The organism is Stenotrophomonas sp. TWI273, assembly GCF_039674765.1.
Lineage (GTDB): Bacteria > Pseudomonadota > Gammaproteobacteria > Xanthomonadales > Xanthomonadaceae > Stenotrophomonas.
On record NZ_JBDJOA010000011.1, the window covers coordinates 1 to 57,671 of the forward strand.

The following is a 57,671-nucleotide window of genomic DNA, read 5'->3' on the forward strand; positions in this document are numbered from 1 at the left end:
GTCTCCGCCCCGTGGGGCGGCCGGCCGGCTCCTTCCCCCGTCCGCGCCCCCCCCCCCCCGGGCGGGGCTCTACCGGATCCAGGCGTCTACCGCCGCCACATCGAACGGCCAGTCCAGCTCGCGGCCCCGCGCATCGCGCAACACCGGCACCCTCAGCCCGTAGCGGGCCTCCAGCGCGGGGGCGTCATCGATGAACACACTGTCCAGATCGGCCACCCGGGCCTGCGCCAGCACCGCCAGGGCCTGGTCGCACAACTGGCAGTCATCACGCTGGAACAAGGTAAACACCGGGCCACCCACCTTGGGAAATGTTGCGCCGCACTCAAGGCTGGCGCCTGCGACAGCATAGAATAGCGCTCCATCCGATACCCGCAGTTTGGCAATCATGGCTGTCAGCACGTTCGACGTTTTCAAGATCGGCATTGGCCCGAGTTCTTCGCACACCGTAGGACCGATGAAGGCTGCCGAACGTTTCGTGCACCGCTGGCTGCTCGATCCGGGCCATCTGCAGGACGTGGTGCGCATCCGCGCCGACGTCTATGGCTCGCTGGCCCTGACCGGCCGTGGCCATGGCACCGACAAGGCCGTGCTGCTCGGGCTGGAAGGCCAGCGCCCGAACCTGATCGATCCGGACATCATCCCCGAAACGCTGGACCGGATCCGCAGCAGCAAGCGCATCCGCCTGATGGGCCAGCACGAGATCGCCTTCGACGAGAAGCGCGACCTGGGCCTGAACAAGCGCCAGAAGCTGCCGTACCACACCAACGGCATGCGCTTCACGGCTTACGGTGCGGACGAGCAGGTGATCGCCACGCGCGATTACTACTCCGTCGGCGGCGGTTTCGTGGTCAACCAGGATGACGCGGCCGATGACCGCATCGTGCCCGATGAAACCCCGCTGCCCTACCCGTTCAAGAGCGGCGATGAGCTGCTCGCGCAGACCGCCCGCAGTGGCCTGAGCATCGCCCAGATGATGTTCGAGAACGAAAAGTGCTGGCGTACCGAGGACGAGATCCGCGACAGCCTGCGCGAGATCTGGAGCGCCATGCAGGCCTGCGTGGAGCGCGGCATCCGTCAGGAAGGTACCCTGCCCGGCGGCCTGCATGTATCACGCCGCGCCCCGGCGCTGTACCGCGAACTGTCCTCCAAGCCGGAAGCGGCGATGCGCGACCCGCTGACCACGCTGGACTGGGTCAACCTGTACGCGCTGGCCGTGAACGAAGAAAACGCCGCCGGTGGCCGCGTGGTGACCGCACCGACCAACGGCGCAGCCGGCGTACTGCCAGCGGTGCTGCACTATTTCGACCGCTTCTGCCCCGGTGCCAACGAACAGCGTGTGTTCGATTTCCTGCTGACCTCGGCGGCGATCGGCATCCTGTACAAGGAAAACGCCTCGATCTCCGGTGCCGAAGTGGGCTGCCAGGGTGAAGTGGGCGTGGCCTGCTCGATGGCCGCCGGCGGCCTGGTCGCCGCGCTCGGCGGCAACCCGAGCCAGATCGAGAATGCCGCCGAGATCGGCATGGAACACAACCTCGGCCTGACCTGCGACCCGATCGGCGGGCTGGTGCAGATTCCCTGCATCGAGCGCAATGCGATGGGCGCGGTCAAGGCGATCAATGCCTCACGCATGGCCATGCGCGGCGACGGCAAGCACAAGGTCTCGCTGGACAAGGTCATCAAGACCATGCGCGACACCGGCCGCGACATGCAGGACAAGTACAAGGAAACCAGCCGCGGCGGGCTGGCGGTCAACGTCATCGAGTGCTGATCCACCGCCCCCGGCGGTAGAGCCGACCGTTGGTCGGCTGCTCCCGATGGCATCGTCGGTACGCCTGCACGGCCGCTCGGATGTAGAGCCGACCGTTGGTCGGCTGCTCCCGGTGGCATCGTCGGTACGCCTGCACGGCCGCTCGGATGTAGAGCCGACCGTTGGTCGGCTGCTCCCGGTGGCATCGTCGGTACGCCTGCACGGCCGCTCCGGTACAGTCAGGACTTCCCCCCATGGAGACTGCCATGCGCATCCTGGCCGCCGCCCTGCTTGCCTACCTGCCGCTGACCACCTTCGCCGCTGAGACTTACGGCCCGCGGCTGGAAGGCTTCGACTATCCGTACCCCGTGAAGATCTTCCGGTTCGAGTCCCAGCGCCAGCCGCTGGAGATGGCCTACATCGACGTGCCCGCCGGTGGCAAAGGCTTCGCCGGGACGGTCGTGCTGCTGCATGGCAAGAATTTCTGTGCGGCCACCTGGAAGGACACCATCGCGGCATTGAGTGCGGCCAGTTACCGGGTGATCGCGCCGGATCAGATCGGCTTCTGCAAATCGAGCAAGCCCGAGCGCTATCAATACTCGTTCGGCCAGCTGGCTGCCAATACCGAAGCGCTGCTGGAGCATCTGGGCTACGGCGAAGGCAAGCTGCACATCGTCGGCCATTCGATGGGAGGCATGCTCGCGGCCCGCTTCGCGCTGATGTATCCGCAGCGCACCCTCAGTCTCTCGCTGGTCAACCCGATCGGACTGGAAGACTGGAAGGCCAAGGGCGTGCCATGGCGCAGCATCGACGCCTGGTATGCGGGCGAGCTGAAGACCAGCTTCGACAGCATCAAGACGTACCAGCTCGACGTCTATTACAACGGCCAGTGGAAGCCCGAGTACGAGCAATGGGTGCGCATGCAGTCACGCATGTACGACGGCCCCGGCAAACAGGCGGTGGCATGGAGCCAGGCGCTGACCTCGGACATGGTGTTCAACCAGCCGGTGGTTCATGAGCTGCCCAGGCTGACCGTGCCAACCACGCTGTTCATCGGCCAGACCGACCGTACTGCAATCGGCCGCGATCTGGCACCGCCCGCCCTGAAAGCGACGCTCGGCAACTACCCTGCGCTGGGCAAAGCGGCGGCGGCAGCGATCCCAGGCGCCACCCTGGTGAGCTTCGAAGACCTCGGCCACTCGCCACAGGTGCAGGACCCGGACCGGTTCAATGCGGCACTGCTGAAGGCAATCTCACAACACGACTGACCTGCCCACCACCCCGGTAGTGCCACGCCATGCGTGGCAGCCGCCGTCCTCACCATTATCCGCCGACGCAGCAAGCCCACCCCTGGCGCTACCGTGTGCCTTGCTGGGATCGCGCGGCAATCAGCGCCGCACGATCGCCAGCACGTCGTCCAGCAAGGCGGCGGCGGTAACCTCCGCCCCGGCGCCCGGCCCCTGGATCAACAGCGGCTGGGCGTGATACCGGTCGCTATGAATCGCCACCCGGTTGTCGGTCTGCGCGCCGCCGGCCAGCGGATGGTCGCGCGGGAGCACACGCAGCCCCACCGACGCACCGTCGTGATCGAAGCCACCGACGAAGCGCAGGCACCCACCTTGGTCGTTGGCCTGCTGCCAATACTGCTGCAGCGGTGCATCCAGCAGCGTCAGCTGCGCCAACGCATCCGCCGGGGACAGCCCAGCAAGTGCATCCGGCACCAGTGAGGCAACCTGCACCTGCTCGGCACGCAACGCAATGCCGCTGGCGCGCGCCAGGATCAACAGCTTGCGACGGACATCTTCGCCGGACAGATCCACCCGCGGGTCCGGCTCGGTGTAGCCGGCCTCGGCCGCCTCCCGCACCCACGCAGAGAACGGACGCTGGCCATCGTAATGATGGAACAACCACGCCAGCGAACCGGACAGCACGCCCTCCACGCGATGGATGCGGTCGCCGCCGGCGACCAGCGCGCGCAGGCTGCTCAGCAGCGGCAGGCCTGCGCCCACGGTGGCACTGTCGCCATAGCGCGCGTCACCCTGCTGGCCGCTGTCGGCGATGGCCTGCGCACGGGCCAACTGTGCGCCTTGGCCGAGCTTGTTGGCGGTCACCACGTGCACGCCCCGTGCCAGCCACTGTTCGTGCCAGTTGGCTACGTCGTCACTGGCGGTCGCATCGACCACCACATCGCCCCGCTGCAGGCCCTCGGCTTCCGCCCACGGCTGCAATGCGACCGCACCGCGCGCGGCCAGGTTGGCCTGTGCAAGCTCATCCGCGGGGGTCTGTTCGCAGGCACGCGCCGTGCGTGAGTTGGCCAGCCACGAGAACGAGGGCAGCGTGACACCGCGATCCTGCAGCGCGGCGTACCGCTGCACGAACGCGGTGCCGACCGTGCCGGTACCGAGCAGGGCCAGCTTGCGATGGGCCGCCAGCGGCAGGTTCAGCACCGCGCTCATGCATCCACCTGTTTACGGCGCTGCACATCGCGGTGCTGATCGATCACAACCTGGGCGCGTTCCAGCCCAGCCTGCAGATCGGCCACCAGGTCTTCCGGTGACTCGATACCGACCGACAGGCGCAGCAGCCCTTCGCTGATCCCGGCGTGCGCACGCGCTTCCGGGGTCATCGCCGCGTGGGTCATGGTCGCCGGATGCGCGACCAGGCTTTCCACGCCGCCCAGCGATTCGGCCAGGGTGAAGCAGCGCAGGCCATCCACGAAGGCGCGCACCGCCGCATGCGGATCCTCGCCCGGGCACGAGGCCAGTTCGAAGGACAGCATCGCGCCAAAGCCGCTCTGCTGACGGGCTGCGATGGCGTGGCCGGGGTGATCGGCCAGGCCCGGGTAGTACACGCTGGCGACTGCATCGCTGGCGGCCAGCAGCTCGACCACGGCCGCCGTGTTTTCCTGGTGTGCGCGCAGGCGTGCACCCAGCGTACGCAGGCCACGCAGGGTCAGGAAGGCATCGAAAGGCGAACCGGTCAGGCCCAGCGCGTTGGCCCACCACACCAGCTGCTCGTGCACCGCCGGATCACGCGCGATCACCGCCCCGCCGACCACATCGCTGTGACCGTTGATGTACTTGGTGGTGGAGTGCAGCACCAGATCGGCACCGAAGCTGATCGGCTGCTGCAGCGCCGGGGACAGGAAGGTGTTGTCGACGACTACCTTGGCACCGGCCTTGTGCGCGGCATCGATGACGAAGCGCAGGTCGGTGATGCGCAGCAGCGGGTTGGACGGGGTTTCGATCAGCACCAGCGTCGGCGACTGCGCCAGCGCGTCGGCCAACGAGCGCGGGTCGGTCAGGTCGGCGGTGATCAGGCCGAAGTGGCCCTTCTTCGCCAATGCGTTGAACAGGCGCCAGCTGCCGCCGTACGCATCGTGCGGCACCACCAGCGTATCGCCGGGCTGCAGCAGCGCATTGAGCACCAGATTGATCGCGCCCATTCCGGTGGAGGTGATCACCCCGCCCGCGCCGCCTTCCAGTTCGGCCAGCGCTTCACCGAGCAGATCGCGGGTCGGGTTGCCGCTGCGCGTGTAGTCGTACTGGCGCTTGTTGCCGAAGCCATCGAAGCTGAAGTTCGAGGACAGCACGATCGGCGGGGTCACCGCGCCGTGGGCGGTGTCACGGTCGATGCCGGCACGCACGGCGGCGGTGACGCGGCTACAGGACGGCTCGGTACCAGCGGAACGGCTCATGCGGTTTCTCCGGGGGATCGAAAAGCGGTGGCGAGGATCGCGTCGATGCGATCGGTTTCTTTCAGGAAGGCGTCGTGGCCATACGCCGAGCGCAGCACGCGCAGGCTGCCGCGCGGGCCCAGCCCCTCGACCAGGCCGACGCAGTCGGCCAGCGGGACCAGGCGATCGCCTTCCACAGCGACCACGACGGTCGGCACCTGGATGGCGGCCGGGTCGATGCGGTGCAGGTCGATGGATTCGGACAGGCGCAGGTAAGCATCGACCGGGGTGCGGGCGACGTACTGCGCACCGGCGGCATCCAGATAGTCTTCGGCGGCAACGCGCACGCGGCCGTTGACCACTTCCGGCGCGGCATCGAAGCGTTCGCCGAATTCTTCCGGCGTGCGGTAGCTGAGCATGGCGAACTGGCGCGCCAGCGACAGCCCGTGGCTCTCGGCGCACTGAAGCTGGCCCAGCGCAACCGCACGGCGCTGCAGCGCACGCCAGGCCGCGGCATACGGATGCGGGCGATGCGCACCGCTCACCGCGATCAACTTCTGTACGCGCTGGCGGTGACGGATCGAGAACTGCTGGCCGACCAGCGCGCCGTAGGAGTAGCCCACGAAGCACTGCAGGCGGGCGATGCCAAGATGGTCGAGCAGCAAGGCCAGCGCATCGGCCTGGTCGGCGGTATCGATCGGCAGGTCGAGCGCGCCGTCGGCGCCGATGAAATCGAACGCCAGGATGCGCAGCGAGGCCGGATCCAGCGCGCGACCTGCGGCCACCAGGCCCTCGGCCCAGCCCTTTTCGGGGAATTCGGCATTGGCCGCCACATGGCGGTGCGCGGAGATGCCGCCGGCCAGCACCACCACCGGCGCATCGGCACGGCCGACGCATTCGTAGCGCAGACGTACCGGCCGCGGTCCGCCGTGACGCATCGACAGTACCGCCGCGATATCGCCGCGCACGGCGTTCAGCCCGGCGTCGACGGGGACGCTGAGCGGGGCGAAGGAGTCGGTGGCGACAGGGGCGGCGGTGGCGAAGCGCATGGCGGTATCCAAAGTAGGAGTCGGCCATCGAGCTTTCGCGGAGCTCGCGTTCGAAGCGCACGCACGGTGCACGGTTCGAACCATCTTTCGGAAGACACCAACGGTCTCCGCAGGATTTGGCACCTACGCAGGTCGCTTTCGCGTCTGCGGGCTGCCCCGGCTTCAAAGGGCCTGTCCCTCTGCCGGTCTCGATGGTGGAGCCACGATGCCAGCGCTTCCGGCCCATGTCAATCCCTTCATCGGCATGAAGCGATATATATTCCAGATGATCATCAGTCGCGCATACTCCGGGATCCTCCCTGACCGGCCGACGCCTTGCGCTGCTTACGTTTCACCGCGGTGATTCTGATGATGATGCCGGTGCTGAACGCCTGGGCCGGCCCGGGGGCGAACTGGCGGAACGGCTGGCGGGCCGACCGGCCTGCAACCGCTGCCCCGGCGCAGCGCACCGCTGGCGCGCCGGTGCCGGCCCTGGCCGTACTGACCCTGGAAGGGGCTGGAGACCGCTGGCAGGCCCGGGTCGACAACCGCGTGGCCGGGCCGGTCCAGGTCGAACTGCGCGCCGCCGCCGGCGCCCCCGCGCTGCCGGGGCTACCCGTTCAGACGGTAGTGGCCGCCGGCGCCAGCGTCGTGGTGACCCGCCTGCAGCCGCCGGCCGGTAGTACCACGCTCCGCCTGGATCTGACGGCCGTTCCGGGCGACCCCGGTGCGCGCCCGCAGAATGTGACCTACCTCCTGCCGTTCGATGCCGCGCGCATCCAGGTCAGCCAGGCACCGCAGGGGCAGTTCAGCCACAACGATGCAGAGAACCGCGAGGCCATCGACTTCGCCCTGCCCGAGGGCACGCCCGTGCTCGCGGCGCGGGCAGGAACCGTCATGCAGGTCCAGGCCGGGTATCAGGGCAATGGGCAGGACCGGGACCACGATCTGGGCCGGGCCAACCTGGTGCGGGTGCTGCATGAGGACGGCAGCATGGCGGTGTATGCCCACCTGCAGCACCACGGCGTACTGGTCCGCCCGGGCGAGCAGGTCCAGGCGGGGCAGCGGATCGGGCTCTCGGGCAACACCGGCTACAGCGCCGCGCCGCACCTGCACTTCGCGGTCCAGGTCAATGCGGGCATGCGGCTGCGCTCGATCCCGGCACGGATCGTCAGCCCACACGGCGAGCTGCACTTCGCCCGGACAACGGACGAGGCCGGCGCATCCGCCCTGCCCTGACCCCGGCTACGCCCGCCCCCGTTATACTGGGCGGCTTATCTCCATGAAAAGCGCCCCGGGCGGGCGCGTCACGCCATGTCCGAAGTCGCTACCGAAGCTGCGCGCCGCCGCACCTTCGCCATCATTTCCCATCCTGACGCCGGCAAGACCACGCTGACCGAAAAGCTGCTGCTGTTCGGCGGTGCGATCCAGATGGCCGGTTCGGTCAAGGGCCGCAAGGCCGCGCGCCATGCGACCTCCGACTGGATGGCCCTGGAAAAGGAGCGCGGGATCTCGGTCACCTCCTCGGTGATGCAGTTCCCGTACGAAGGCAAGATCGTCAACCTGCTCGACACCCCCGGCCACGCCGACTTTGGCGAGGACACCTACCGCGTGCTCACCGCGGTGGACTCGGCACTGATGGTGATCGACGTGGCCAAGGGCGTGGAAGAGCGCACCATCAAGCTGATGGAAGTCTGCCGCCTGCGCGACACCCCGATCATGACCTTCATCAACAAGCTCGATCGCGAGGGCAAGGAGCCGATCGATCTGCTGGATGAAGTGGAAAGCGTGCTCGGCATCCAGTGCGCGCCGGTCACCTGGCCGATCGGCATGGGCCAGCGCCTGAAGGGCGTGGTCCACCTGATCAGCGGTGAGGTGCACCTGTACGAGCAGGGCCGCAACTTCACCCGCCAGGATTCGACCATCTTCCCCTCGATCGACTCGCCCGGACTGGCCGAGAAGATCGGTGAGCGCATGCTGGCCGACCTGCGTGACGAGCTGGAGCTGGTGCAGGGCGCCAGCCATCCGTTCGACGTGGAGGCCTACCTGGCCGGCAAGCAGACGCCGGTGTTCTTCGGCTCGGGTGTGAACAACTTCGGCGTGCAGCCGCTGCTGGATTTCTTCGTCGAGCATGCACCGTCACCGCAGCCGCGCGCGACCACTGGCCGCATCATCGCGCCGCAGGAAAACAAGCTGACCGGCTTCGTGTTCAAGATCCAGGCCAACATGGACCCGCAGCACCGCGACCGCGTGGCCTTCATGCGGGTGTGCTCGGGCCGTTTCGTGGCCGGCATGAAGACCTTCCATGTGCGCACCGGCAAGGAAATGAAGCTGGCCAATGCGCTGACCTTCATGGCCAGCGACCGCGAGATCGCCGCCGAGGCATGGCCGGGCGATGTGATCGGCATCCACAACCACGGCACGATCTCCATCGGTGACACCTTCACCGAGGGCGAAGCGGTCAGCTTCACCGGCATCCCGAACTTCGCGCCGGAACTGTTCCGCCGCGCACGCCTGCGCGATCCGCTCAAGCTCAAGCAGTTGCAGAAGGGATTGGCGCAGCTCTCCGAAGAGGGCGCGACGCAGTTCTTCCGCCCGCTGATGAGCAACGACCTGATCCTGGGCGCGGTGGGTGTGCTGCAGTTCGATGTGGCGGCGTATCGCCTGAAGGACGAGTACGGCGTGGAAGCCACCTTCGAGCCGGTCAGTGTGACCACGGCGCGCTGGGTCACCTGCAGCAACGAGAAGAAGCTGGAGGAGTTCCGCGAGAAGAACGCCGGCAACCTGAGCATCGATGCCGCCGGCCAGCTGGTCTATCTGGCACCGACGCGGGTCAACCTGCAGCTGGCGCAGGAGCGCGCGCCGGATGTTCGCTTCGCGGCCACCCGCGAAGCAGCGCACAGCATCTCGGTCAGCTGATCGCTCGACCGGTCTACCGGCTGAACAGGCGCGCGTGCATGCGCGCGCCATCGCGGCGATGATAGGGGGGAGCGGGCTCCCCCTCCCCGCACTCCGATCATCGCCATGACCTCTGTCGTTTCCGTTCGAGAAGAAATCGCCAGCGCCCTGACCCACGGGCTTGGCGCCGTCGCTGCACTGGCTGGCAGTGCAGTACTGATCACCCTGGCCGCCATCTACGGCGACGGCTGGCAGCTGGCCAGTGCGATCGTATTCGGGGTGGCGCTGTTGCTGTTGTATACGGCGTCCACGCTCTATCACGCGATCCAGCATCCGGTCGCCAAGGGCCGGCTGAAGGTGTTCGATCACTGTGCGATCTACCTGTTGATCGCCGGTACGTACACGCCGTTCACGCTGATCGGTCTGCGCGGGGGTCCGTGGGGCTGGGGGATGTTCACGGCAATCTGGGCGCTGGCGCTGTTCGGGGTGGTGTTCAAGTTGTTCTACACGGGCCGGTTCAAGCTGCTGTCGACGATCATCTATATCGCGATGGGCTGGATGGTGATGGTGGCGATCAAGCCGATGTGGCATTCGCTGGATGCGTGGACGCTGGGGTGGCTGTTGGCCGGCGGGGTGTTCTATACGTTGGGGACGGTGTTCTATCACCGGGAGTCGGTGCCGTATTCGCATGCGATCTGGCATCTGTTCGTGATCGGTGGGAGTGTGTGCCACTTCGTTGCGGTGACGGCGCAGATTCTCTGAGTGCTGTTTTCTGCCAGGCAAGTGCGACGGCACCCGGACCAGCGAGAGCACTAGCACTAGGACTAGCACTAGCACTAGCACCAGGACTAGCAACAGCAACGGCAACGGCAACGGCAACGGCAAGAGCAAGACCAAGAGCGACTCGGGCGTCAGGAATGCGCCAGGCGGGGTCGGCACGGGTGGGTCGGCGGGACACGCCGTGAATCCGTCCCTGGAGGCTCATGTCGCGCCATCCATGGCGCTCATGGTCCCGCCAACCCACCCGCACCGCCCCGCTCACCCTTGGCCGGTGGCCTGAGAAGGTCAGAATCCTGGTTGGACCGGATGCCAAGCATGGCCGACGCACCGCGCCTGGAGCAGTCATCGACAACGGCGGCGCCGACGGTCGACACGCCTCACCCTGACAGTACCCTTACCAATGCTTCGCGCTGCCTGCACGATGCAAGGGCAACCATGGGGAGGTGAATACTGTGCCCTCCCCTGTTCCGTCCGATGCCCCTTCCCGTTCCCGCTGGCGCTGGCGTCGTCCTGGCAAGCGGGGGCAGCGGTGGTTGGCGATCCTGGTGTTTCTGTTCGCTGCGCTGTTGATCCTGATCGCATTGTGGGATTGGAACTGGTTCAAGGGACCGGTGGAGCGGGCGGTGCAGGCCAAGACCGGGCGTGAGTTCCATATCACGGGCGATCTGGATGTCGATCTGGGTCGGGTGACGACGCTGCGCGGTGATGGGCTGACCTTTGCCAATGCGACGTGGGCCAAGCAGCCGCAGATGGCGACGGCGGATCGGGTGGAGATCGATCTGCGGGTGTGGCCGCTGCTGCGTGGGCAGGTGCGGATTCCGGAGATCCGCTTGACGCGGCCGGATCTGTTGCTGGAAACCGCGCCGGAGAAGAATCAGCCGGGCAATTGGGATTTCCTGGGGCCGAGCGACGGTGATCCGCCGGTGCTGCAGCGGTTGTTGGTCGATGATGGGCGGCTGCAGTTCCGGGATGCGGCGGGCCGGACCGATGTGCTGGTGTCGCTCGACAGTGGCAAGCCACGCGACAAGGACAGTGGTCCGCCGCTGCTGGTGAAGGGCAAAGGGCGCTGGCAGGGCAATCCGTTCTCGCTGGAGGGCAATACCGAGTCGCCGCTCGAGCTGACCAATACCGGCCATCCGTTCCGCATCCATCTGGATGGGCGCGCCGGGAATACGCATGCGATCGCCAGTGGGACGTTGACCAATCCTTTCCAGTTGCGGGTGTTCAATCTGGAGTTGATGCTGAGTGGCCAGGATATGGAGGATCTGTACCCGCTGATCGGGGTCGCCATGCCCTCCACGCCGCCGTACAAGCTCAAGGGACAGCTCAAGCGCGACAACGCGATCTGGCGCTATGAGAATTTCACGGGCACGGCCGGTGACAGCGATCTGGGCGGGACCGCGCAGATCGATGTGAGCGGTGACCGGCCATTCCTGAAGGCGGATCTGGTGTCCAAGCGATTGGACTTCGACGACCTGGCCGGCTTCATCGGGGCGCCGCCGAAGACCGGCGCGGGGGAATCGGCCAATGCCGAGCAGAAGGCGAAGGCAGCCGCGCTGGCGGCCCGTGCCAAGGTACTGCCGGATACACCCTACAACCTGTCCAAGCTGCGCGCGATGGATGCCGATGTGCGCTGGAAAGCGCAACGGATCAACTCGCCGGCCCTGCCGCTGGATGACATGGATGCGCACCTCAAGCTCAACGACGGGCTGCTGCGCCTGGAACCGCTCAACTTTGGTGTGGCCGGCGGCGATATCCGCAGCACGATCCGGATGGATGCCCGCAAGCAGGCCATTTCCACGCAGTTGCAGGCCACCATCCGCAAGGTGCAGCTGGGCAAGCTGTTCCCCGATGCGAAGCTGGCCGAGCAGGCCTCCGGCGGTATCAGTGGCGACGTCAACCTGACCGGCCAGGGCAACTCCGTCGCGGCCATGCTTGGCAGCTCCGATGGCACCGTGGCGGTCGGCATCGGCCGCGGCCATGTCGGCAATCTGATCATGGAACTGGCCGGGCTGGATGTCGCCGAATCGGTGAAGTTCCTGTTCACCGGTGACAAGCAGATTCCACTGCGTTGCGCGTGGGGCGACTTCGGGGTGACCAACGGCGTGATGCAGTCGCGTTCGCTCGCCTTCGATACCACCGACACCCTGATCCTTGGCGAGGGCAAGGTGGATCTGAAACAGGAACAGCTGGATCTGCTGCTGCGACCGCGCCCGAAGGACATGAGCATCCTGGCGCTGCGCTCGCCGCTGCGCATCGGCGGAACCTTCAAGGATCCCTCGTTCCGGCCGGACTTCAAGGCGCTGGGCATCCGCGGGGCGATCGCCCTGGCGCTGGGCAGCATTGCCCCGCCCGCCGCGCTGCTGGCGACGATCGAAACCGGGCCGGGCGAGGACAGCAACTGCGGTGGCCGCTACGCCAAGTGATTCCGGCCCATTCTGGCCGGATGCCGACTCATGGCCGGCATGCCGGCCAGCAAGGATCCACGCTCAACCGGCGACGATGTACTGCTGGAGCTGATCGAGTTTCTGTGCCTGTTCGTCGATCACCGACTTGACCAGGTCGCCGATCGAGATCACGCCGAGGACCCCGTTGCCATCGACCACCGGAAGGTGGCGGATGCGGTAATCGGTCACCAGTTGCAGGCAGTGCTCGACCTGCTCGCCTGGCGCGACGGTCACCACCTTGGGGGTCATGATCTCGCGGACTTCGGTTGTGCGTGAGGAGCGTTCGTGCAGCACGATCTTCCGCGCGTAATCGCGCTCGGACAGAATGCCGACCAGGTGCCGGCCTTCCATCACCAGAACCGCGCCGATGCCCTTTTCAGCCATCAACCGGATGGCGTCGATCACCGCCGACGTCGGGGCGACTGCGAATACCTCAGGGGACTTGCCTTCCAACAGCTGTCGTACCGTGGTCATCTCGCTGCTCTCCACCGATGGGATGCAGGGCCGAGTCTGCCACGAACGGGGCCTGCCAGGTGTCAATCAGGTACAGCGGGCGCTGTTTGGATTCTTCGTACAGCCGGCCCAGGTATTCACCGATCAGGCCCAGCGCGATCAGCTGTATCCCGCCAAGGAACAGGATCACCGCCATCATCGTTGGCCACCCAGCGACACGGTCGCCGTACAGCGCGGCCTTCAGCACCACGACCAGCGCGAACAGGAACGCGAAACTCGCCGCTGCCAGGCCCAGATAGGTGGTCACCCGCAGCGGCGCGGTCGAAAAGCCGGTGATCCCTTCCAACGCGAAGTTCCAGAGCCGCCAGAACCCGAATTTGCTCTCCCCGACCAGCCGCGCATGGCGGTGGTAAGGCAGGGCCTTGCGCCGGAAGCCCACCCAGCCGAACAGCCCCTTCATGAAGCGGTGGCGCTCACGCAGCTGACCCAGCGCCTGCAGCGCGCGCGGCGACAACAGGCGGAAGTCGCCGGTATCGGCCGGAATCGGTGTCTTGGACAGCCGCCCGATCACCCGGTAGAACGCCTTGGCTGTAGACCGTTTGAGCCAGCTTTCGCCATCGCGCACCAGGCGCGTGCCGTACACGTTGTCATAGCCCTGTTGCCACAGCGCGACGAACTCGGGAATCAGTTCCGGCGGATCCTGGCCATCGGCATCGAGGATCATCACCGCACCGTCGTCGACGAAATCCAGCCCGGCGGTGAGCGCCGCTTCCTTGCCGAAATTCCGGGAGAGCCGCAGCACGCCGACGCAGCCGTCGGCAGCGGCCAATCCCTGCATGACGTCCCATGTCGTATCGGTACTGCCGTCGTCCACATACAGCACGCGGCCGTCGATACCTTCCAGTCCATCGAGCACCGCACGCAGCCGTGGGTGCAGCATCGGCAAGGCAAGCGCTTCATTGTGGGCGGCGACGACGACGGTCAGGCGTGGGCTGTTCATGCGGCGATTGTAGCGTCAGCCAATCACGTTCATGAACGCTCAATCCTCGCTGAGGTAACCACTCCCGCCCAACTGCCGCGCCTGCCGCTGGATCCATGTCGCGCGGCGCTGGACGTAGGGCCCGGGCTGGGCCGCGTTGTAACGTCGCGGTGATGGCAGCACCGCTGCCAGCCGCGCGCTTTCGGCCGGGCTCAGCCGCGACGCGTCCTTGTTCCAGTACTGCCGGGACGCGGCCTGCGCGCCATAGATGCCGTCGCCGAACTCGGCGATGTTGGCGTACATCTCCAGGATCCGCGACTTCGGCCACAGCGCTTCGATCAACACGGTGTACCAGACCTCCAGGCCCTTGCGGATCCAGCTGCGGCCCTGCCACAGGAACAGGTTCTTGGCGACCTGCTGGCTGATCGTGCTGGCCCCGCGCAGGCGGCCGCCGCGTGCGTTGTGGTCGCGCGCCTTCTCGATGGCCTGCAGGTCGAAGCCGTTGTGCTCCGGGAAGCGCTGGTCCTCGGCGGCCACCAGCGAAATCGGCAGGCTCGGCGCCATCTGGTCCAAGTCGCGCCACTGGTAGTGCAGCCGGTAGCTCCAGTCGCCCTCCCCCAACGCTTCGCCGTAGCGCCACAGCATCACGCTGGACACCGGCGGGTCGATGAAACGCAGGGCCAGCACCTGCAGCACACTGAAGGCGACAAACAGTACCGGCAGCCACAGCAGGCGCTTCCAGTGCCAGCGGCGCGGACGTGACGGTTCCAGGTCCGGCTCGACCTTGAGGTTGCTGCGCTCTGCCCCCATTACTGGTGCATCCTTTACTTGCACGGTTGTCGGCGCATTATCCGGCAACCGGCACTCCTTTCGCGCAGCCACCGAACCGATGACCGCCCAATCCGACTCCCTTGTCCGTTTCCTGCTCCCCGATGCCGGCGTCCGCGGCGTGCACGTGCACCTCGATGACACCTGGCGGGAGATCCTGTCCCACGCGGTCTATCCGCCGGGCGCCGCTGAACTGCTCGGCGAGGCCAGCGTGGCCTCGGCGCTGTTCACCGGCCACACCAAGGTCGATGGCCGCCTGTCGATCCAGCTGCGCAGCAACACCGCGATGCGTACCCTGTTCGCCGAGTGCACCGCGGCCGGCACGCTGCGCGGCATCGTCCAGCTGGCCGACGGCGGCGGCGACGCCCCGCGCGACCTGACCGCGCTGGGCGAGGACGCGCTGCTGGCGATCACCATCGAAAACCCCGGCCTGGACCCGCGCGAACCGCAGCGCTACCAGAGCCTGGTCGGCCTGACCGCAGCCGGTCTGGACGAAGCCTTCGAGGATTATTTCCGCCAGTCCGAACAGCTGCCCACCCGGCTGCTGCTGGCCGCCGACGGCACCCGCGCCGCAGGCCTGCTGTTGCAGAAGCTGCCGGGCGATGAAGGCGACCAGGACGGCTGGTCGCGTGCCAGCGCGCTGTTCGAGACCCTGGGCAAGCAGGAACTGCTGGAGGTACCGGGCCACGATCTGCTGCACCGCCTGTTCCATGAAGAGACGCCGGAACTGCTCGGCGACAAGGCCCTGCGCTTCGCCTGTTCGTGCTCGCGCGAGCGGGTGGCAGGCATGTTGCAGTCGATTGGCGAGGAAGAGGCCCGGGCTGCCGCCGAGCCAACCGGCGCGGTGGAAGTGCGGTGCGAATTCTGCGGGCAGGAGTATCACTTTCCGTTGACGGAATTCGACATACTGTTCCGCGAGATGGATGTATCCTCGCCGGCACCTGAACGGCTTCAGTAAACTTGGCAAGCGTTTTGTTCTGGGGAGAACCAAGACTTGTTAAGAAATCATAAACGCCCTAGGATCAATGTCCCGCTTCGGCGGGAACTTGTGTTCACCGCGCTTGTCTGAGAGTTCCCATGCATTCCCTTCTGCGTCTACCGCTGGCCCTGATGATCGCCCTAGGCGCGATCTCGGGCGCGCATGCGCAGGCCAAGGGCAAGCAGGACGGCACCGTGTTGCCGGTCTGGAACAAGGGCAGCGGCAAGGTGGAGGCGTTGCTGTATCTGGAACCCACCGGCGAGCAGGCGGTCGGTGCGCGCTGGCATTTCGGCCGCAGCTCCCTGGACGCGGCCTTCGGCCTGTCCTCGGGTGACTCGCTGGGTCTGCTGTGCAACAGCAGTCGCGGGACGAGCATCAGCGGATTGGCCAGCCATTGCATGCTGGCGACACTGGGCGATGAGGAAGACAACACGCTCAGCCGCCGCGTCAGTGGCACCGCCGCGTTCAACCGGCCTGGCGGCCGCGTGGGCATCACCGCCGGCAGCGGCCGCGACACCCTGCCCGCGTGGCTGGCTGGCCCGAACAAATCGCCTTCGCTGCGCGCCGAACAGAACGACCTGACCGTCTTCGGGCAGAAGAACATCGGCCGCGAGGGCTTCGTCTCGATCGGCGGCACCTATGCCAAGGCGCGTCTGGTCCCCATCGCGGACGCCTCGCCGGCGATCGTGGACCGCTGGGACAGCAAGAGCCTCACCATCGGTGCCGGCTATGGCAACTTCAGCGGCAACATCATCGGCCGCGTGGTCGATGTTCCGGGCCAGCCCGGCAAGTGGGAAGGCCTGGGGGTCGGCCTGACCTGGCGCACGCCGTGGAGCGGGCAGCTCACCGTGGGCGCCGAGAACGTGGTCACCCGCGGCAAGAACCCGTTCGCCCCCCGCAACGAGAGCACGGACGAGGGCACCGTCCCCTACGTGCGGTACGAGCAGGATCTCTGACCTGTCGTTGCGACGACCCGTCAATACACGTCATCCAAAGGGCGCCTCCACGAGGCGCCCTTTTTCGTTTGGGCTGCCTGTCAAGGGCGCACACGGCCCATTCAGGGTGAAATTTTTTTAACAAAAATCTTAACAAATGAGACGTTTTGGGCGGCAGATATCGCTTAGAGCCTTATGCTGCAAAGGCTTTGCCGAATTTCACCTAAATCACATGGAACATTAACGGCTCTTTAATTTTTAGTTGCACGTGGTTACTATCGAGTCAGCTTCACGGATTGGGAACGCCTTTCGTCCCCGCGCTGAAGCCCATCCCAACACGTTGCACCCAAGTCAACTTGGAGAGAGAGCCCAATGAATCGCAACAGCAACAAACTGCGTGACGCCGTCGTCCTCGCGCTGATCGCCAGCGCTGCCGGCACCGGCAGCGCCGTCGCCCAGGAAGCCACTGGCACCACCAATCTGGACCGCATCTCGGTCACCGGTTCGCGCATCCGCCAGGTTGACGTCGAGACCGCGCAGCCGGTGCTGACCATCTCGCGTGCAGATATCCAGAACCAGGGCTTCAGCTCGGTCGGCGACATCCTGCAGAACATTTCGGCCGCCGGTAGCCCGAACTTCAGCCGCGCCTCGCCGCTGACCTCCAACCAGGAAGCCGGTGGTCAGTACATCGACCTGCGCAACCTGGGCGCACAGCGCACGCTGGTGCTGGTCAATGGCAAGCGCCTGGGCATCAGCCCGGACGGCTACCAGGACATCTCCATCATCCCGACCTCGATGGTCGAGCGCATCGACGTGCTGAAGGACGGCGCCTCGTCGATCTACGGTTCGGACGCGATGGCCGGTGTGATCAACATCATCACCCGCAAGAACTTCGACGGCCTGGAAGCGAACGTCTACAAGGGCCAGTACAGCCAGGGCGATGGCGAGAAGGAAACCTACGACTTCGTCATGGGCTTCTCCGGTGACCGCGGCTCGCTGACCGTCGGCGCCGAGTACCACAAGGAAGAAGGCGTGTGGGCCAAGGATCGTCCGTTCACGGCCGACACCTACCCGGATTGGGATCCGGCCTCCTCGCTGACCCCGGTCGGCCAGTACGGTAACTACAACCGCTTTGCCAACCAGTTCAACCGCAATGCTGCGGGCGCGCTGGTGCTCAACGCCCAGGGCAACCCGGTCCGCCGCAGCGCCGGCTGGTCGGTCGCCAATCAGGGCAGCGATGCCATCGGTGCCAACGACTTCCACCCGCAGACCGCTGCGGATCAGAGCCGTTCGTCCGATCAGATGCACCTGCTGACCCCGCTGGAGCGTCGTTCGCTGTTCGTCAGCGGCAACTACGACATCACCGACAACGTCCGCTTCACCACGGACCTGTCCTACACCAAGCGCCAGTCGCAGCGTCAGATCGCCGGTTACCCGCTGCAGTCGTCCGCCTTCGGCGTGCCGATGGCCGGCGCGGTCTATCAGACCAATCCGGATGGCAGCCGCACCCTGGTCAGCAATGGCAGCTACTTCAACCCGAACGGCAATCGTGACCTGTACCAGGCCGACGTCGCCAGCTTCGTCGATGCTGATGGCAACCCGCTGTACTCGCAGACCAACGACGTCGACTTCCGTCGCCGTGGCTGGGAAGTCCCGCGTACCACCGATTCGACCCTGACCACCTGGCGTTTCGCCGCGGCACTGGAAGGTTCGTTCGAAATCGGTGACCGCTTCTTCAACTGGGATGTCGGCGCGCTGTACAACGAAAACGACAGCCTGCTGATCAACAACGGCAACTTCTACATCCCGGCCGTCGCCGCGGCTGTGGGTCCGTCGTTCCTCAACTCCTCCGGCCAGGTCGTCTGCGGCACCCCGGGCAACGAGATCGCCGGCTGCGTGCCGTGGAACCCGTATGCCGGCTACGGCGCAGGCAGCGACCAGTACTCGCTGGGCGATCCGAACGTGCAGAACTACCTGTTCCGCGAAGAACACGCCACCGGCAAGACCACCACCCACAACTACTTCGCCAACCTGTCCGGCACCATCGTGCCGCTGCCGGCGGGCGACCTGGGCTTCGCGGTCGGCTATGAATACCGCAAGGAAAGCGGTGCGTTCAACCCGGATGCGATCGCCCAGTCGGGTGACTCGACCAACCTGGCGTCCGGTCCGACCAAGGGTTCCTACGCCCTGGATGAGTTCTACCTGGAATTGAACATCCCGATCCTGGCGGATCTGGCGTTCGCCAAGGAACTGACCCTGGACGTGGCCACCCGTTACTCGGATTTCACCAGCTTCGGTGACACCACCAACAACAAGTTCGGCCTGAAGTGGCGTCCGATCGACGACCTGCTGGTCCGTGCCACCTATGCCGAGGGCTTCCGCGCCCCGACCATCGGTGATCTGTACGGCGGCACCTCGCAGACCTTCCCGACCAACTTCGTCGATCCGTGCGACAGCGTCTACGGCGACGTCCGCGGCAGCGCACGCTGCGTCCAGGATGTCGGCCAGGGCTACCGCCAGCTGTCGCAGGGCTTCGTCCCGACGACCGGCCGTGCCGCACAGAGCCCGGTGCCGTTCAACTCCGGCTCGAACCCGAACCTGACCCCGGAAACCTCCGAGTCCAAGACGGTCGGCTTCGTGTACAGCCCGAGCTACGTCACCGGCCTGAGCGTGGGTGTGGATTGGTGGAGCATCCGCATCGACAACACGATCGTCAGCGACAGCCCGAACCTGATCATGGAAGACTGCTATGTCCGCCTGATCGAATCGCGCTGCTCGATGTTCAGCCGTGACCCGAACAACGGCAACATCGTGGGCACCCTGAACTACGGCAACCGCAACGCCGGTTACACCGAAACCGAAGGCTTCGACTTCGACATCAGCTACAGCCGTGACACCGATTTCGGCCGCTTCTCGGCCAAGTCGTCGACCACGTACGTGGGCAAGTACGAAGAGAAGTCCACGGACGATGTGGACGCCGTGCCGTCGCAGAACAATGGCTTCGGTGCATTCTTCCGCGTGCGCTCGAACCTGGGCCTGGGCTGGAGCATGAACGACCTGTCGGTCAACTGGAACGTGCGTTACTTCTCCGGCACCAAGGAAAGCTGCCGCTTCCCCACGCGTTGCACCCTGCCCACCTACAGCGCACCGGACACCCTGGGCGTGATCTCGCCGCAGACCGAGCTGGGCGCAGTGACCTTCCACGACGTGCAGGTGTCCTATGCCACCCCGTGGAATGCCACCGTCGCCGTGGGCGCCAACAACGTGTTCAACAAGGTCGGCCCGATGATGACCTCGCAGCCGAACTCGAACTTCTCGTACTACGGCGGCTACGACATCGGTCGCTTCCTGTACATGAAGTACTCGCAGAAGTTCTGATCGATCCACTGATCAACAACGTCTGATGCAACGGCCCCGAAAGGGGCCGTTGTTTTTTGTGGCGACGCGCGGCCCCGTCCAACGGCCGCATACAAAAAAGGCCGCGTTTCCGCGGCCTTCTGCTTGCCTGCAGCGATCAGATCACCCCAGCGGGATCAGCGTCTCGATCACGTGCTCCACATAGGCCTCGAAATCTTCGCGGGCCTGTTTGGGCTGCTGCAACTGCAGCGACAGCTGCAGGAAGCCGACATAGGCGGCATAGGCCAGGCGTGCACGGTGCTGCGCATCCGTGCGGCTGAGGCCGGCCTGGCGGAACGAGGCGACCAGGTACTCCAGGCGGCGGTGCGAGACACGGTCGATGACCGGGCGCACCATCGGGTGATCCAGCGCCTTGAGCAGTTCGCTGTAGATGATGTGCGGCTGCACTTCATGCGCCACCACCTGGAACAGCTGGCGCAGGCGTACGCGCGGGTCGGTCACATCGGCCAGGCTGCCGAACACCTGCTCCTGCTCGAACAGCTCCCAGCGCTCCAACGCGGCCTGCAGCAACGCATCGCGCGAGGGGAAGTGCCAATAGAAGCTGCCTTTGGTGACACCCAGGCGCCGCGCCAGCGGTTCCACCGCAACCGCGCCCACGCCTTGTTCGGCAATCAGATCCAGTGCGGCCTGGGCCCAGTCTTCGGCACTGAGGCGGCTGTTGCGGCCGGCACGTGGCTCGCCGGCGGAAGCTTCGGGTTCATTCATAGGTGGATTTAACCATACGCCGGGGTTGGTTGCAGTACGTCAATGCACACAGGGGCGCCTGGAGCCTCGCCGCACAAGGGATGTCCCCACCATACTCCCAAGTATTGACATCGCACAGGGCAGGTCCATACTAGCGAGTATGGTCATTCCTTCTTCTACTCTGCCCCGTTTTGACGATGAGCGACTGACCGGCGCGCACGACGCCGTGCTGGCCGCCACCCGGTCGGGCCCGGGGCGTCGCGGCACCGTGCTGTTCGCCCACGGCTTCGGCCAGACCCGGCATGCCTGGAATGCCACCGCGGCCGCGCTGGTCGACGCCGGTTACCAGACCCTGTCCTACGACGCACGCGGCCATGGCGATTCAGACTGGAATCCGGCCGAACGCCCTTACCACGGCGAACAGTTCGCCGATGATCTGATCGTGCTGGCCGGCGAGCAGGCGCAGCCGCCGATCCTGATCGCCGCCTCGATGGGCGGCCTGTTCGGTTTGCTGGCCGAGTCGCGCTGGCCGGGCCTGTTCTCGGCGATGGTGCTGGTGGACATCACCCCGCGCTGGGACACCGCCGGGGTCGAAAAGATCCTGATGTTCATGACCGCACACCCCGACGGCTTTGCCTCGCTGGCGCAGGCGGCCGATGTGATCTCCGCCTACCTGCCGCACCGCCCGCGCAAGTCGGACGATTCCCTGCGCGCGTTGCTGCGCGAGGACGGTCACGGCCGCTGGCGCTGGCATTGGGACCCGCGCCTGGTCGCCGAACTGGCGCGTGACAGTGAACACCACCAGGACGCGCTCGCCGACGCAGCGCGCCAGGTGAAATGCCCATTGCTGCTGGTCAGCGGTGGCCGCAGCACCCTGGTCACCCCGCAGACGGTGGCCGAGTTCCTCGCGTTGGTGCCACATGCACGCCACGTGCAGCTGCCGGAGGCCACGCATATGGTCGCCGGTGATGACAACAACGCCTTTACCGCTACTGTGTTGGACTATCTGGACGTGTTGCCCTCGGCCTCCGCCGTCGCATCGTCCGCCATTACCGAGCACGTCACCGGAGCACGCTCATGAGCATTGTCGTTCCCTTCCTCGTCGTCCTGTTGGCAGGTGCGTTCGTCGCCTACCACCGGATGCGCCTGATCACCTGGACGATCATCAGCCTCGTGCTGCTGGCCGCCTGCTGGTTCATCCCGTACGTCAACCAGACCGCCACGATCGTGGCCGCGGCCATCGTCGCCGTGATCGCCGTGCCGCTGCTGCTGCCCTTCATCCGCAAGCCGCTGCTGACCGCGCCGATGATGAAGGTGTTCCGCAAGGTGCTGCCGCCGCTGTCGCAGACCGAGCGCATCGCGCTGGAAACCGGCTCGGTCGGTTTCGAAGGCGAGCTGTTCACCGGTGACCCGGACTGGAACATCCTGCTCAACTACCCCAAGCCGCAGCTCACCGCTGAGGAACAGGCGTTCCTGGACGGCCCGGTCGAAGAGCTGTGCAAGATGGTCAACGACTGGGAAATCACCCACGTCTACGCCGACCTGCCGCCGGAGCTGTGGAGCTTCATCAAGAAGAACAAGTTCTTCGGCATGATCATTCCGAAGGAATACGGCGGCCTGGGCTTCAGCGCGCTGGCCCACCACAAGGTGATCCAGAAGCTGGCCTCGGTGTCGAGCGTGGTCAGCTCCACCGTCGGCGTGCCCAACTCGCTGGGCCCGGGTGAACTGCTCAACCATTACGGCACCCAGGAACAGAAGGACCAGTACCTGCCGCGCCTGGCCGATGGCCGTGAAGTGCCCTGCTTCGGCCTGACCGGTCCGTTCGCCGGCTCGGACGCCACCTCGATTCCCGATTACGGCATCGTCTGCAAGGGCGAGTGGAACGGCGAGCAGGTGCTCGGCGTCAAGCTCACCTTCGACAAGCGCTACATCACCCTGGCCCCGGTGGCCACGCTGATCGGCCTGGCCTTCCGCATGTACGACCCGGATGGCCTGATCGGCAGCACCCGCGACATCGGCATCACCCTGGCGCTGCTGCCGCGTGATACCGCCGGCGTGGAAATCGGCCGTCGCCACTTCCCGCTCAACTCGACCTTCCAGAACGGCCCGATCCGCGGCAAGGATGTCTTCATCCCGCTGACCCAGCTGATCGGCGGCGCCGAGAAGGCCGGCAAGGGCTGGAACATGCTCAACGAGTGCCTGGCCGTCGGCCGCTCCATCACCCTGCCCTCCACCGCCAGTGGCGGTGCCAAGGCCGGTGCGGTGGTGACCGGTGCCTATGCCCGCATCCGCAAGCAGTTCGGCCTGTCGGTCGGCCGCTTCGAGGGCGTGGAAGAAGCGCTCGCCCGCATCGGTGGCAAGGCTTACGCGATCAGCGCGCTGTGCCAGGCCACGGCGGCGGCGGTGGACCGCGGCGACGTGCCGTCGGTGCCGTCGGCCATCGCCAAGTACCACTGCACCACCATGAGCCGTGAAGTGATCTCGGACGTGATGGATGTGATCGGCGGCAAGGGCATCATCCTGGGGCCGCGCAACTTCGCCGGCCGCAGCTGGCAGGCCGCGCCGATCGCGATCACGGTGGAAGGCGCCAACATCATGACCCGCAGCCTGCTGATCTTCGGCCAGGGTGCGATCCTGTGCCACCCGTGGGTGCTCAAGGAAATGAAGGCCGCGCAGGATCCGGACACCCGCGCCGGCCTGCAGGAATTCGACCGCAGCCTGTTCGGCCACATCCGCTACGGCATCTCCAACGCCGTGCGTTCGTTCTGGTTCGGCCTGACCGGTGCCCGTTTCGGTGCCGCCCCGGGCGATGCCTACACCCGCCGCTACTTCCGCAAGCTGGACCGTTACTCGGCCAACCTGGCGCTGATGGCCGACATCTCGATGATGACGCTGGGCGGCAAGCTGAAGTTCAAGGAATCGCTGTCCGGCCGCCTGGGCGATGTGCTGAGCCACATCTACATGACCAGCGCCATGCTCAAGCGTTACCACGACGAAGGCGCCCCGGCCGCCGACCAGCCGCTGCTGGCCTGGGCCTTCCATGACAGCGTGCACAAGATCGAAGAATCGCTGTCGGCCGCCCTGCGCAACTTCCCGGTGCGCCCGATCGGCTGGCTGATGTGGGCGCTGATCTTCCCGTTCGGCCGCCGTGCCGAAGCCCCGGGCGACCGCCTCGGCCACCGCGTGGCCGCGCTGCTGATGGCGCCCAACGAGGCCCGCGACCGTCTGGCCAGTGGCGTGTTCCTGACCCCGTGCGAGAACAACCCGGGTGGCCGCATCAACAGCTACCTGTCCAAGGCGATCATGGCCGAGCCGGTGGAGCGCAAGTTCATCAAGGCGCTCAAGACCAAGGGCATCGAGGCGCTGGACTTCGTTACCCAGCTGGACGAAGCCGTGGCCGAAGGTGTGATCACCCAGGACGAACGCACCCTGCTCGAAGAGCTGCGCACGCTCACCCTGGAAACGATCACCGTGGACGACTTCGATCCGGAAGAACTGCGCTCGGCGGGCTACTACAAGCGCCAGCAGAAGGACGCGCAGTCGCAGGCCGCGTGATCCCGGCCACCAGGTAAACCACAACGGCGGACTTCGGTCCGCCGTTTCTTTAGGGAGACCCCCCGATGTCCGCTCCACTGCTCACGCTTTACCGCCGCATGCAGCGTTGGCCTGCCGGCAACTGGCTGTTCTCGCGCGCGGTGTGCGTCAAGGCGCCCTACTTCGCCAGCATCGCCCCGCGCATCACGCTGCTCGAACCGGGCCGCTGCGAAGGCCGCATCGCGCACCGGCGCAAGGTCACCAACCACATCGGCACGGTGCACGCGATCGCGCTGTGCAACCTGGCTGAGCTCACCGCCGGGCTGATGGTGGATGCGTCGCTGCCCAAGGGCATGCGCTGGATCCCGAAGGGCATGGAGGTGCAGTACCTGGCCAAGGCGACGGGCACCCAGTATGCCGTGGCCACGCCGGAGCAGCCGATCGTGGCGGCCGAGGCGGGTTACGCGCTGCCGGTGAAGGTGCAGGTGCGCGATGACGCCGGCACGGCCGTGTTCGAGGCACGGATCGCCATGTGGGTGTCGCCGGTCAAGCGTTGATCTGTGCCGCGCAGCCACCCATGGGGTGGCTCTGCATCCGATCCGTCTGTCGCAGGGTAGCGCCACGCCATGCGTGGCTGGCACCTGTCAGGCCGGCACCATCCACCACGCGGCCACGGCCAGCATTGCCGGCACAGCCTGGATGAAGAAGATCCGCTTGTTGACGCTGTACGCGCCATAGTAGCCGGCCACGATCACGCAGCCCAGCATGAAGTTGACCAGCATCGGCAGGTGATCGAACAGCCCCCAGAACAGGCCCGCGGCAAGGAAGCCGTTGTACAGCCCTTGATTGGCCGCCAACACCCGCGTGGCCTGCGCCTTTTCCGGCGTATTGCGGAAGGTCTTCAGGCCCAGCGGCTTGGTCCACAGGAACATTTCCAGGACCAGGAAATACACGTGCAGCAGGGCGACCAACAGGGTCAACGACAGCGCGATCCAATACATGGGCTCAGGTTCCTGGAAGACTGCAGAGAGCTTACTCCGGACGCTCGCCCGGCAGCTTCTTTTCCTCGCGCAGTACGCCCAATGCTGCGACGGTCATCGCCCCGGCCACGACCAGCCCACCAACGAACACAATGTGCGAACCGAACAGGGACAGTCCCTTGTGCACCCAGGCGAAGGTCAGATCGCCACCGCGGTAGACCACGGTGTCGATCGCCGCGCCGGCCTTGTAGCGCCACTGGCGGTCCACACGGGTGTAGATCGTCTCGCGCGCCGGCTTGGCCAGTGAGAATTCGCTGGCGCGGGTCATGACCTGCACCATCGCCACCATCAAGGGCAACGGGGAGGCCGCCAGGATCGAGAACCCGATGATGATCGCCACGCCGGGAATCAACAGCGCCGGGGCGATCCCATACCGCGACAGCAACCAGCGCGTGAAGCCAAGCTGGATGATCAGGGTCAGCGTGTTCACCGCCAGGTCCACGCGTGAAAAGAACGCCGTGCTTGCCGCTGCATCTGGGTACAGGCGGCGCACGATCGAGGCCTGCTCGTTGTAGAGCATCGTGCCTACGCCCACGCCGAACAGCACCATCAGCGCCAGCCAGCGCAGCATCGGCTCACGCACGATCAGCTTCAGGCCATCGAACACGCTGCCGCCCATCGGCGTCTCACCGGAAACCAGCTGCCGCTCCTGTTCGCGTGCCACCGCCCACAGCCGCAGCCGCCAGATGCAGCCCAGGCAGATCAACAGGAAGCCGGCCGAGACCAGCATCAGATTGGCGATGCCGACCCGCTGCACCAGCGCCGAGGTGATGATCGGCCCAAGGAATGCGCCGATCGTCCCGGCCGCGCCGAGATAGCCGTAATACGCGCGCGCCTCCACGTTGGAGAACACGTCGGCCATGAAGCTCCAGAACACGGCCACCGCGAACAGGTTGAAGACGGTGATCCAGAAAAAGAACGCCATCCCCCGCCCGGGCACGCCGGTCTCGAACATCACGTAGAAGCCGAGCAGGGTGACAATGAAGAACCCATACACCGCCGGCAGGAACACCCGGCGCGGATAGCGGCTCACCAGCGCGCCGTACAGCGGCTGCAGCACCAGCATGATGAAGAACACGCAGGTGAACAGGAACTGCAGCACGAAGTCCTGCAGGGCGATCCCGTGCCCGGCGAACCACTGGATCAGCGGCAGCGGAAACACGGTCTGCAGATCCGACGAGGCCGCCATCGCTTCGCGCACCGGGCGCAGGACGTAGTAGCCGCTGAGCAGGCAGAAGAAGTACAGCGAAGCCCAGATCAGCGGCGGCGAACGCCGCCACGCACTCAGCATCCCACCGGCTGCCGTGCCGGTCCCGGTCGCCGCGGTCATTGCCCGCTCTGCGCGGACAAGGGGCGTTGCAACGGCAGCATGTGGGGAACTCCGGGCGTCGAAGCGCGCAAGGTAAACGATGCACCGCAACATCGCCAGCCTCCGGCACGCCCATCGGCGCAACGCTGCGTGGCGCACCCCGCAGCCCCTGCCTGCCCCAACCTGTCTTATGCTCGGTGCGCACCCCGGCAAGGAGCGGCATGTACGACTACATCGTGATTGGAGCCGGTTCTGCCGGCTGCGTGCTGGCCCACCGGCTCAGCGAAGACCCGGCCTGCCGGGTACTGCTGCTGGAAGCGGGCCCGCGCGATACCAACCCCTTCATCCATATGCCGGCCGGGTTGGCGCGGCTGGTCAACAACCGCCGCATCAACTGGAACCTGGAGACCGAGCCGGAGCCTGCACTGGAGGGCCGTCGCCTGTGGTGGCCGCGCGGCAAGGTGCTGGGGGGCTCGAGTTCGATCAATGCGATGTGCTACGTGCGCGGCGTACCGGCCGACTACGACGGCTGGGAAGCGGGTGGCGCCATCGGCTGGGGCTGGGACCAGGTGCTGCCCTGGTTCCTGCACAGCGAGCGCAACAGCCGCGGTGCCAGCGCGCTGCATGGCGCCGCAGGACCGCTGTCGGTGTCCGACCTGCGCCACCACAATCCCCTGTCGGCCGCTTTCATCGCCGCCGCACAGCAGGCCGGCCATCCCCACAATGCGGACTTCAACGGTGACCAGCAGCTCGGCGTCGGGCTGTACCAGGTCACCCAGCGCGACGGTGCACGGTGTTCGAGCGCGGACGCCTATCTGCGCCCGGCACGCCACCGGCGCAACCTGACGGTGCTCACCGGGGCGCAGGCGACCGCGCTGAGTTTCCAGGGCACGACGGCGACCGGCGTGCACTATCGGCGTGGCGCGCACCACCTCCACGCACGCGCGGGCGCGGAGGTGATCCTCAGCGCCGGCGCCATCCACTCCCCGCACCTGCTGATGCTCTCCGGCATCGGCGAGGCGGACACGCTGCGCTGCCACGGCATCACCCCGCGCGTGGATCTGCCCGGTGTCGGCCGCAACCTGCAGGACCACCTGGACATCTGCACCGTCGTGCACACCGGCCCGGGTGTCAGCTACGACCGCAGCAGCGAACTGCGCATCGCCGTGGACTACTTCCTGCGCGGCCACCGCGGCGCCGGCACCAGCAACCTGGCCGAGGCCGGCGGCTTCGCCCGCTCGTCGCTGGCTACGGAGGCCCGCGCCGACATCCAGTTCCATTTCGTCCCGGCGATGCTGGACAACCACGGCCGCCACCGGCTGCCGGGCGATGGCTATACGCTGCATGCCTGCCCGCTGCACCCGCACAGCCGCGGGCAGCTGCGCCTGCGTGATGCCGATGCGCGCTCACCGCCGCGCATCCACGCCAACTACCTGGGTGACGCCGCCGGCCACGATCTGAAGATGATGCTTGAATGCGCCCGGCTGTCGCGCAGGATCCTGCAGCAGCCTGCGTTTGACCGCTGGCGCGGCGCGCCGGTGTTCCCCGCGCACAACGCGCTGGACGACGCAGCATTGGAAGCCTTCATCCGGGCCAAGGCCGAGACCATCTACCACCCGGTCGGGACCTGCGCGATGGGGCAGCATGCCGAGGCGGTGGTCGATCCGGGCACCCTGCGCGTGCACGGCACCGAACGGCTGCGGGTGGTGGACGCCTCGGTGATGCCGCGCCTGATCAGCGGCAATACCAACGCACCGACCATGATGATCGCCGAGCGGGCCGCACACTGGATCCGGACCGCCGCCACTGCCTGAACAGGGGTGCGCTGGACCGCCCTCCCCCGGCGCGCCGGATCCGCTCGGGATTGGCAAAACCCACGCGTTTTCAACGCGATACGCATTCATCTTCGATTCGTTTGTGCAATCACGAAAAGCGGCGCTAGAATCGGTCACAGCAGTCGCGCACGGGCACCCATACGATGAACCAGAACAACAGGCGCCGACCGATCCGTTCGGCGGCAACCGGGTTGTTGGGCATGTTGATGCCCATCGCCATGTCTTCCACTGCACAGACACCCGCCGCTGCGCCCGCCGGGTTCCCGGTCAACATCGAGGAATCGGCGCCGACCGCCGCCCCGCATACCCAGCCTGCCGCGTATCGCACCACGCCGGCCGGCCTGAAAGTGCAGCCGCCCGCGCAGGGTTTCAACGTGGCCTCGATCGAATCGATGGCGCAGCAGCTCACCTACGGCGAGCGCGTGCCGGGCATGGCGGTTGCCATCGTGCAGGGCGGCCGCGTGCTCAGCGCGCGCGGCTACGGTGTCACCGACGTCAACAATCCGCAGCAGGTCGATGCCCACACCGTGTTCCGCCTAGCCTCGTTGTCCAAGGCTTTCGCCGGCACCATGGCCGGCCTGCTGGTCAACGATGGCACCCTGCGCTGGGACAGCAAGGTCACCGACTACGTGCCCGGCTTCCAGTTGAGCACGCCCGAAGCAACCGAGCGCCTGACCGTGGCCGATCTGCTCAGCCACCGCGTCGGCCTGCCCTACAACGCCTATGACCGCGACGTCGAAGCCAACGCCGAGTACTACACACTCACCCACAAGCTGGCGGCCACCTCGCTCAAGTGCCTGCCCGGCGATTGCTACGCCTACCAGAACGTGGCCTTCAGCCTGATCGGTGATGTGGTCTACGCCGCCTCCGGCAGCTTCTACGAACAGTCCGTCGAGCGTCGCCTGTTCAAGCCGCTGGGCATGGACGATGCCAGCCTTGGCCTGGCCGGCATCCAGGCGAGCTCGCGCTGGGCACGCCCGCATGTGCGCAGCCGCAATGGCTGGGTCGCGCTCACGCCCAAGCCGACCTACTACCGCCTCGCCCCGGCCGCCGGCGTCAACGCCAGTGCCAGCGACATGGCGCAGTGGCTGCTGGCACACACCGGCCATCGCCCCGACGTACTGCCCGCTCCGTTGCTGGCCACGCTGCATGCCAGCCTGATCAGCACTCCCGGTGAGATGCGCTCGGGCTGGCGCCGCGAGCGCCTCAACTCGGCCGGCTACGCGCTTGGCTGGCGCACCTTCGATTACGCCGGCCATGAAGTGATCTTCCACGCCGGTGCCGTCCAGGGCTATCGCGGCCTGGTCGCCCTGGTGCCCGAGCGCGACCTCGGCATTGCCATCATGTGGAACGGCGAAAGCAGCCTGCCCAGCGGCCTGCTGCCCACCGTACTGGACCAGGCCATGGGCCTGCCGACCCAGCGCTGGCTGGACGTGGACACCGACTTCGGCAGCGACAACCTGATGGCCGAAGACGCCGCCCCGCAAGGCAAGCGCAAGGGTGTCTCGTCGAACCGCGCGGTCGCTTCACCGCGCTGATCCCGCCCGCAGGTGGCATCGAAAAAGGCGGCCGGATGGCCGCCTTTTTTTTGGTTTTTTGGTATCGCCCATAAAAAAACTCCTTCCCCGCTGGGCTGCCAGGGAAGGAGTCTCAGGTACGGCTATCGGGAAAAACTTAGATCAGCGGTGCCGGGGTTGCCGGCAGCGCGACCGGCGCGGCCTTCTTCTTGCGAACGGCCGGCTTGCGCTTTGCGACCTTCTTCACTGCCTTCTTCGCGGATGCCTTCTTGGCCGGAGCCTTGCGGGCAGTCGCCTTCTTGGCGGTGGCCTTCTTGGCTACCTTGCGGGTGGCCTTCTTGGCGGTCTTCTTGGCAGCCTTCTTCGGAGCGGCCTTCTTGGCTACCTTGCGGGTCGCCTTCTTGGCCGTCTTCTTTACCGCCTTTTTCGCGGTCTTCTTGGCAGCTGCCTTCTTTGCAGTCTTCTTGACGGCTTTCTTCGCCGTCTTCTTGACGGCCTTCTTCGCCGTCTTCTTCACTGCCTTCTTTGCGGTCTTCTTGGTCGCAGCCTTCTTTGCCGTCTTCTTCACGGCCTTCTTGGCCGTCTTCTTTACGGCTGCCTTGCGAGCGGTCGCCTTCTTGGCCGCCTTCTTCACCGTCTTCTTGGCAGCGGCTTTCTTGGCTACCTTCTTCACGGCCTTCTTGGCAGTCGCCTTTTTAGCGACCTTCTTGGCTGCCTTTTTGGCGGCCGGCTTTTTCTTCGCAGCTTTCTTGGTTGCCATGGGATGGCTCCTCGTCAGTGATCTATGGAGTGGAAACGCCCAGGTAAAGCAAACCCGCCGTTGCTGCGTCGCGGGGACCGCCGTCGCGTCATGCGCGTCGTGACGGATACGGAGACACCTGCCACATGCGGCCAGGCAGATATCGGATCAGGAAGGGTCTTGCGGTTCGCTGAAGGAAGCGAAGCCATCTCCACCGTCATCGGACGCGAGGTGGATGTCCAGGTTGTGCTTCGCGACTTGATGTCGATTCTGCTCACTCTGTTCGCAGGCAAGGTCTGCTGAGGCGAAACCTAATCACGCTTTTTTTCACTGTCAACAACCCCGGCGAAAAATTTTCACACCGGCACCCTGCCGCGGCCCCCTCTGCGTACCCGTCATCGAGCCGACGAGAGCGCCATGCCAACGCCACCGCGAACACCCCACGCAACCGAACACAGGCAACACAGAAAAGAAAAGCACTTAAAAGAAGCACTTTCGTGTAGCGACATCGCAACAACGCCGTGCGCCGTCCTGCAACGCCACGCGCGCATCGCATGCCATCACCCCTGCCACAGGACTCCCCGTGCGCACCTTAAACAGACCGCAAAACTTTTCACATCTGCCCGCGCTTTTTTCCACCCGATTTGCGTAACTGCGCAAACTTTTGACCGTTCGGGACCGACACGTTCGCGCCTGGCGTTCGCCGTTGAACATCGCCGCACGTCCGCCGGGATACCTGTTCGGCATGCCATTGGCGCGTCGGCGCAGACCAGATCGCCGGCGCGCATCGGCACCGAACCGATCGTCATGAGCCAGCCGTCGCGATCATCGCCCATCGCGCGCGCACTGCAATCCTCACGCACTACTAACGCGATCGGCGCGCGCCCGACGCGCGGGCAAAAAAAAACGGCCGCACCGGGCGGCCGTTCTTCAGCGGAAACGACGATCAGTGATCTTCGTTTTCCAGCAGCTCGGCGTAGTCGTCCGGACCCAGCAGGTCGTTGACTTCGTCCAGGCCGGCCACTTCGACGACATAGATCCAGCCGTCGCCGTAGGCGTCTTCGTTGATGGTTTCCGGCTTGTCGCTCAGGGCCGAATTGACCTCGACCACCGTGCCGGTGATCGGGCTGTACACGTCCGAAGCGGCCTTCACCGACTCGACCACGGCAGCCTGTTCGCCGGCCTTGACCTCCTGGCCAACCTCCGGCAGTTCAACATAGACCAGGTCGCCAAGCAGGCCCTGGGCGTGGTCGGAAATACCGACGGTGACGCGGCCGCTGCCTTCAACGCGTGCCCACTCGTGGGACTTGAGGAATTTGAGGTCGCCGGGGATCTCGCTCATGGGACTGCTCCGAGGAATATCAGGGGGGGTCAAGAAACGGGGGTAGTGTAACCAACCGGCGCGGACACGAACGCGTCCGCACCGGATACATCACGGCATCAGCCGTCGATCAACACGCCGGGCTGGGCCTGGCCTTCGCGCACGAACGGGAACTTCACCACGCGGACCGGAATCTGCTTGCCACGGATATCCACGCGGACCTCGCCCAGTTCGCCGCCCGGCACGCGGGCGAACGCGATGCCCTTGCCCAGGGTCGGCGAGAAGGTGCCCGACAGGATCTCGCCCTCACCGCTGGCGGCGAGCACCGCCTGGCCGTGACGCAGCACGCCCTTCTCATCCATGACCAGGCCGATCAGCTGGCGGGCGTTGCCCGCCGCCTTCTGCGCCTCGAGCACGTCGCGCCCGATGAAGTCGCGGCCTTCGTCCAGTGCCACGGTCCAGGCCAGGCCGGCCTCATAAGGTGTGATCTCCTCGTCCATGTCCTGGCCATAGAGATTCATGCCGGCTTCCAGGCGCAGCGTATCGCGCGCACCCAGGCCGGCCGGACGCACGCCGGCGGCGCTCAGCGCATTCCAGAAGGCGACCACGGCGGTCTGCGGCAGCAGGATCTCGAAACCGTCTTCACCGGTGTAGCCGGTACGCGCCACGAACAGCGCGGTGCCGTCGGCGGTGGCGGTCTCCAGGGCAGCGAAGCGGCCCAGCTTTTCCAGCGCGGCGCGGTCGCCCTCGCCCAGCAGGCCGATCACGCGCTCGCGTGCGGTCGGGCCCTGCACGGCGATGATGGCCAGCTCTTCGCGCTCGATGACCTCCACGTTGAAGGCTGCCGCCTGCTCGCGGATCCAGGCCAGGTCCTTTTCGCGGGTGGAGGCGTTGACCACCATGCGGAAGAAATCGTCAGCCATGTAATAGACGATCAGGTCGTCGATCACGCCGCCGCGGGCATTGAGCATGCACGAGTAGAGGGCCTTGCCGGTGGCCTTGAGCTTGTCCACCGAGTTGGCCAGCAGCGTGCGCAGGAACGGCTTGACCTGCTCACCACGCAGATCCACCACGGTCATGTGGCTGACGTCGAACATGCCGGCATCGCTGCGCACCAGGTGGTGCTCGTCCAGCTGCGAACCGTAATGAATGGGCATGTCCCAGCCACCGAAGTCGACCATCTTGGCGCCGAGTGCGCGGTGGGTATCGTTGAGAAGCGTCTTCTGGGTCATGACCGGTTCCGGGGGAATGAAGGCAAGCCATCATTATCCCAGAACCGTCTTCACAACGCCTGCGGCGGTGCGGGAAAACCGAGGATCAGGCCTGCTGTACCTTCAGCGTCATCCCTTCCACCGCCACCACGCGCACCGGGCTGCCGGCCGGCAGATCCGGCCCGGCGACCACCCAGAATGCATCGTCGATCTTGGCCCGGCCCTTGCCGGCCACGATGCCCTGGTCGAGCACGACCACCCGCCCGATCAACTGCTCGGCGCGCCGGTTCAACAGCGGCTGGTCGCTCTGGCGATCGTGTGATCGCCCCCAGCGCCGGTAGCACTGGATCGAGACCACGCTGAGCACCACGAAGGCGACCACCTGCCACAGCAGCGGGATCTCGGCGAACACCGCGACCAGCACGAACACGGCCGCCGCACCGATCCCGATCCACAACATGAAGGCGCCGGGCGCGAGCGCCTCGGCGGCGAACAGCACCAGTGCCAGCGCGCCCCAGGCCACCACTTCCCAGCGCATGTCAGCCTCCGATCCGCGGCGGGACGCCGCGCGTGGCTTTCTTCTCTTCCTGCTTGGCGAACGCCTCGCGCGCCAGTTCGGCCACGCCGGCGATCGAGCCGATCACGCCGCTGGCCTCCATCGGCATCAGCACCAGCTTCTGGTTCGGCGAGGTCGCCAGTTCCTTGAATGCTTCCACATACTTCTGCGCGATGAAGTAGTTGATCGCCTGCACGTCTCCCTGGGCGATCGCCTCGGAGACCATCGTGGTCGCCTTGGCCTCCGCCTCGGCCAAGCGCTCGCGCGCTTCGGCATCGCGGAAGGCCGCCTCCTTGCGGCCCTCGGCCTCCAGCACGGTGGCCTGCTTCTCGCCTTCGGCGCGCAGGATCTCGGACTGACGCGAGCCTTCGGCTTCCAGGATCTGCGCGCGCTTTTCGCGCTCGGCTTTCATCTGCCGCGCCATCGCATCGAGCAGATCGCGCGGCGGCTGGATATCGCGGATCTCGATGCGGTTCACCTTCACGCCCCACGGGTTGGTGGCATGGTCGACCACGCTCAGCAACTGGGCGTTGATCACCTCCCGCTGGCTGAGCGATTCATCCAGATCCATCGAGCCGATCACGGTGCGGATGTTGGTCTGCACCAGCGCGATCATCGCCACCTCCAGATTGGCGACCTCGTAGGCCGCCTTGGCCGCATCGAGCACCTGGAAGAACACCACGCCATCCACGCGCACGGCGGCGTTGTCCTTGGTGATCACTTCCTGGCTCGGCACGTCCAGCACCTGCTCCATCATGTTCACCTTGCGGCCGACCCCGTAGACGATCGGGATCAGGAAGTGCAGGCCGGGCGACATGGTGTGGGTGTAACGGCCGAAGCGCTCCACGGTCCATTCGTAGCCCTGCGGCACCATCCGCACGGCCTTGAAGAGGATGACGACGGCCACGAAGGCCAGCACCAGCGAGAACAGCATGGTCGGAAACATCAGGTCACTCCCTTTCCCCGGATTCGTAACGCCGAGTATAGCCACGGCACCTTCACACCGGCATCGGGAAGTGCCCTGGCGGGCCGTCAACCAGGTTCAGGCGGTGCGCGGGGCGAACATGATGACCATCATGCCGGCCAGGCACAGGCCGACGCCGAGCAGGTCCCAGCGGCTGGGGCGGATGCCATCCACCAGCCACAGCCACATCAGCGCGGTGCCGATATAGACCCCGCCGTAGGCGGCGTAGACGCGCCCGCTGGCGGTCGGGTGCAGGGTCAGCAGCCAGGCGAACAGCGCCAGGCTGACGGCCGCCGGCAGCAGCAGCCACGCACTGCCGTCCTTGCGCAGCCACAGCCACGGCAGGTAACAGCCGACAATTTCGGCCACGGCGGTCAGCACGAACAGCAGCAGCGTCTTCACGCGGCGGGCTCGTCCGCCTTGGCCTGCTGCCAGAGCGCCTCCTGCGCCTCCAGATCCAGCGCGGCCATGGACTGCCCCGCTGCATCGGCCTGGGCCTCCATCGCGCGGAAGCGTCGTTCGAATTTGTGGTTGGCCAGACGCAGCGCAGCGCCCACATCGACCTTGGCGTGGCGGGCCAGGTTGGCGCAGACGAACAGCAGATCGCCCAGCTCCTCCTGCAGGCGCGCGTGATTTTCCTCGACCGGGCCACGCGCGAATTCCGCGGCGACTTCGTCCAGTTCTTCGCGCACCTTGTCCATCACCGGCGCCGGGCCCGGCCAGTCGAACCCGACCCGTGCCGCGCGTGCCTGCAGCTTCACCGCCCGCTGCCACTCCGGCAGGCCACGCGAGATGCCGGCCAGCGCCGAGGTATCGGTGTGGCCCTTGGCAACGCGCTCGGCGCGTTTGATCGCCTCCCAGTTGCTGTTGACGTCCTCGGCCCCGTCCACCTGGACCTGGGCGAACACGTGCGGATGGCGACGCTCCATCTTGTCGCTGATCGCGCGGGCGACGTCGGCAAACCCGAACGCCCCCTGCTCCTGCGCCATCTGCGCGTGGAAGACCACCTGCAGCAGCAGATCGCCGAGCTCATCCTTGAGGTCATCCAGATCGCCACGGTCGATCGCATCGGCGACCTCGTAGGCTTCTTCGATGGTGTACGGCGCGATGCTGGCGAAGTCCTGCTGCAGGTCCCAGGGGCAGCCCTGCAGCGGGTCGCGCAGGCGCGCCATGATGCCCAGCAGGCGGTCCAGTTCGGGGGTGGCAGGCATCGTTGCTCCAGTCAGGTCAGGCGGGCAGCCACGCGCGCCACGGCAGGCGGGTATCGCCCAGCGCGATGAAGTCGCCGTTCAAGAGGCTCTCGCGGCGGTTGTAGCGGAACGGCTTGCCGGTCTCGGCCGAGAGCACCGCGCCCCCGGCGGCGTGCAGCACGCACTGCCCGGCGGCGGTGTCCCACTCGGAGGTCGGGCCCAGCCGCGGGTACACGTCCAGCGTGCCTTCGGCCAGGCGGCAGAACTTGAGCGAGGACCCCTGGGCGAGCACCTCGATATCGCCCATGCGATCCAGCAGCGCCTGCGTCTGCTCGCTGCGGTGCGAGCGGCTGGCGGCTACCCGCAGCGGGGCCGAAGCGGGCGTACGGGTGCGCAGCACCGAATCGCGCATGCCGTCGCGGCGGTAGGCGAGTTCGCCGCGCATCGCATGCCAGATCTGGCCGGTGGCCGGGGCGAGCACCACGCCGAACGCCGGCGCGCCCTGGTAGATCAGTGCGATGTTGACGCTGAACTCGTCGTTGCGTTTGACGAATTCGCGGGTGCCATCCAGCGGATCGACCAGCCAGTAGGCGCCCCAGTGCTGGCGGATCTCCCACGGCACCTGCGCCGATTCTTCGGAGAGGATCGGCAGCTCCGGGGTGAGCTGGGCCAGCCCACGCTCGATCACCTGGTTGGCGCCGAGATCGGCTGCCGTGACCGGGCTGTGGTCGGATTTGATTTCCACATCGAACGGCGTGGCATACACCGCCATGATGGCGGCGGCCGCGTCCTGGGCGATGGCGATGACGGTTTCGCGCAGATCCGTCGTGAGTTTGATCATTCCTTCCGCCCCAGCCACTCGCGTGCGATGAACAGCGCCGCCAGCGATCGGCCTTCGGAGAAATCCTCGCGCAGCATCAACTGGTCCAGATCGGCCAGCTTCCACGGCACGACCTCCAGCTCCTCCGGTTCATCACCGACCAGGCGCTCGGGGTACAGATCCCGCGCCACCACCAGCCAGGACTGGTGGCTCATATAGGTGGGGGCCAGGGTCATCGCGCGCAGCACGTCGACCCGGCGGGCGCCGTAACCGGCCTCTTCCTTCAACTCACGGTCGGCGGCCTGCTCGGGGGTTTCGCCGGCATCGATGCGGCCTTTCACCAGCCCCAGCTCATACCGGTGCATGCCGGCGGCGTATTCACGCACCAGCAGCACGGTCTCGTCATCGAGCATCGGCACCACCACCACCGCGCCGTGACCGCGGGTCACCAGCCGCTCGAAGCGGCGGCGTTCGCCATTGGAAAACTCCAGATCCAGATGCTGGCGCTGGAACGGCCCGCTTTCCTCGTCCGTGATCTGGTGGATGATGGGCAGGCGACGGCTCATGCGAGCATCTCTAGAATGGGTACTGGTGAAAACGTGTTCATGAGCCCGAAATGCTAGCAGACCCAGCCCCCCTCACGCTGGCCGATCAGTGGCGGCAACGCGATCTGGCCGTGCTGTGGCACCCGTGCACCCAGATGCGTGAGCATCCCGACACCCTGCCCCTGCTGCCGATCGCCCGCGGCGAAGGCCCGTGGCTGATCGACCATGACGGCCATCGCTATCTGGATGCGGTGAGCAGTTGGTGGACCAATCTGTTCGGCCATGCGCAACCGCGCATCGGTGCGGCCATTGCCCAGCAGGCCACCCAGCTGGAACAGGTGATGCTGGCCGGCTTCAGTCATGAGCCGGCGGTACGGCTGGCCGAGCGCCTGCTGGCGATCGCCCCCCGCCAGGCCGGGCGCGACCCGCTGGCCAAGGTGTTCTATGCCGACAACGGCTCGGCCGGGGTGGAAGTGGCGCTGAAGATGGCGTTCCACTATTTCCGCAACCGTGGCGAGAACCACCGCACCCGGTTCGTCGCGCTGGAGAACGGCTATCACGGCGAAACCCTGGGGGCGCTGTCCGTCGGCGATATCCCGCTGTATCGGCGCGTGTATGCGCCGCTGCTGACCGAGGCGCTGTTCGCCCCGTCGCCCGACGCCTACCTGGCCGAACCGGGCCAGAGTGCCGCCCAGCGCGCGCACCAGGCGGCCGATGCACTGGCCACGCTGTTCGACCAGCACCCGGGCGAAATCTGCGCGGTGATCCTGGAACCGCGCCTGCAGTGCGCCGGGGGCATGCGCATGTACGACCCGGTCTATCTGCAGCGTGCGCGCGCGCTGTGCGATGCCAATGGTGCCTTCCTGATCGCCGATGAGATCGCCACCGGCTTCGGCCGCACCGGCACGATGTTCGCCTGTGAGCAGGCCGGGGTGATGCCGGACCTGCTGTGCCTGTCCAAGGGCCTGACCGGCGGTTTCCTGCCGCTGTCGGCGGTGCTGGCGACCCAGGCGCTGTACGACGCCTTCCTGGATGATTCACGCGAGCGCGCCTTCCTGCATTCGCACAGCTACACCGGCAATCCGCTGGCCTGCGCCGCCGCGCTGGCGACCCTGGATATTTTCGCCGACGAAGACGTGATTGCACGCAACCGCAGCACTGCCGAGGTGATGCGCACCCTGGCCGCACCGTTCGCCGACCACGCGCATGTCGCCGATGTACGCCAGGCCGGGATGGTGGTGGCCTTCGAGCTGACCCGCAACGGCGACAAACGCACGCCATTCCCGGCCGAGGCCCGGATCGGGCTGCATGCTTATAAAGCGGCGCTCAAACGCGGCGTGGTGCTGCGCCCACTGGGCAATGTGCTGTATTGGATGCCGCCGTACTGCGTTGAGGATGAACACTTGGACCTGCTTGCCCTGACCACCCTCGCCGCCATCGACGAGGCCATCGCATGCGCATGACCCGCAGCCATATCGACCATCCGCTGGCGGTCGGACAAACACTGGCACTGCCCGAAGACGCCGCCAACCATCTGGTGCGCGTGATGCGCCTGCGCGAAGGCGATGGCTGCGTGTTGTTCAACGGCGATGGCCAGGACTACAGCGCCACCCTGGTGACCGTCGGCAAGCGCGATGCGCAGGTACGGATCGAGGCGGCCACCGCGCTGGACAACGAATCGCCCTTGCACATCACCCTGCTGCAGGGCATTGCCCGCGGGGAAAAGATGGACCTGATCCTGCAGAAGGCGACCGAACTCGGGGTGCAGGCCTTCGTGCCGGTCAACGCCGAACGCACCGAAGTGAAGCTGGATGCAGCGCGTGCCGAGAAGCGACTGGCGCACTGGCGCAGTGTGGTGGTCTCGGCCTGTGGCCAATCCGGCCGCGCCCGCGTGCCGACCGTGGCCGCGCCGCGCTCGCTGCAGGACGCCGCCAACGCGGTCCCGGCCGAGGCATTGAAATTGACCCTGGATCCACAGGGCGAGCATCGCTTGTCGACGCTCTCGGCCGCACCGGGCGGGGTGGTGATCGCGATCGGCCCGGAAGGCGGCTGGTCGCCGCGCGACCGCCAGGCGCTGGCCGCGGCGGGCTTCCAGGGCTTGCAGCTGGGCCCGCGCGTGCTGCGCACCGAGACCGCAGGCTTGGCGGCGATCGCTGCCGTGCAGGCACGGTTGGGCGATCTGGGCTGAGAAACAACGTTGTTCCTTCTGCCCCCTTGATTTATCTGGAGCCATAGCCCCCTTGAGTCAAGGGGGCGCGCCGGCAGGCGCGTGGATCTGGGAGATTGTGACGCGGGGGGCCCGCGGTTTGCGAAGCAAATCGCGGGGAGGTTTCGCGAATGCGCAACCTCACCCCGCCACGGGGAAGGATTCGTCCAGCGCCGCTTCCAGCGCGTCCAGGTCCGGCAGCAGCGCGCTCTGTTCGCCCAGCAGCACGCGCATGTGCACGCCCTGCGGCAGGGTTTCCTCGGAGGCGTCGGCCAACAGCCCGTCGCGCGGCACTGCGATCAGCTGCGGGAAGGTCTGGGTCAGCAGCGCGAAGTAGGGCCGGCGCGGATTGCCGCCCAGCGCCTTGAGCACGACAACCTTGTTGTTGGCCACCACCGGCTCGTCACCCTGCCCGGACAACCGGGCGAAGGACAGCAACGGCACGTCCCAGCCGTGCCAGGCGATCTGTCCGACCAGCCAGGCCGGCGCATCGGGAACGGTTTCGACCGGCACCTTGGACATCATTTCGGCCACGGTGGCGTTGGGCAGCAGCACGCGTTCGTGCCCGGCCTGGATCAGGACACCGCGGATTTCGTCGTTGCTGGCGTAGCTCATGGATCTTCCTTCAAAGGTGCGTCGGCGCCACTCAGGCGTCCACGCCCCAGCGTGCGGCGATGGTGGCGGCCAACTGCGGCGGTTCCCCGGCGTCCTGCCCGGCAGCAACCACCGCACTGGCCGCGGTCGGGTCATAGCAGCCTTCGCCGATCTGACCGGCCACCCAGGCACCGGCGGCGGCCAGGGCGAGCACGGCGTCCACCTGGGCGGCGTCCGCGCCGCTGAGCAGGACCACGCCGCTGTGCGCGGCCGGCAATGCCTCGATCTGGATGCCGGCGGTGTCGGCGATGAACTGCAGGCTGCCCTGCCGCACGGCGATGCCGATGTCGTCGGGCAGGATGTAGGCCTGGCCGGCTTCAACGGGCTGGGCGTCCTCGGCCAGCAGCACCGGCAGTGCGGACACCCGTGCCATCTGCTTGACCAGATTGCCGTAGCGGCCGCCGTCCAGGCGCATATGCACCAGGACGGCGGTGTTCAGCGATTCGGGCAGCGCGGCCAGCAGGCGGCGCAGCGCATCCGGCCCGCCGATGCCGGCCAGGACCAGCACCGCGCCCGCGCAGCCACCGGCGGAACCGGCCTCGGGTTCGAGCTCGACCAGTGACAGACGTTCGATGTCGAAGCGCTCCGGTGCCGGCGCCGTGTCGCTGATCGACGGGGGCGCCGCAACAGCACCGTCATCGTCCACCAGCGACCACCGGCGGTGATCGCCGATCGATATGGCAGCGGCCGCGGCGGGTGGTGCCGAGGCCGGAATCGGTGGAATCGCCGGTGCGATCGGCTCGGGCGCCACCGGCTGCAGCGCCGCCAGCGCCTCTTCCAGCGACACCGGCTCGTGCAACTCCGCCGGCGCCTGGTACAGGCCATCGGCCGGCACCTCGGCTGCCGCATCCTCGGCTTCGCGCAGATGGAACGCCAGCGGTGCGTCGGCATGCAGCTGCGCCGGGGTGACCGGCAGACCCGGTTCGGGCTGCAGCTGCTGGTCCTGTTCCGAACCCGGCGGCAGCACGTCCTGATGGCCGTGCAGCTTGGCCACCAGATGCCGTGCCCAGCGCTGCGCTTCCCAGCCGTCGCGGCGTGCAGCCAGCTCGGCTTCGTCGAAGATCAGGGTCAATGACGGCGAACCCAGCACCGGATCCAACCGCTCCAGGGCGTCTTCGATTGCCGGTTCCAGCGCGATCAGGACCGCACCGGGATCGGCATCACGCAGGACCTGCAGGTCGAGCGTGTTGGGGTCGTCCTCCAGCACCACGCGGGCGCCGGCATGGTCGAGCGCTTCGCGCAGGCGGTCGCGTGCCGGGCCGGAACGGGCCAGCAGGGCCACCGTCAACAGGGGATGGGCATCACTCGCGTGCACGGGCGATCCCCAGCAGGTCATACACGTTGCGCATCAGATCCAGTTCCTGGTACGGCTTGCCCAGGTAGCGCTGGACACCGAGTTCAAAGGCGCGTTGACGGTGCTTGTCGCCGCTGCGCGAGGTGATCATCACGATCGGCACACCCTGGTAGCGCGGGTCGGCGCGCATGACGCTGGCCAGCTCGTAACCGTCCATGCGCGGCATTTCGATATCCAGCAGCATCAGGTCGGGCACGCGCTCATCCAGGCGCTCCAGTGCTTCGATACCGTCACGGGCGACCGTGACCTCGAAGTTGTGGCGCTCCAGGATGCGGCCGGTGACCTTGCGCATGGTCAGCGAATCGTCGACCACCATCACCAGGGGTACATCGCGATCACTGACCTTGGCTGCGGCGGTGATCGGCTTGTGCGGGTTGGCCAGGTAGCGGCGCACCAGCGGGGCCACGTCCAGGATCACCACCACGCGGCCATCGCCGGTGATCGTCGCACCGTAGATGCCCGGCACCGAAGCGATCTGCAGGCCGACCGGCTTGACCACGATTTCGCGGTTGCCCAGCACCTGGTCGATCGCCACGGCCACGCGCAGGTCGCCAGCGCGGACCAGCAGCAGCGGCACCTGGGCCTGGCCTTCGGCGCGGGCCTGGGCCTGGCCGATCAGCGTCCCCAGATCATGCAACGCGAATTCTTCGCCACCGTAGTGGTAGCCGCCGTTGGCGGTTTCAAAGCGCTCGCGCGAGATCCGGCCGATACCACTGACCGAGGCCACCGGCACGGCAAAGGTGGTCTCGCCGATCTGCACGAACACCGCCTGGGTGACCGCCAACGTCTGCGGCAGGCGCAGGGTGAAGGTAACGCCCTGGCCGCTGACCGAGTGGATGTCCACCGAACCACCCAGCTGGCGCACTTCGTTGTGGACCACGTCCATGCCCACGCCACGGCCGGCCAGCTGGCTGACCTGGTCGGCGGTGCTGAAGCCGGGCGAGAAGATCATCGCATCCAGTTCGGCATCGCCGAGCACGGCATCGGCGGCGATCAGGCCACGCTGTTCGGCGCGGCGACGGATCGCCTCGCGGTCCAGCCCGGCGCCATCGTCGGCCACTTCCAGCACGATTTCCGAGCCTTCGCGACGCAGGCGGATGGCGATTTCGCCCTCCTCCGGCTTGCCCGCGGCCCCGCGCTGTTCCGGGGTTTCCAGACCATGCGCCACTGAGTTGCGCAGCATGTGTTCCAACGGCGCGACCATGCGGTCGAGCACGTTGCGATCCAGTTCGCCGTGGGTCCCTTCGAGGGTGACGTGAACCTGCTTGCCGGTGTCCTGGCCGGCCTGGCGCACGACCCGGCGCAGGCGTGGCACGAGACCATCGAACGGCACCATGCGCGCGCGCATCAGGCCGTCCTGCAGCTCCGAACTGACGCGCGACTGCTGTTGCAGCAGCACGTCGTACTGGCGCGACAGATCGTCCAGCACGCCCTGCAGACCGCCCAAGTCAGCCGCGGACTCGTTCAGCGCGCGGCTGAGCTGCTGCAGCGTGGAGAAGCGGTCCAGTTCCAGCGGGTCGAATTTGTGATCGGCCTGGTCCTGCTCACGCTGATAGCGCGCCACGATCTGCGCTTCGGTTTCCAGATCAAGGCGACGCAGCTGATCGCGCAGACGGGCATTGGTACGGTCCAGTTCGCCCATGGCACCCCGGAAGGCACCGAGCTGCTGCTCCAGACGCGAACGGTAGATCGCTACTTCACCGGCGTGGTTGACCAGGCGGTCGAGCAGATCGGCGCGCACGCGCACCTGTTCCTGCTGCGGCCGCGGCAGACCATCTTCCTCGCTGACGGTTTCCAGCGGGACCGGTGCCGACAGCGGCGCCGCCACGAGCGCGGCGATGGCGGCCTCGACCTTGGCATCGCCGGACGCAAGCGGCGGCTCGGCGGTCTCGATCTGTTCCGGCTCGACACGGCCCTGGGTACGCTGCTCGAACGCGGCGATCAGGTCGTCGGGCATCGCCACGGTGCGGTGCTGCCCGGTTCGGGTCAGCAGCTGGTGCAGGCGATCAAACCCGCGCTCCAGCAGATGCACGTCGCTGCGGTCGATATCGGTGCGGTTGGCCGCGACGGCTTCCAGCAGCGATTCAATGCCGTGGCCAAGATCGCCGATCGGATTGATCCCGGCCATGCGCGCGCCCCCCTTGAGGGTATGCAGGTCGCGCTGCAGGCCGGCGATCACGTCGCGGTCCTGGGGCGCGGCACGCAGTTCGCTGATCAGGCCATCGCAGTGGTCGAGCAGGTCCTTGCCCTCTTCCACGAAGATATCGACCAGCTCCTGGTCGAGCAGGGTGAAATCGAGCGCATCGCCCGGCGCGAGGTCGTCGCTGTCGGTGGCGTCCACGGGGCGGACATCATCGGCTTCCGGGGCGGTCGTGAAGGTTGCAGCGGGTGCGTCCTCCAGTTCGAAGAAGCGCGCCGGGGTGGCCGCGTCGGCGGAGACATCGGGCGCCGTGGCCTCGATCGCCTCGGCGAACGCATCGGCTTCGCCGGTGTTCTCATCCGTGGCGTCCAGACCGAGCACGCCGGTATCGGAGGCATCCGGCGCATCGACGACGGTCAAACCGTCATCCACCGCCTGCTGGGCGTCCACCACCTCGCCAAAGGCCGGCGGCGGCGGCAGGACCTCATCCAGCGCGTGCGCATCTTCCTCGCTGTCCGGATCGGTGTCGCTCCCGCTGTCGTTGGCCGCGTCATCGACAGCGACCGCATAGTCGCTGTCCTGCTCAACGGCATGGGCATGGGCATCGACATCAGCGGCCGGACCGTCGGCGACGTCCACGGTCGCCGCTTCCACGCCGGACCGGGTGTCGGTCGCGGTGTCTGCGACGCCTTCGGCTTCGGCCCTGGCGTCCGTGTCCGTGTCCGTATCCGTATCCGTATCCGTGTTGGAGGCGGAGGCGGTTTCAGCGCCGACGTCGACCGGACGTTCCGGCGTGACCGGCTCGGCGAAATGATCGAAGTAACGTGAGAGATCCTCGGCCGAGGTCAGCTCGACTGCTTCCAGGCCTGCATGCACAGACGCCAGATCCGCGTCGGCCGCGACGTCCGGCGACGCCAGCGCATCTGCTTCGCGCGCGGTGTCCGGCAGCTCGGCATCAAAATAGGCGGACAGGTCGTCCGTGCCCGTCAGCTCCATGGCGATGAGGGCATCGTCGTCGGCCACAGCGACCGCGCGACCGGGCTCGATCACGCTCAGGCCATCGGCATCGATCCCGGCCTGCTGCTCGTCGGTAACCGTAGCGTCGTGCGCATCTGCTGCTTCGACGACGTCGTATGCCTCAACGGCCTCAACCGCTTCGACGGCTTCGACTGCTTCAACCGCTTCAACCGTATCCGCGTCTGCTGCCCTGCCCTCGACTGTATCCACGTCGATGGCAGCCGCTTCCACGGCATCTGCAGCCGCCGCTTCGTTGAATGCTCCCGCATCTGCCGCTTCAGTCGCCTCGGCGTACGGTTCGTCATCCACAAGGTCCAGATCGTCCTCGACCAGTGCCGGCCAGCGCGCTTCCGGCAACGTATCGGCCAGGGCAACCAGGCGGGCCGCCAATGCGTTCTGCACCGGCACCCGCGGCGCCTCGTCCTGCAGTGCCGCCATGGTGGTGGTGATCGCGATGCAGGTCTCGGCCAGCGCGTCCATACCTGCCGCGCTGGGCAGTACATCGGCGGCCAGGGAACGCTTGATGTAGCTTTCCGCCGCACCGGTGACCGCCGTGATCTCCGGCACGTCGGTCATGGCGAAGGCGCCGTTCATGGTGTGCACGGCGCGCAGCAGCCCGTCGGTCACTGGCTGCGGTGCATCGGTGGCGGCATCCAGCCACGCCTGCAGCGTCGCCTGATGGACCTCGACCTCGGCTTCCAGGATCTCGCGCAGCACACTGTCGATATTGGCCGGTGTGCTCTCGATCATCGGCGCAGCGTCAGTCGTCCCACTGTCCACGGCCATCGCCACGGGCGCTGCAGCCGCACGCTGCAGCGGCACATGGAAGGTCTCCTCACCCGCGGCCACACGATCGGCGATGGCCTGCATGGCCTGCAGATCGGCGGTGACACGGCTGCCATCGCGCAGCGCGGCGTTGAGCTGCGGCAGCACCTCGTAGGCTTGGCCGACCAGGGCGACCACGGCCGGCGAGGCCGGACGGCTGCCGTCGAGCACGCGGTTGAGCATGCCCTCGATCTTCCAGCTGAACTCGCCCAACGTACGCGCACCGACCAGCCGGCCACTGCCCTTGAGGGTATGGAACACGCGGCGGATCGGGCGCAGGCGGTCCAGGTTGTCCGGCGCGATGCGCCAGGCCGGGAGCAGGTTGCCCAGGTTCACCAGTTCTTCGTCGAACTCTTCGATAAAGACCTCGCGGATGTCCTGGTCGATGTTCTCGCCATCGTCCTCGAAGCCGGCCTCGATGCTGGTGTCGTCGGCGGCCACGGCCACTGCCGGGCTTGCCGGTGCAGACGCGGCCGGCACGGTACCGGTGTCGGCCCCTTCCGGGCGGAACTGCGCGGCGGCGGCGTCCAGTTCGGCCAGGAAGCGGGTGGATGCGTCGTCCAGCTCGATACGGCGGATGACCGCATCCTGCACGGCGGGCGGCGGCAGCGCGGCATCTGCCGCGGCCTGCGGCACCGTGTCGGTGCCATCGATGAACGCCTCGATCGGCTCGGCGACACCGTCGTCCGCCGAGGCCACCGGAATCTCCTGCAGAAACGTCGGCAGGGCCTCCACATCCACCGCGCGCTGCGCGAACGGGCTGGACGCGGCCGTCTGCGCAGCAACGCTATCGGTGTCGGTGTCGGTGTCGCTGTCGCTGTCATCGATCTGAAGCGACACCACGTCGTCGGCGTTGCGCAGGTCCTCATCGAAGGTGAATTCGATCGGCTCGTCGCTCAGCTCCAGCATCTCGTGCTCGGCGGCCACCGGATCGAACCCGGCGCCCGTGGCCACGAAGGCCGGCATCTCCAGCGACACGTCCGAAACCTCGGGCGCACGCTCCGGCGTCGCCACATCCACCTCATCTTGCGCAGCATCGGCGTGCACGGAGGGCAGCGGCGCGACGTCCCACGCGGCGCCGGCCGGCACGTCGGCAATGACCGGATCGAAATGGGCAAACGTAGGCAGTTCGTCCACATCGTCATGGCTGGCCAGCGTCCACTGCGGCGCATCGGCGGCGACCGGGGCGGTGGAGGCGTCGAACACCAGCGCCACGGGTGCCATGGGCAGGGGGGCGGTGATCGCCGGCGGCGGATCGAAGGTGAAGTCCGGCAGCGGCGGCGGCAGGTTGGCCGGGCGCGGGATGTCGGCGGTGACGCCGAGCTTGATCGGCTCGGGTGCAGGCGTGTCCCACGGCGTGAGCTCGATGGGTTCGGCCGCGACCGGCAACGACTCCGGTCCGGTATCGGGGGTCGGCTGGTTGGCAGCCGGCAGCGGCCAGTAACGCAGGGTTTCCAGGCTGCTGCGGGTGATGTCCAGAATGTCATCGCGGCCCGGGCGACGTTCGCGCAGGGCCTCGAGGTAATACTCCAGGCTGGCCATGGCGTCGGCCAGGGTGTCCAGCTGGCGCCCGCTGGGCACGCGCTGCTTGCCGAGCAGTTCAACGGCGATGTACTGGCGCACGCCCTGCAGGTAATCGGCCGGAACCGACAGATCCAGCATGCGCAGGGCACCGGCGACCTCGCCGAGCAGGCGCGGTACTTCCTGCAGCTGCTGGTGGTTCCAGTTGGTTTCGATGAAGGCGACGAAATGCTCGCGCGCCGCAGCGAAGTTGGCGATGGCTTCATGCGCCAGCACCTCCACTGTGCGCCGGTTCTCCACCGCGCTCGGATCGTCCTCGCCGCTGCCGCCGGCGCCCAGATGGGCGACCTGGTCATCCAGCGAGGCATCCACGTAAAGCAGCGCGCCGGCGATATCCAGCAGCAGCGTTTCATCGATCTGCTGCACGCCCTCGACCACTTCGCGCAGCGCATCGCGCTGCTGTACGACCACGCCGCGGGCGACGCCTAGGCCCATCATGCCCAGCGTATCGGCCACCGCGCCCAGCTCGTTGACCTGGGTCTGCAGCTGCACCGGCTCGCCACCGGTACGCAGGTGCAGGTCCAGCGCATCCTTGATGCGCAGCAGTTCTTCCTTGACCGCGTTGCCGACCGTATCGAGCAGTTCGCGGTTGCGCCCGCTCAGGCTGCCGCGCGCGTGATCCAGCTCGGCTTCGGTGGCGCTCGCGCTGTCCGGCGCGAAGGCGAACAGCACGCTCTCGTTGATGCCCGGGGCGGCGCGGGCCGACCGGATGTCATTGAGCAGCGGCAGCAGCACGATCGGAATATCGCGGTGACCGTTCTGCAGGCGCTCCAGGTAATCGGGCAGCAGTACGCTGCCACGCATCAACGTGGCGCAGGCTTCATCACGGTCGGGCACCTCACCGGCACCGATCGCATTGGCCAACTGCTCCAGCTCCTCGGCCACCATCGCCGGGGCATACAGCTCGACCATCCGCAGGGTGCCCTGCACCTGGTGCAGGTAGCCGGCGCAGAAGCGCATCCGGCTGCCATCGGCAGGGTCTTCCACGTAGTACTCGACCTCGTTGCGCACCTGGCGCAGGGTCTCGTCCAGCTCCGGCTTGACCCAGCCCAGCGCAGCGTGGCTCATGGCATCGCGCAGCGTGCTCATGCCAGGTCTCCCGGCAGCTCGGCGCACATGGCGTGCGGTGATTTCTCGCGATGCATCATCTGCTTGTTCCTTCCCTCTCCGCCCTGCCCGCGGCTCACGCCGGCAGCTTGAAGTCGGCGACCGAGCGGCGCAGGTCGGCCGCCAGCTGTGCCAGGTGGCCGATCGACTCGGCGGTCTGTCCCGCGCCCTGCGAGGTCTGGCCGGTAATCTGACGGATCACGCCCATGGTGCGGGTGATGTCCGATGCCGCGGCCGACTGCTGCTGGGCAGCGATCGAGATGTTCTTGATGAGGTTGTTCAACGCGTTGGAGACGCGCTCGATTTCGGTCAGCGCGGTACCGGCGTCTTCGGCCAGGCGTGCACCGGAGACCACTTCGGCGGTGGTCTGCTCCATCGAGCTGACCGCCTCGTTGGTATCGGCCTGAATGGCCTGCACCAGGTTTTCGATCCGTCGGGTCGCACCGGAGGTGCGCTCTGCCAGCCGCTGCACTTCGTCGGCCACCACCGCGAAACCGCGACCGGCCTCACCGGCCGAAGCCGCCTGCACCGCGGCGTTCAACGCCAGGATGTTGGTCTGCTCGGAAATGTCGTTGATCAGTTCCACGATCGAGCCGATTTCCTGCGAGGACTCGCCCAGGCGCTTGATGCGCTTGGAGGTTTCCTGGATCTGGTCGCGGATCTGGTCCATGCCCTGGATCGTTTCACGCACCACGCCGGCACCTTCGGCGGCGATGATCACCGAGCGCTGCGCCACGTCGGCCGACTCGGCCGAGTTGCGCGACACCTGCTCGATGCTCGAGGCGATTTCGCCGATACGGTCGGAGGCCGAGGTGATCTGGTTGGCCTGGTGGCCGGCCGCTTCGGCCAGCTGCATCGCGGTAGCCTGGGTTTCCTGGGTCGACACGGCGACCTTGGCCGAGGTGTCGTTGATCGTGGTCACCAGGTGGCGCAGCTCATCCACGGCGTAGTTGATGGCGTCGGCGATGGCACCGGTCATGTCCTCGGTCACCGAGGCCTTCACCGTCAGGTCGCCTTCACCCAGAGAGCTGATTTCGTCCAGTAGCCGCATGATGGCCTGCTGGTTGCGGCTGTTGTATTCCACCTGGGTCTGGTACCGCAGTTCCTGTTCGCGCGAGCGGCTGCGCACCGTGCTGCCGACGAAGCCGATGATGGCGATCAGCGACAACGCACCCGACGCCACGCCCAGCCAGAAGTTGGGGAACAGGCGGGTATCGCGCAGCGAGCCGAACGAAGAGAAGGCTTCGAACAGCTTCTTGCTGTCGCGCAGCATGTCTGCCGAACCGCCGGTGAGGGCCGCGGCCGAGGACTGCGCGGCGAACAGCTGGCGCGAGCTGGCCAGGATGGCGTCGGCATCCTGCTTCATGGTGTCCCACTGCTTCTGCGACTGCTCCAGCGCGGCCAGCGCCGGACCGTTGCGGACCGCGGCAATGCCCAGTTCCTCGTTGCCGTTGCGCAGCGCATCGAGCACCTGGGTGAAGACCACCGAGTCGCGGGCGAGCGCGTCGCCCGCGGCAGCCGCATTGGCACCACCGGCGCGCATTTCTGTCACACGGCGGGCCATCGAGCCGACCACCACGACCTGCTGCAGGGCGTTGTAGACCTGCGAGGACGGCGCGCCACTGGCCGACATCGCGCGGACCACTTCGTTCAGCTGTGCCTGCAGGGCGGGCACGCCGTTGACGAAGTTGTTCGCGTTGCCGGCCAGGGCCAGCACGGCCGGTTCGCTGGCGACCAGCTGGCCGGCGCTCTTGCCGAGCGGCTCCCAGGTCTGGATCAGCGTGTTCAGCGGCCCGGCGACATTGGTCTCGGTGCCGTAGCGGCCCTGCAGCCCACTGACGGTACTTTCGATGTCGCTCTTGGTCAGCTTGAACGCGGTGAACGCCTGCGCGTTGCCCGAGACCGCCTCACGGCCCTGGTTGGCCAGCTGCTGCGAGAGCACCTGCAGGTTCGCCGCATCGGTGCTCGCACTGGCCAGGCGACTGCCCTGCCAGGTCGCCACGCCGGTGTTGACGCCGAACACGATCATCGACACGGCCAGCAGGCCGAGCCAGAAATTGGTGCCCACCGAGCCGAGCTTGCCGGCCTTGGCGGATTCCGAAGCAGTACTCATCGTTCAACCTCGATCTTCAATGCGGAGAGACAGGCGCCTGCGGTCAGGCCGCGGCCTGCCTGAATTCGGGGGTACGCGACAGCAGCGACAGCGAGAACACGCCCCAGTCATGGCCATCGCCGTGGAACGCACGGTCGATGAAGTGCGCATAGCGGCCGGTGGCCAGATCGCCGGCGACGATGTCCTGGTCCAGCTCGAAGCTGCGCTGGCCGAACAGTTCATCGATGGTCAATGCCACGTCGCCGCCGGCCTGGCGCATGATCAGCACGCGCTGACCCTCCTGCTGCACGGTGCGCTCGCCTTCCAGGAAGAACTTCAGGTCCACCACCGGGAACAGGTTGCCGCGCAGGTTGCCCACGCCCAGCAGCCACGGCTGTGCGCCGGGCACCGGGGTGATCGGCGGCATCGGGACGATTTCCACCACTTCGCGGAAATCCGAGACCAGCCGGCGCTTGCCCACGCGATAGCCGACGCCTCGCCACAGGTCCTGCGAGAACTGCCGCTCGGGCAGCTGCACCGCATGGGCCAGGCTGCGTCGCTCGTAGGCCTGGAGGATGTCGAAAGGAGAACGCATCAGACCACCAACTGGTTGATCCGCGCGATCAGTTCCTCCTCGCGCGGCGGCTTGACGATGTAGTCGGCCGCCCCCTGGCGCAGCCCCCATGCCTTGTCGGTTTCCATCGCCTTGGTGCTCACGATGACCACCGGAATGTGCTTGATGGCCGCGTCGCGCGCCATCGCACGGGTCGCCTGGAAGCCACTCATGCCCGGCAGGACCACGTCCATCAGCACCAGCTGCGGCGACTGCTCGCGCACGAGCTTGAGCCCGTCCTCGGCGTTGTCCGCTTCCAGGACTTCATGACCGGCCTTGGTCAACCACTGCGTGAACACCGCACGGTCGGTCGGTGAATCCTCGATCAGTACGATTCGAGCCATTGTGCCTTTCCCCCCTGGTCAGGCGTTGACGTATGTGCGGATGGCACCCAGCAGTTCTTCACGCGTGAATGGCTTGGTCAGGTACTGCTCCGAGCCGACGATGCGGCCGCGCGCCTTGTCGAACAGGCCGTCCTTGGAGGACAGCATGATCACCGGCGTGGACTTGAACAGCTGGTTGCCCTTGATCAGCGCACAGGTCTGATACCCGTCCAGCCGCGGCATCATGATGTCCACGAAGATGATCTGCGGCTGTTGATCGGCGATCTTGGCCAATGCCTCGAACCCATCGGTCGCGGTCACCACTTCGCAGCCTTCCCGCTTCAGCAGGGTTTCCGCGGTTCTGCGGATGGTCTTCGAATCATCGATGACCATCACGCGCAGCCCTGCGAGTTCCCCACCCGCAGCCATGTATTCAGTCATTACCTTTCCCCAAGCGCGCGACGCTTGCCTGATCCCCGGCGTCGCTGCGAAAGCGTATCTATATCCCAATACCGGCGCGCGCTTCAAGCACACCCACCGCGGCCCCGGTGCCAGCGGCCCGGCGAGCGCCCGGCCCGGGCCGTTTGCGCAAACCCGGGGCGGCGCCCGCCCGGCCGGACACTGCGTTCCGCGCCCCCGGGCAGGCATTGAGGACCCATTGTCGCTACCATCATCGGCCTGCCCGCCAGGTTGCGACCATGCCGTTGAATGTCATCGTGGTGATGGACCCCATCGCCCATATCAAGATTGCCAAGGACACCACCTTCGCGATGCTGCTGGAAGCCCAGCGCCGCGGCCATGCCCTGCACTACGTCAGCCCCGGCGGGCTGGCCCTGCGCGACGGCCAGGCCATCGCCCGCACCGCCCCGCTGCAGGTGCGCGAGGACAAGAACGACTGGTTCACCCTGGGCGAGTTCAGCCAGACCGTGTTCGGCCCCGGCCAGGTGGTGCTGATGCGCAAGGACCCGCCGGTGGATGCCGAATTCATCTACGACACCCACGTACTCAGCGTCGCCCAGCAGGCCGGTGCGATGGTGGTCAACGACCCCCAGGGCCTGCGCGACTACAACGAGAAGCTGGCCGCCCTGCTGTTCCCGCAGTGCTGCCCGCCGACCCTGGTCAGTCGCCGCAATGCGGACCTGAAGGCCTTCGTGCTCGAACATGGCCAGGCGGTGCTCAAGCCGCTGGACGGCATGGGCGGGCGCTCGATCTTCCGCAGCGGCACCGGTGATCCCAACCTCAACGTGATCCTGGAAACCCTGACCGATGGCGAGCGCACGCTGGCCCTGGCGCAGAAGTTCATCCCGGACATCACCGCTGGCGACAAGCGCATCCTGCTGGTCGATGGCGAGCCGGTGGACTACTGCCTGGCGCGGATTCCGCAGGGCGATGAGTTCCGCGGCAACCTGGCCGCCGGTGGCCGTGGCGAAGGCCGCCCGCTGAGCGAACGCGACCGCTGGATCGCCGCCCAGGTCGGACCGGAGATGAAGCGGCGCGGCATGCGCTTCGTCGGCCTGGATGTGATCGGCGATTACCTCACCGAAGTGAACGTCACCAGCCCGACCTGCGTGCGCGAGCTCGACGCCCAGTTCGGACTGAACATCGCCGGCACTCTGTTCGATGCGATCGAGGCCAGCCTGCCGCGATGAGCGCCAGCGTCGTCCCGGCCCCGACGTGGCAGGCGCGCGAATCCCAGCGGCTGGGCGCGACCCTGACGCTGTCCGTGCTCGTGCACGCGTTGCTGCTGCTGGGGGTCGGCTTCGCGGTCAGTGACAGCGCGCCGCTGGTGCCCACGCTGGATGTGATCTTCAGCCAGACCCAGACCCCACTGACACCCAAGCAGGCCGATTTCCTGGCCCAGGCCAATCAGCAGGGCGGTGGCGACCACGACAAGGCCCAGCGCCCGCGCGACAACCAGGCCGGAATCGTGCCCCAGGCGCAGGCCGGGCTGTCACCGGTCCCGCAGCAGCGCCAGGAGGCGGCCAGCGTGCCGCCCCCGCAGACCCGCGTGGTCAACAGCCGCAATGGCGCCGACACCATCGCCGAGGCGCAGCCACAGCCGCTGCCCGAGCACCCCCGCCCGGATGCACCGATGACGGCCCGCGAGCAGCGCGATGTGGAGATGGCGCGGTTGGCCGCCGAAGTGCACCTGCGCTCGGCCCAGTACGCCAAACGCCCGAACCGCAAGTTCGTCTCGGCCAGTACCCGCGAATACGCCTATGCCAATTATCTGCGCGCGTGGGTCGATCGCGCCGAGCGCGTCGGCAACCTGAACTACCCCGATGAGGCGCGCGCCCGCCGGCTCGGTGGCCAGGTGGTGATCACCGTCGGTGTGCGCCGCGATGGCACCGTCGAAAGTGCCCGCATCCTGCAGTCCAGCGGCACGCCGTTGCTGGATGAAACCGCGCTGCGCGTGATCACGCTTGCCCAGCCGTTCCCGCCGCTGCCCAAGACCGAGGATGCGATCGACATCCTGCAGGTGACCCGCACCTGGGTGTTCCTGCCCGGCGGCGAGCTGCGCGACGACCGCTGAGGGGGCGATAGCCGACCAACGGTCGGCTCTACCGGGCGGCCTTGGCCGCCCGCGCCGCCTGCTGTTCCACCAGGGTCAGCGCCACGTTGTTGCGCAGATAGGCCGGCTCCACCAGCTCCGGTGCCATGCCCTCGCCGCGCTCGAACGCCGGTACCGCCAGCGCCAGCACATCCGCCGCGCGCGGCAATGCCAGCGCATCCACGCCGGTCATTTGATCGGCCAACCGCGTCGCCAGCACGCCGTCGGCCGCGCCGAAGCCAGTCCCCACGCCGAACCAGCGCGTGCCCTCAGGCAACACCACCTGCCCCGGCGCGCACACGCTCTCCTCGCCCTGCAGCTGCCACTGCCCGTCCACGCGGATGTGGCGTGCGGCATAGACCTCGCCCATGCGTGCGTCGATGCTGGCCAGTACATGATCGGCTTCGGCCGGCGCGCGCAGCGCCAGCGCCTGCAGGGTGGAGACCGCGATCAACGGGCGGTCCAGCGCCAGGGCGATCCCCTGGGCGATGGCGATCGCAAGCCGCACGCCGGTGAACGCGCCCGGCCCCCGCCCCAATGCGATCGCATCCAGCTGCGAACGGGCCACCCCCGCCTCGGCCAGCAGCGCCTCGGCCCAGGGCAGGCTGAGTTCAGCGTGGCGGCGTGGGGCGATCTCGAAGCGCTCAGTGACCTGCCCATCCACGTACAGGGCAACGGAACAGGCTTCGGTGGCGGTTTCAAAGGCGAGCAGCTTCATGGCGGTCAGAACAGGGAAGTGGGGAAGTCATCGGTGGACGGCAGCCGTTGCACGGGCTGTGGTGAAGCAGACGCGGCGACGGGTGCGGGGTCAGCGAGGGACCATTGTGGCGCAAAGAAGGCCTGTACATCGGTCAGCGAACGGGTACGTCGGAACGGCGGCAGTGAATCCAGGAAAATCCGGCCATAGCTGCGGCTGAGCAGGCGCGGATCGCACAGCACCAGTACACCGCGATCGGTCTCGCTGCGGATCAGGCGGCCCACGCCCTGTTTGAGCGCGATCACGGCCTGCGGCAGCTGCTCATCGCGGAACGGGTTGCCGCCGTCGCGGCGGATCGCATCCAGCCGCGCTTCGAACACCGGGTCATCCGGGGCGGCGAACGGCAGCTTGTCGATCACCACCACGCTCAGTGCATCGCCGACCACGTCCACGCCCTCGCGGAAACTGGCCGAGCCCAGCAGGACGCCGTTGCCCGATTCACGGAAGCGCTGCAGCAGGGTCGCGCGCGGCGCCTCGCCCTGCACGAACAGCGGCCACGGTGCATCGCGCAGGGCCTCGGCCGCTTCGCGCAGTGCGCGGTGCGAAGCGAACAACAGGAACGCACGGCCGTGCGAGGCCTCCAGCACCGGCGTCAGCGCGCGGATCAACGCGGTGCCGAAGCCGCGCGCGGCCGGATCGGGCAGATCGGTCGGCAGATAGCACAGCGCCTGCTGGGCCCAGTCGAAGGGGCTGGGCTGCAGCAGGCTGACCGGATCATCCAGGCCCAGCCGCTGGGAAATATGCTCGAAACCCCCGTCCACGGTCAGCGTCGCCGACGTAAACACCCAGGCCGCCATCGAGCGCTGCCGATGCTCGCGCAGCGGACCGGACACATCCATCGGCGTGCGCTGGCAGCGGAAACCGCGCGGCGTCAGTTCATACCAGAGCACCTCCGCTGGCGGCGGCGCCTCATCCGGGTCGGTATCGAAATCCAGCATCGGCGCATCGTCGCCCAGCCAGCGCGACAACCGCGAGACCGCTTCCATGGCGCGCGCATGGCAGGCGTCCAGGCCGGGCGACGCCTCGCGCACCCCGGCCAGCGCATCACGCAGCTGCACCAGCGTACTCATCGCCGCATCGAAGCCATCGCGCACCTGCGGCACGGTCAGCGCGCGCCACTGGGTGCCGCGCGGCGGCAGGCCATCCATCGCCACGCGCAGATCGCGCAGGGTCTGCTCCAGCGCGGCCGCGGGCTCCTGCAGGGCCGCCTGTGCACCTGCCACGCTGCGGCTCTCGGCCAGGCAGTCGCGTGCGAGCTCCTGCCACGGGCGCATGCCGAAGCCTTCGCCGAAGAAGTTGGCCGCCAGTTCCGGCAACTGGTGCGCCTCGTCGATCACGAACGCCTGCGCGCCCGGCAGGATCTCGCCGAAGCCTTCCTGCTTGAGCGCCAGATCGGCCAGCAGCAGGTGGTGGTTGACCACCACCACGTCGGCCGCCTGCGCCCGCTGCCGTGCCTGCACGACGAAGCAGTCATCCCAGAAGGGGCATTCGGTGCCCAGGCAGTTATCGATGGTGGAGGTCACCATCGGGTACAGCGGCGAATCCTCCGGCAAGGCCTCCAGCTCGGCCATGTCGCCGTACTTCGTGCGTCCGGCCCAAACCAGGATGCGCTGGAACTGCGCGACCTGCTCAGGGGAACTGAAACGGGGTTCGCCCCGGGCCTGCTGCAGCCGATAGCGGCACAGATAATTGGCGCGCCCCTTCAGCAGCGCACTGCTGTGGCCCACACCGAGCGCGGCCCGCACGCGCGGCAGATCGCGGTGATACAGCTGATCCTGCAGCGCGCGGGTACCGGTGGAGATGATGGTCTTCAGCCCGGACAGCAGCGCGGGCACCAGGTACGCATAGGTCTTGCCGGTGCCGGTGCCGGCCTCGGCCAGCAGCACGTCGCGCTGGTCGAACGCTTCGGCGATCGCCGCGGTCAGGCGCAGCTGGGCCGGGCGCGGAACGAAGGCATCGAGCTGGCTGGCGAGCGCACCGCCCTCACTGAGGGCATCGCGGCTGGCGTGGGCAAGTTGGGACATGACGCCATGATAAAGGGTGCCGACCGATGCCCGGCGCTACGCCGTCACGCATCCGACTGCATCGCCCACATCAGTAACGCATGATCCCCGGCACCGTGCAGCCGTCCAGCTGTGCATGCGCCGAGGCCGCGTTTTCTTTTTCACCGCGGGCCAGACGCGCCTGCTCGATCGTCGCCCAATGGCGACGGCACAGCGGGCCGGTCTCGGAACCGAGTTCAACCGACTTGCGGGCGAAGGTTTCCGCTGCTGCCCAGTCGCCCTGCAACAGGGCGATCTCGGCCCGGTCCTGGAGCACCGACGGGTCCGAGGCCATGATCGCCAGCGCCTGATCCAGCGCCGCCGCAGCGCCGGTCAGGTCGTTGGCCTGGCGACGGGCATGCGCGGCCTGGCGCAGGTCTTCCACCTCGCTGTCGCGCAGCGGCTGCACGGCCAGCTCTTTGTCGTCATTGCCCGCAGCGGCATCCACGGCGGCCAGGCGCTGGGCCGGCGTGGTGGTGTCGACCGGCGCCTTCACCACCGGCGGCGGAGTGACGCAGGCCGCCAGCGCGAGGCACAGCGTGGCAAGCGACGCGGAACGGATCAGGAAACGGGTGGTCATGCAGGCAGGCCTCGATCAGGGTTGACGCGCGGGGGTGGCGGCCGGTGCATTCTGCGCCGGTTCGGGGGCGGGCTCCGGCTTTTTCTCCAGGCCGAACCAGCTGCGCCAGCCACCGCCTTCACTCTGTTCGCCGCCCTCGCGTTCCGGCAAGGCGCTCGGCGCGGTGCACGGTACATAGGCCGGGGTGTAGCCGACCACGAACGGGAAGCGACGCGCGCCCGGGCAGGCTTCATCGGTGGTGGCCGTGCCGCTGGCCTCCACGTACTGCCAGTCCAGGCCCTTGTTGCTGACCTTCAGCGGCGAACTGGGCAGGCGCTGGAAAATGCCCGACCAGACCCGCATCGACCCGGTCGCGCCATACAGCCCGGCCTGTTCGTTCTGGTCATTGCCCATCCAG

General features: G+C 67.0%; 46 protein-coding genes, 2 pseudogenes and 1 riboswitch (1 of these 49 running past the window's edge). Of the genes and pseudogenes, 19 read left to right on the top strand and 29 right to left on the bottom strand.

All coding sequences use genetic code 11. From position 1 onward, the window contains the following. Positions 1 to 69 precede the first annotated feature (69 nt). Positions 70 to 288, bottom strand: coding sequence for a glutaredoxin family protein (locus tag ABE571_RS13885; protein WP_346493855.1), 219 nt, complete (start codon positions 286 to 288; stop codon positions 70 to 72). A 97-nt stretch (positions 289 to 385) separates the two neighbouring features. On the opposite strand from ABE571_RS13885, the gene ABE571_RS13890 reads away from it, so the two are divergent. Both ABE571_RS13890 and ABE571_RS13895 read left to right on the top strand, forming a co-directional pair. After that, positions 386 to 1,768: an L-serine ammonia-lyase gene (locus ABE571_RS13890; protein WP_346463283.1), complete on the top strand. Its 1,383-nt coding sequence runs from the start codon at positions 386 to 388 to the stop codon at positions 1,766 to 1,768. 245 nt (positions 1,769 to 2,013) lie between these two features. After that, entirely contained in the window at positions 2,014 to 3,015 is a 1,002-nt protein-coding gene (locus ABE571_RS13895) for an alpha/beta hydrolase (RefSeq protein ID WP_313219784.1), read from the top strand. A 120-nt stretch (positions 3,016 to 3,135) separates the two neighbouring features. Here ABE571_RS13895 and ABE571_RS13900 read toward each other — a convergent pair whose 3' ends face one another. From ABE571_RS13900 to ABE571_RS13910, 3 genes are read right to left on the bottom strand one after another with little or no spacing between them, the layout of a single operon-like run. Next, positions 3,136 to 4,203, bottom strand: coding sequence for a homoserine dehydrogenase (locus ABE571_RS13900; protein WP_313210978.1), 1,068 nt, complete (start codon positions 4,201 to 4,203; stop codon positions 3,136 to 3,138). After that, on the bottom strand, positions 4,200 to 5,444 hold the full coding sequence (locus ABE571_RS13905) for an O-succinylhomoserine (thiol)-lyase (RefSeq protein ID WP_313210980.1): 1,245 nt from the start codon (positions 5,442 to 5,444) through the stop codon (positions 4,200 to 4,202). Before ABE571_RS13905 ends, ABE571_RS13900 begins: the two co-directional genes overlap by 4 nt. Then, positions 5,441 to 6,472 (bottom strand): homoserine O-succinyltransferase, encoded by a 1,032-nt coding sequence (locus ABE571_RS13910; RefSeq protein WP_346493857.1) that lies wholly within the window; start codon positions 6,470 to 6,472, stop codon positions 5,441 to 5,443. Before ABE571_RS13910 ends, ABE571_RS13905 begins: the two co-directional genes overlap by 4 nt. 77 nt (positions 6,473 to 6,549) lie before the next feature. Further along, a riboswitch (SAM riboswitch) is annotated at positions 6,550 to 6,670 on the bottom strand. Between the two features lie 150 nt (positions 6,671 to 6,820). Between ABE571_RS13910 and ABE571_RS13915 the strand changes: the two genes are divergently transcribed. The 4 genes from ABE571_RS13915 to ABE571_RS13930 all read left to right on the top strand — a co-directional run bounded on the left by ABE571_RS13915 (position 6,821) and on the right by ABE571_RS13930 (position 12,555). After that, positions 6,821 to 7,690 (top strand): M23 family metallopeptidase, encoded by an 870-nt coding sequence (locus ABE571_RS13915; RefSeq protein ID WP_313210990.1) that lies wholly within the window; start codon positions 6,821 to 6,823, stop codon positions 7,688 to 7,690. 75 nt (positions 7,691 to 7,765) lie between these two features. After that, positions 7,766 to 9,370 (top strand): peptide chain release factor 3, encoded by a 1,605-nt coding sequence (locus ABE571_RS13920; RefSeq protein ID WP_313210984.1) that lies wholly within the window; start codon positions 7,766 to 7,768, stop codon positions 9,368 to 9,370. Between the two features lie 99 nt (positions 9,371 to 9,469). Beyond that, the gene (locus ABE571_RS13925; RefSeq protein WP_172407499.1) at positions 9,470 to 10,111 is read left to right on the top strand and encodes a hemolysin III family protein; all 642 of its coding nucleotides are present in this window, start codon (positions 9,470 to 9,472) and stop codon (positions 10,109 to 10,111) included. Positions 10,112 to 10,572: 461 nt separating this feature from the next. Continuing rightward, positions 10,573 to 12,555, top strand: a complete 1,983-nt coding sequence (locus tag ABE571_RS13930; RefSeq protein WP_346463279.1) for an AsmA family protein — start codon at positions 10,573 to 10,575, stop codon at positions 12,553 to 12,555. 63 nt (positions 12,556 to 12,618) lie between these two features. Here the strand turns inward: ABE571_RS13930 and ABE571_RS13935 are convergent, their stop codons facing one another. Genes ABE571_RS13935 through mtgA form a run of 3 tightly spaced genes read right to left on the bottom strand, consistent with a single transcriptional unit; the run spans position 12,619 to position 14,818 of the window. Further along, on the bottom strand, positions 12,619 to 13,050 hold the full coding sequence (locus ABE571_RS13935; RefSeq protein WP_313212927.1) for a CBS domain-containing protein: 432 nt from the start codon (positions 13,048 to 13,050) through the stop codon (positions 12,619 to 12,621). Further along, entirely contained in the window at positions 13,010 to 14,029 is a 1,020-nt protein-coding gene (locus tag ABE571_RS13940) for a glycosyltransferase family 2 protein (protein ID WP_313219749.1), read from the bottom strand. Before ABE571_RS13940 ends, ABE571_RS13935 begins: the two co-directional genes overlap by 41 nt. Positions 14,030 to 14,068: 39 nt before the next feature. Further along, positions 14,069 to 14,818 carry a monofunctional biosynthetic peptidoglycan transglycosylase gene (gene mtgA / locus ABE571_RS13945; protein ID WP_346493859.1) on the bottom strand — a complete coding sequence of 250 codons (750 nt, stop codon included), beginning with the start codon at positions 14,816 to 14,818 and terminating at the stop codon, positions 14,069 to 14,071. 79 nt (positions 14,819 to 14,897) lie between these two features. Between mtgA and ABE571_RS13950 the strand changes: the two genes are divergently transcribed. The 3 genes from ABE571_RS13950 (at position 14,898) to ABE571_RS13960 (ending at position 20,128) form a co-directional block, all read left to right on the top strand. Next, positions 14,898 to 15,794, top strand: a complete 897-nt coding sequence (locus ABE571_RS13950; protein ID WP_313219748.1) for an Hsp33 family molecular chaperone HslO — start codon at positions 14,898 to 14,900, stop codon at positions 15,792 to 15,794. Positions 15,795 to 15,946: 152 nt separating this feature from the next. Beyond that, positions 15,947 to 16,771 carry a hypothetical protein gene (locus ABE571_RS13955; protein ID WP_183073752.1) on the top strand — a complete coding sequence of 275 codons (825 nt, stop codon included), beginning with the start codon at positions 15,947 to 15,949 and terminating at the stop codon, positions 16,769 to 16,771. 351 nt (positions 16,772 to 17,122) lie between these two features. Beyond that, on the top strand, positions 17,123 to 20,128 hold the full coding sequence (locus tag ABE571_RS13960) for a TonB-dependent receptor (protein WP_346466102.1): 3,006 nt from the start codon (positions 17,123 to 17,125) through the stop codon (positions 20,126 to 20,128). A 141-nt stretch (positions 20,129 to 20,269) separates the two neighbouring features. Here the strand turns inward: ABE571_RS13960 and ABE571_RS13965 are convergent, their stop codons facing one another. Then, positions 20,270 to 20,872: a TetR/AcrR family transcriptional regulator gene (locus ABE571_RS13965; protein ID WP_019185113.1), complete on the bottom strand. Its 603-nt coding sequence runs from the start codon at positions 20,870 to 20,872 to the stop codon at positions 20,270 to 20,272. Between the two features lie 139 nt (positions 20,873 to 21,011). On the opposite strand from ABE571_RS13965, the gene ABE571_RS13970 reads away from it, so the two are divergent. The 3 genes from ABE571_RS13970 (at position 21,012) to ABE571_RS13980 (ending at position 24,942) form a co-directional block, all read left to right on the top strand. Continuing rightward, positions 21,012 to 21,932 (top strand): alpha/beta hydrolase, encoded by a 921-nt coding sequence (locus ABE571_RS13970; RefSeq protein WP_346493861.1) that lies wholly within the window; start codon positions 21,012 to 21,014, stop codon positions 21,930 to 21,932. Further along, positions 21,929 to 24,406, top strand: a complete 2,478-nt coding sequence (locus ABE571_RS13975; RefSeq protein ID WP_346463275.1) for an acyl-CoA dehydrogenase — start codon at positions 21,929 to 21,931, stop codon at positions 24,404 to 24,406. The genes ABE571_RS13970 and ABE571_RS13975 overlap by 4 nt, the downstream gene beginning before the upstream one ends. Positions 24,407 to 24,471: 65 nt before the next feature. Next, positions 24,472 to 24,942 carry a hotdog fold domain-containing protein gene (locus tag ABE571_RS13980; protein WP_313219746.1) on the top strand — a complete coding sequence of 157 codons (471 nt, stop codon included), beginning with the start codon at positions 24,472 to 24,474 and terminating at the stop codon, positions 24,940 to 24,942. 87 nt (positions 24,943 to 25,029) lie between these two features. On the opposite strand, the gene ABE571_RS13985 is transcribed toward ABE571_RS13980, so the two are convergent. Both ABE571_RS13985 and ABE571_RS13990 read right to left on the bottom strand, forming a co-directional pair. After that, the gene (locus ABE571_RS13985; protein ID WP_346493863.1) at positions 25,030 to 25,386 is read right to left on the bottom strand and encodes a DUF1304 domain-containing protein; all 357 of its coding nucleotides are present in this window, start codon (positions 25,384 to 25,386) and stop codon (positions 25,030 to 25,032) included. 31 nt (positions 25,387 to 25,417) lie between these two features. Beyond that, a complete protein-coding gene (locus ABE571_RS13990; protein ID WP_346493865.1) occupies positions 25,418 to 26,755 on the bottom strand; it encodes an MFS transporter in 1,338 nt (445 codons plus the stop codon). Between the two features lie 169 nt (positions 26,756 to 26,924). Here ABE571_RS13990 and ABE571_RS13995 point away from each other — a divergent pair. The 3 genes and pseudogenes from ABE571_RS13995 to ABE571_RS14005 all read left to right on the top strand — a co-directional run. Beyond that, positions 26,925 to 28,548: pseudogene (locus tag ABE571_RS13995) on the top strand (choline dehydrogenase). 164 nt (positions 28,549 to 28,712) lie between these two features. Beyond that, positions 28,713 to 30,107, top strand: coding sequence for a serine hydrolase domain-containing protein (locus tag ABE571_RS14000; protein ID WP_313210510.1), 1,395 nt, complete (start codon positions 28,713 to 28,715; stop codon positions 30,105 to 30,107). 260 nt (positions 30,108 to 30,367) lie between these two features. Further along, positions 30,368 to 30,847, top strand: a pseudogene (locus ABE571_RS14005) (hypothetical protein); the annotation flags it as partial. A 924-nt stretch (positions 30,848 to 31,771) separates the two neighbouring features. On the opposite strand, the gene gcvH reads toward ABE571_RS14005, so the two are convergent. From gcvH to nudE, 8 genes are all read right to left on the bottom strand, one after another. Then, positions 31,772 to 32,167: a glycine cleavage system protein GcvH gene (gene gcvH / locus ABE571_RS14010; protein WP_123730439.1), complete on the bottom strand. Its 396-nt coding sequence runs from the start codon at positions 32,165 to 32,167 to the stop codon at positions 31,772 to 31,774. A gap of 98 nt (positions 32,168 to 32,265) precedes the next feature. Then, positions 32,266 to 33,378 carry a glycine cleavage system aminomethyltransferase GcvT gene (gene gcvT / locus ABE571_RS14015; RefSeq protein ID WP_346493867.1) on the bottom strand — a complete coding sequence of 371 codons (1,113 nt, stop codon included), beginning with the start codon at positions 33,376 to 33,378 and terminating at the stop codon, positions 32,266 to 32,268. 85 nt (positions 33,379 to 33,463) lie between these two features. Then, positions 33,464 to 33,895, bottom strand: coding sequence for an NfeD family protein (locus tag ABE571_RS14020; protein ID WP_313210505.1), 432 nt, complete (start codon positions 33,893 to 33,895; stop codon positions 33,464 to 33,466). Position 33,896: 1 nt separating this feature from the next. After that, on the bottom strand, positions 33,897 to 34,859 hold the full coding sequence (locus ABE571_RS14025; RefSeq protein WP_046272684.1) for an SPFH domain-containing protein: 963 nt from the start codon (positions 34,857 to 34,859) through the stop codon (positions 33,897 to 33,899). 96 nt (positions 34,860 to 34,955) lie between these two features. Continuing rightward, positions 34,956 to 35,279 carry a YnfA family protein gene (locus ABE571_RS14030; protein ID WP_313210501.1) on the bottom strand — a complete coding sequence of 108 codons (324 nt, stop codon included), beginning with the start codon at positions 35,277 to 35,279 and terminating at the stop codon, positions 34,956 to 34,958. Further along, entirely contained in the window at positions 35,276 to 36,088 is an 813-nt protein-coding gene (mazG, locus tag ABE571_RS14035) for a nucleoside triphosphate pyrophosphohydrolase (RefSeq protein ID WP_313210499.1), read from the bottom strand. Before mazG ends, ABE571_RS14030 begins: the two co-directional genes overlap by 4 nt. Before the next feature lie 16 nt (positions 36,089 to 36,104). Next, on the bottom strand, positions 36,105 to 36,908 hold the full coding sequence (gene cysQ, locus ABE571_RS14040) for a 3'(2'),5'-bisphosphate nucleotidase CysQ (protein WP_121039024.1): 804 nt from the start codon (positions 36,906 to 36,908) through the stop codon (positions 36,105 to 36,107). Continuing rightward, on the bottom strand, positions 36,905 to 37,453 hold the full coding sequence (gene nudE / locus ABE571_RS14045) for an ADP compounds hydrolase NudE (protein WP_121039027.1): 549 nt from the start codon (positions 37,451 to 37,453) through the stop codon (positions 36,905 to 36,907). Before nudE ends, cysQ begins: the two co-directional genes overlap by 4 nt. A 50-nt stretch (positions 37,454 to 37,503) precedes the next feature. Here nudE and bioA point away from each other — a divergent pair, with 50 nt between their 5' ends. Both bioA and ABE571_RS14055 read left to right on the top strand, forming a co-directional pair. After that, entirely contained in the window at positions 37,504 to 38,895 is a 1,392-nt protein-coding gene (gene bioA, locus ABE571_RS14050; protein WP_313219740.1) for an adenosylmethionine--8-amino-7-oxononanoate transaminase, read from the top strand. Then, entirely contained in the window at positions 38,886 to 39,620 is a 735-nt protein-coding gene (locus ABE571_RS14055) for a 16S rRNA (uracil(1498)-N(3))-methyltransferase (RefSeq protein WP_346493869.1), read from the top strand. Before bioA ends, ABE571_RS14055 begins: the two co-directional genes overlap by 10 nt. Positions 39,621 to 39,779: 159 nt before the next feature. Here ABE571_RS14055 and ABE571_RS14060 read toward each other — a convergent pair whose 3' ends face one another. The 7 genes from ABE571_RS14060 to pilG form a co-directional block, all read right to left on the bottom strand. After that, positions 39,780 to 40,253 carry a chemotaxis protein CheW gene (locus tag ABE571_RS14060; protein WP_121039036.1) on the bottom strand — a complete coding sequence of 158 codons (474 nt, stop codon included), beginning with the start codon at positions 40,251 to 40,253 and terminating at the stop codon, positions 39,780 to 39,782. Between the two features lie 31 nt (positions 40,254 to 40,284). Next, the gene (locus ABE571_RS14065; RefSeq protein WP_346493871.1) at positions 40,285 to 41,628 is read right to left on the bottom strand and encodes a chemotaxis protein CheB; all 1,344 of its coding nucleotides are present in this window, start codon (positions 41,626 to 41,628) and stop codon (positions 40,285 to 40,287) included. Then, positions 41,594 to 48,298 (bottom strand): Hpt domain-containing protein, encoded by a 6,705-nt coding sequence (locus ABE571_RS14070; RefSeq protein WP_346493873.1) that lies wholly within the window; start codon positions 48,296 to 48,298, stop codon positions 41,594 to 41,596. The genes ABE571_RS14065 and ABE571_RS14070 overlap by 35 nt, the downstream gene beginning before the upstream one ends. A 94-nt stretch (positions 48,299 to 48,392) precedes the next feature. Beyond that, entirely contained in the window at positions 48,393 to 50,429 is a 2,037-nt protein-coding gene (locus ABE571_RS14075; RefSeq protein WP_313210486.1) for a methyl-accepting chemotaxis protein, read from the bottom strand. Positions 50,430 to 50,472: 43 nt separating this feature from the next. After that, entirely contained in the window at positions 50,473 to 51,003 is a 531-nt protein-coding gene (locus ABE571_RS14080; protein WP_088432919.1) for a chemotaxis protein CheW, read from the bottom strand. Continuing rightward, a complete protein-coding gene (locus ABE571_RS14085; RefSeq protein ID WP_123730426.1) occupies positions 51,003 to 51,365 on the bottom strand; it encodes a response regulator in 363 nt (120 codons plus the stop codon). Before ABE571_RS14085 ends, ABE571_RS14080 begins: the two co-directional genes overlap by 1 nt. A gap of 18 nt (positions 51,366 to 51,383) precedes the next feature. After that, positions 51,384 to 51,785: a twitching motility response regulator PilG gene (gene pilG / locus ABE571_RS14090; protein WP_121039045.1), complete on the bottom strand. Its 402-nt coding sequence runs from the start codon at positions 51,783 to 51,785 to the stop codon at positions 51,384 to 51,386. Positions 51,786 to 52,042: 257 nt separating this feature from the next. Between pilG and gshB the strand changes: the two genes are divergently transcribed. Then, positions 52,043 to 52,993 (top strand): glutathione synthase, encoded by a 951-nt coding sequence (gene gshB / locus ABE571_RS14095; protein ID WP_121039048.1) that lies wholly within the window; start codon positions 52,043 to 52,045, stop codon positions 52,991 to 52,993. Further along, positions 52,990 to 53,877, top strand: coding sequence for an energy transducer TonB (locus tag ABE571_RS14100; RefSeq protein ID WP_313219737.1), 888 nt, complete (start codon positions 52,990 to 52,992; stop codon positions 53,875 to 53,877). Before gshB ends, ABE571_RS14100 begins: the two co-directional genes overlap by 4 nt. Before the next feature lie 28 nt (positions 53,878 to 53,905). Here ABE571_RS14100 and tsaB read toward each other — a convergent pair whose 3' ends face one another. The 4 genes from tsaB to mrcB all read right to left on the bottom strand — a co-directional run. Next, on the bottom strand, positions 53,906 to 54,613 hold the full coding sequence (gene tsaB, locus ABE571_RS14105; protein WP_346481331.1) for a tRNA (adenosine(37)-N6)-threonylcarbamoyltransferase complex dimerization subunit type 1 TsaB: 708 nt from the start codon (positions 54,611 to 54,613) through the stop codon (positions 53,906 to 53,908). A gap of 5 nt (positions 54,614 to 54,618) precedes the next feature. Beyond that, positions 54,619 to 56,676 (bottom strand): ATP-dependent DNA helicase, encoded by a 2,058-nt coding sequence (locus ABE571_RS14110; protein ID WP_346493875.1) that lies wholly within the window; start codon positions 56,674 to 56,676, stop codon positions 54,619 to 54,621. A gap of 70 nt (positions 56,677 to 56,746) precedes the next feature. Next, positions 56,747 to 57,274 (bottom strand): hypothetical protein, encoded by a 528-nt coding sequence (locus ABE571_RS14115; RefSeq protein ID WP_346493877.1) that lies wholly within the window; start codon positions 57,272 to 57,274, stop codon positions 56,747 to 56,749. Positions 57,275 to 57,289: 15 nt separating this feature from the next. Beyond that, on the bottom strand, positions 57,290 to 57,671 hold the final stretch of the coding sequence (mrcB, locus tag ABE571_RS14120) for a penicillin-binding protein 1B (protein ID WP_346493879.1). Its footprint extends 2,057 nt past the window's final position; only the last 382 of its 2,439 coding nucleotides appear in the window; the start codon falls outside the window, past its right edge; its stop codon occupies positions 57,290 to 57,292.

Coding starts and splice junctions, on each gene's coding strand:
- tsaB (WP_346481331.1), bottom strand. CDS start 54,613: ATGAAGCTGCTCGCCTTTGAAACCGCCACCGAAGCCTGTTCCGTTGCC.
- ABE571_RS14075 (WP_313210486.1), bottom strand. CDS start 50,429: ATGAGTACTGCTTCGGAATCCGCCAAGGCCGGCAAGCTCGGCTCGGTG.
- ABE571_RS13970 (WP_346493861.1), top strand. CDS start 21,012: ATGGTCATTCCTTCTTCTACTCTGCCCCGTTTTGACGATGAGCGACTG.
- mtgA (WP_346493859.1), bottom strand. CDS start 14,818: ATGGGGGCAGAGCGCAGCAACCTCAAGGTCGAGCCGGACCTGGAACCG.
- mazG (WP_313210499.1), bottom strand. CDS start 36,088: ATGCCTGCCACCCCCGAACTGGACCGCCTGCTGGGCATCATGGCGCGC.
- ABE571_RS13975 (WP_346463275.1), top strand. CDS start 21,929: ATGAGCATTGTCGTTCCCTTCCTCGTCGTCCTGTTGGCAGGTGCGTTC.
- ABE571_RS13915 (WP_313210990.1), top strand. CDS start 6,821: ATGATGATGCCGGTGCTGAACGCCTGGGCCGGCCCGGGGGCGAACTGG.
- ABE571_RS13960 (WP_346466102.1), top strand. CDS start 17,123: ATGAATCGCAACAGCAACAAACTGCGTGACGCCGTCGTCCTCGCGCTG.
- ABE571_RS14115 (WP_346493877.1), bottom strand. CDS start 57,274: ATGACCACCCGTTTCCTGATCCGTTCCGCGTCGCTTGCCACGCTGTGC.
- nudE (WP_121039027.1), bottom strand. CDS start 37,453: ATGAGCCGTCGCCTGCCCATCATCCACCAGATCACGGACGAGGAAAGC.
- ABE571_RS13950 (WP_313219748.1), top strand. CDS start 14,898: ATGACCGCCCAATCCGACTCCCTTGTCCGTTTCCTGCTCCCCGATGCC.
- gcvH (WP_123730439.1), bottom strand. CDS start 32,167: ATGAGCGAGATCCCCGGCGACCTCAAATTCCTCAAGTCCCACGAGTGG.
- ABE571_RS13935 (WP_313212927.1), bottom strand. CDS start 13,050: ATGACCACGGTACGACAGCTGTTGGAAGGCAAGTCCCCTGAGGTATTC.
- gcvT (WP_346493867.1), bottom strand. CDS start 33,378: ATGACCCAGAAGACGCTTCTCAACGATACCCACCGCGCACTCGGCGCC.
- ABE571_RS13895 (WP_313219784.1), top strand. CDS start 2,014: ATGCGCATCCTGGCCGCCGCCCTGCTTGCCTACCTGCCGCTGACCACC.
- ABE571_RS14060 (WP_121039036.1), bottom strand. CDS start 40,253: ATGAGCTACGCCAGCAACGACGAAATCCGCGGTGTCCTGATCCAGGCC.
- ABE571_RS14055 (WP_346493869.1), top strand. CDS start 38,886: ATGCGCATGACCCGCAGCCATATCGACCATCCGCTGGCGGTCGGACAA.
- ABE571_RS13910 (WP_346493857.1), bottom strand. CDS start 6,472: ATGCGCTTCGCCACCGCCGCCCCTGTCGCCACCGACTCCTTCGCCCCG.
- ABE571_RS14020 (WP_313210505.1), bottom strand. CDS start 33,895: ATGCGCTGGGAAGTGGTGGCCTGGGGCGCGCTGGCACTGGTGCTGTTC.
- ABE571_RS14110 (WP_346493875.1), bottom strand. CDS start 56,676: ATGTCCCAACTTGCCCACGCCAGCCGCGATGCCCTCAGTGAGGGCGGT.
- ABE571_RS14025 (WP_046272684.1), bottom strand. CDS start 34,859: ATGTTTCCGACCATGCTGTTCTCGCTGGTGCTGGCCTTCGTGGCCGTC.
- ABE571_RS13965 (WP_019185113.1), bottom strand. CDS start 20,872: ATGAATGAACCCGAAGCTTCCGCCGGCGAGCCACGTGCCGGCCGCAAC.
- ABE571_RS13940 (WP_313219749.1), bottom strand. CDS start 14,029: ATGAACAGCCCACGCCTGACCGTCGTCGTCGCCGCCCACAATGAAGCG.
- ABE571_RS14070 (WP_346493873.1), bottom strand. CDS start 48,298: ATGAGCACGCTGCGCGATGCCATGAGCCACGCTGCGCTGGGCTGGGTC.
- ABE571_RS13955 (WP_183073752.1), top strand. CDS start 15,947: ATGATCGCCCTAGGCGCGATCTCGGGCGCGCATGCGCAGGCCAAGGGC.
- ABE571_RS13905 (WP_313210980.1), bottom strand. CDS start 5,444: ATGAGCCGTTCCGCTGGTACCGAGCCGTCCTGTAGCCGCGTCACCGCC.
- ABE571_RS13990 (WP_346493865.1), bottom strand. CDS start 26,755: ATGACCGCGGCGACCGGGACCGGCACGGCAGCCGGTGGGATGCTGAGT.
- ABE571_RS13890 (WP_346463283.1), top strand. CDS start 386: ATGGCTGTCAGCACGTTCGACGTTTTCAAGATCGGCATTGGCCCGAGT.
- ABE571_RS13985 (WP_346493863.1), bottom strand. CDS start 25,386: ATGTATTGGATCGCGCTGTCGTTGACCCTGTTGGTCGCCCTGCTGCAC.
- ABE571_RS14065 (WP_346493871.1), bottom strand. CDS start 41,628: ATGACCTGCTGGGGATCGCCCGTGCACGCGAGTGATGCCCATCCCCTG.
- ABE571_RS13920 (WP_313210984.1), top strand. CDS start 7,766: ATGTCCGAAGTCGCTACCGAAGCTGCGCGCCGCCGCACCTTCGCCATC.
- ABE571_RS13900 (WP_313210978.1), bottom strand. CDS start 4,203: ATGAGCGCGGTGCTGAACCTGCCGCTGGCGGCCCATCGCAAGCTGGCC.
- ABE571_RS13980 (WP_313219746.1), top strand. CDS start 24,472: ATGTCCGCTCCACTGCTCACGCTTTACCGCCGCATGCAGCGTTGGCCT.
- ABE571_RS14080 (WP_088432919.1), bottom strand. CDS start 51,003: ATGCGTTCTCCTTTCGACATCCTCCAGGCCTACGAGCGACGCAGCCTG.
- bioA (WP_313219740.1), top strand. CDS start 37,504: ATGCTAGCAGACCCAGCCCCCCTCACGCTGGCCGATCAGTGGCGGCAA.
- ABE571_RS14000 (WP_313210510.1), top strand. CDS start 28,713: ATGAACCAGAACAACAGGCGCCGACCGATCCGTTCGGCGGCAACCGGG.
- ABE571_RS14100 (WP_313219737.1), top strand. CDS start 52,990: ATGAGCGCCAGCGTCGTCCCGGCCCCGACGTGGCAGGCGCGCGAATCC.
- ABE571_RS14085 (WP_123730426.1), bottom strand. CDS start 51,365: ATGGCTCGAATCGTACTGATCGAGGATTCACCGACCGACCGTGCGGTG.
- cysQ (WP_121039024.1), bottom strand. CDS start 36,908: ATGATCAAACTCACGACGGATCTGCGCGAAACCGTCATCGCCATCGCC.
- pilG (WP_121039045.1), bottom strand. CDS start 51,785: ATGACTGAATACATGGCTGCGGGTGGGGAACTCGCAGGGCTGCGCGTG.
- gshB (WP_121039048.1), top strand. CDS start 52,043: ATGCCGTTGAATGTCATCGTGGTGATGGACCCCATCGCCCATATCAAG.